A 55484-nucleotide genomic window follows, 5' to 3' on the forward strand; every position below is an offset into this window, starting at 1 on the left:
CCCACCAGAGGTACGTCGCCTCGAGATACGCCCGCTGGATCGCGTCGTCGCGCCAGCCCCGCGAGAAATGCGGCGTGAAGCTCTCGGACGACTTCGGGTCGAAGAAGACGTTCGGCTGGTTCGTGCCACGGTCGATGGCGGGACAGCCGAGCTCGGTGAACCAGATCGGCTTGGACTGCGGCGCCCACGCCGTTGGCGTTCCGCTCTCCACCCCGCCCGGGCGGTTGTAATGCGGGTTCGACCACCAGGCGCGCAGATCCTTGTAGCGGAAGACCCATGGCTTACTGGCGGCACCGTCGGTGATCGCGGTCCGGACCTGCGCGGATCGGTCAGCCGCGCTGGCATAGAACCAGTCGAAGCCTTCGCCCCCGGCGATGTTCGCCTGCAGATAGGCGCGGTCGTAGATCGCGGGCCAGCCCTCTGCCGCGTCGAGATGCTCGAACCCGTCGCGCCAGTCCGAGAGCGGCATGTAGTTGTCGATCCCGACGAAATCGATCTCCGGGTCCGCCCAGAGCGGATCGAGATGAAAGAACACGTCGCCGCTGCCGTCGCCCGGCTGGTGCCCGAAGTACTCCGACCAGTCGGCGGCATAGCCGATCTTCGTCCCGGACCCGAGAATGGACCGCACATCGGCGAGTAGGTCCCGATAGGCCTGCACCGCCGGATAGGTGCTGGCTCCGGAGCGGATCGTCGTCAGCCCCGGCATCTCGGTGCCGATCAGGAAGGCGTCGACCCCGCCCGCCGCCGCGCAGAGATGGGCATAGTGCAGCACCATGCGGCGCAGGCCCCAGTCGCCGGGCGTGCCTGCCCAGCTGACGCTCTCGCCTGAGACGCTGAAGCTCGCGGGCGTGGCCGCGCCGAACAGCGCCGCGACTTGGCTTGCCGCCGTGGCGGTCTTGTCCACGGTCCCGGCGAACCCCGCTGCAGGCGAACAGGTGATCCGCCCGCGCCAGGGGAATACAGGCTGGCCGATCTCGGTGGCGTTGTCGGAATACGGGTTCGGCAGGCTGTTGCCGGGCGGCACGTCCATCAGGATGAAGGGATAGAAGGTCACGCGCAGTCCGCGCGCCTTCATCTCCTGGATCGCCTGCACCACCGCGAAGTCGGACGGCGTGCCGCCATAGACCGGCCGATCCTGATCGTCGCGACTGACCAGAAAGGCATTGGCCCGGCTGACGCCATTCACCGACCAACTGGCGGGGGTGGTCGACTTGGCCGAGACCTCGACGCCCGGCCGCACCTTGCACGATCCTGCGCGCAGATCGTCGCCGAACCAGGCGACAACCAGGCTGACGCTCTCGACCGCAGGGGCCATCGCCTGCAGCCGGTCAAGCGCCTCCACCATGTCGGTGGAGTCGGCCAGCGCGTTCAGGTTTTCCGGTACCGTCGCGCCGCCATCGGTCTTGCGGATGGCCTGCGTGGCGTAGGTGAACTCGCCCGAGGCGGGGATCATGGTGACGGCGCGGGTCAGCCCCTCGGCGGTGTCGGGATCGACCAGAGGCCGGAACACCTCGAAGGAGAGCTGCGGCAGGCGGTTGCCGTAGGTCGAGAGCGCCAGTTCCTCGAAGACGACATAGGCCGTGCCGCGATAGGCCGGCGTGCTGGCCGCCCCCATCTTCGCGGTGATGAACGGGTCCGCCGTCTGGGTCTCGTCGCCGGGATACCAGCGCCAGGTCACGCCGGAGAGGTCCATCGGCTTGCCGTCGGCCCAGATGCGGCCGATGCCGGTGATTGACCCCTCGCAAAGCGCCACGGCGAAGCTGGCATAGTAGAGATACTCGGTGGTCTTGACCTTGCCGCCCCCACCGCCCTTGCCGCCGCCCTGCGTGGTGGTCTTCGTCTCCTCGCGGAAATCTGTCGCCCAGATGATGTTGCCGCCCATGCGCATCCGGCCGTAGAGCCGCGGGATGACCGCGCCTTCGGTGGCCGAGGTGATGCGCAGCGTGTCGAGCCTCGCGCCCTCGATGCGCTGCGTGGGCGCCAGCGACGAGATGATCCAGCTGTCGACGACCGAGCCGATGGTGGAGCCGATGAAGCCGCCGATGGTCGCGGCGCTGACGCCGAGGATCGCGCCGCCAATGCTGCCGCCAATGGCGGCGCCAGCGGCACCGAGAACGAGGGTGGCCATGTCGGGGTCTCAGCGTTGCGGGAACAGGAAGGCGAAAGCGATGCGCCGCCGCCAGGATGGGGTGAGCGGTTCCTCGATCACGCCGAGCCGCTCGTAGGCGTGAAGGAAGCTGCCGGGGCCGGTCAGGATCCCGACATGCTTGGCGATGGCGCGGGGCTTCATGCGGAAGAGGATCAGCGCGCCGGGACCGGCCTCGGCGGGCGACACCTCGATCATCATGCGCCGCGCGCCGTCGGCCAGCACCTCGCGCGGACCGGCCTCGCCCCAGTCGCGACTGTAGGGCGGGATCGGGAACGGCTCGGGGCCGACGACCTCGCGCCAGACGCCACGCGCGAGCCCGAGGCAGTCGCAGCCAACACCGCGCAGGCTTGCCTGGTCGTGATACGGCGTGCCGAGCCATGACCGCGCGATGGCGATGACGCGCGCGGGGTCGGCCAATGCGAGGGGTTGCGTCACAGCACGCCTCCCTCGTGACCGCCGTCCTTCGTGGCGTAGCGGAGGACGGCATCCTGGCCGGGGATGTGCGGGAAGCCGCGGAAGTTGGCTGTGTTCGCGAACTTCGCCCCGCAGGTCTCCATCCGCTTGTCGCAGCCCGCACGGATGGTGAAGCCGTCACCCTCCGCGATCGCGCGCACCGGCGCCTCGAGCAGGGTCAGCACAGCTATACCGTCCGAGACGTCGTGGCCGAGCACCTCGGTGCGCCGCCCCACATTGGCGCCGCTCGTCCACTCCAGTGTGCCGAAGGTGAACCAGCCGGAAACGAACCCGCCGAGCCCCGAGGCGGTAAAGGCGCGATCCCGCAGCAGATCGATCACAGCGCCTGTGCCCTTGAAGGCGGGATTTTCGAGATCGACGCCGCACCGCGCGTCGCCGAGCGCGGCATCGCAGGTCGCCTGGAACGTCCGCCCGACCGTCTGGCCCAGCATATGCGCCAGCGAGCGCACCTCGGCGACGAAGGCCAGCCGCCCGCGCCGGATCTGGCCGATGGCGCCCCGGCGCATGAGCACGCGCTGGCTGGTGTCCGCCCAGTTCACCCGCCAGACCTCGACCTCCGCATTGTCCCAGCGGCCATCGAGGATGTCGGTCTCGGTGATCCGGTCCGAGGTCAGCACGCCCTCGGCGTCCTGCGCATCGACCGACAGGTCGGAGCCCGACCGCACCTCGGAGGCCGTGAGCCCGCTCTCGGGCTCGAAGTCGTTGCCGTCGAAGGCGAGCGTCCGGTCGTGATCGGTGAAGCCGAAGGTGACGCCGTCGGCCCGCGTGATCCGCCAGCACCAGGCGAGCGTCGTCGTGCCCTCGTCGAGATGGGCCTGCAGGGCGGGATCGAGGGTCTTCATCGGCGCAGTTCCAGCAGCGGGATGGAGATGATCGAGCCGAGCCGCTCGAGGTCGAGCGTCACGTCGAGCACGTCGGTGTCGAAACGGACCGGCACGTCGAACTCGAAGCCTGCGGTGATCGCGAGGCCGGAGCCCGGCGCCGCGGTGAAGGTGACGACGCCGGTCGTGGTGTCGACCGACCAGCCGGAGGGCTGCTCAGCCCCGGCGAGCGCGATGCGCACACTGCCCGCCACCGGCTTGGCGATGGCGCGCGTCCAGGATTGCGCGCCCGAGGAGTAGCGCTTCACGAGTTGGAACGCGGTCGTCGCGCCGTCGCCGGTGCCGATCGCCTGGTCGGTGGGCGATGCCGTGCCCGAGGGTAGACAGGACTTGTGGTCGCCCCAGTCCTTGAAGCGGAAGCCATGGAGGCGGCCATTCCGCGCCTCGAAGAAGGCAACCACCGCCGCCAGATCGTCAGCGCGGCGGATGCCGTAGGCCACATCGTAGCGGCGGCGCGAGTTGGCCCAGCTGGCATTGCGTTCCTCGTCGCCCGAGGCCAGCTCGACGATTTGCGTGCGCCGCTCGGGCCCACCGCGCGCGCCTCGGCTGATGTTGTCCGGGAACCGGACCTCATGGAACGCCATGGCTTACATACCCCTTCGCCCGAGCGAGACCGCCCGTGCGATGTCCGCCGCGACCTGCGTCCGGGATTGCCTGAAACTCTCGGCGTCGCGGGCCATGATGGTGACGTTGACCCCGCCGCTCGTGCCGTAGCTTTGGGCCTCGCGGCGAGAGAGCACCCGCTCGCCGCGCTGCAGGATCGCCGGGACCTCGTCGTGGCGAAGGCCGACAGCGCCGCCAGAATGAATCCGGGGCGCGGCGGCGAAGGCCATGGCCGGGACCATCCGTGAAGGCCCGGACGATCCGACGATGCCGCCAGCGTGCAGGATGTTGGCGAAAATGCCGCCCGCGCCGCCAAGCGCGCCCGAGAGCGCGTTGGCGATGGGGCCGAGGATGAAGCGCCGCGCCGCCAGTTTCGCGAGGTCCGCGATCAGCGAGGTCACCAGATCGCGGAAGTTCAGCTTGCCGGTCTTCACGAACTCCCCAACCGCGTCCTCGGCCGACTGGAACGCGCTGACGAGGCTCTGGCCGATATCGCCGCCGATCTCCCGCGCCCGGCTGGCATAGTCCGATAGCGCCGCCGTCACGGCTTGCCAGCCCGTCAGGGCACGCTCGGCCCCGTCGCCAGCGGCGGTTCCGGCATCGCGGGCAGCACCTCCGGCGCCATTGGCAGCGGCTGCAGTGTCGTCGAGCCCGGCCGCGAGTGCATCGGCGGAGCTCGCGGCGTCCGTCAGCGCGGCCTCAGACTCCGTGCCGGACCCGGTCACGGCATCCTTCAGCGCCTGCCAGGCGGCAAGCGGCCGGGTCGCGGCATCGGTCAGCATGCCAGCGGCCTCGCGATAGGCACTGGCACGCGCGCGCGCGTCCTCCGCCATGGCGCCGAGACCGAGATCGGGTGGCGCAATGTAGGTCCGGGCGAGCGCGGCGGAAAACGCATCGGCCGCCGCGGTGCCAGCCGCCGTCGCTGCGCTCTCGAACGGGTTGTCGATCCGGCTCAGGTCCACCGCGTCAAGCGTGCCGATCCGTACGCCGCCTTCGCCGGTCGCCCATTCGGGCAGCAGGGCCAGCGCGGCGTTCAGGGTCTCGATGAAGCTGTTGATGCGCGTGACGACGCCGTTCAGCATCGCCTCGACGCCGCCGATCAACCCGTTCGCGGCCTGGTAGGCGAAATCGCCGATGGCCCCCGGCAGGCTGCCCCAGATCGCCACCGCGCCGTCATAGGCCCCCTGGAAAATCGCGACGGTGCGGTCCCCGAACCCCACGACGCCCGCGACAGTGCCGTCGAGGGCCGAGAGCGCGGCGGCCTTCAACCCCTCCCATCCGGCCGCCATGCGGGCCAGTGCGGCGTCGAGCGCGAGCCCCACCCGCGACCAGACCTCGGAGGCGAGATCGGAGAGCAGCCGGAAGGCTTCGCCGACGCCACCCACGCGGGCAACGAATTGGGACAGCTGGTAGATCAGCTCGCCCACGCCGACGATCAGGGCACCGATGCCAGTGCGGATCAATGCCCCGCGCAGGACGACGAGTGCGGTTGCGAACCCACGGACCGACAGCGCGGCGGCGGCCAAACCAGCGACCCAGCGGCCCGCGAGGAAGGTCGCGAAGGTTACGGCATAGGTGGTCAGCCGGCCAATGTTGTCGAAAAGGCCGCGAATGGCGATGCCGAGTGGCCCGGTACGGTTGGCGATGGCCGCCATGGCGTCGGCGACGGCTTCCAGTGCTGGGGCTGCGGCGACGGCCAGCTGATTCGAGAGCCCGCGCCAGATCAGCCCGAGCCGGGAGATCGCATCGTTCGTCCGCTCGATCTGGTCGGCATCCTGCTCGGAGACGACCACACCGAAGGCGAGGACGTCCTCCGTCGCCTGGCGCAGCGTCGCGGTATCGATCCGGCTCATGGCGATGGAGCCTTCCTCGCCGAAGAGCTGGCCCGCGACGGCGGCGCGCTCGGCGGCAGGCACGAAGCTTTCGATGGCGGCGTTGATGGCGCCGACGCGCTGGTCCAGCGGCAGGGCGATCAGGTCGTTGGCGGAAAGGCCCAGCCGGTCCAGCGCATCGGCGGCGGGGCCGGTCCCGGCGGCCGCCTGGCTGAGCCGACGCGTCAGATCCTTGGTCGCCTGCTCGATGCCGGACATCGACACGCCCGCCAGCTCTCCCGCCCGCTCGAGCGTCTGGATCGAGGCGACGGTAGTGCCGAGCGACTGCGCCAGCTTCGCCTGCGCATCGACCGTCTGCAGGCCAGAGCGGATCATCGCCACGCCAGCGGCGGCAGCGGCGGCCACGGCGGCGGCCGCCGCGACCCGGACCCGCCGCGAGAAGGCCGCGAGCCGGGCGTTCGCCGCTTCCATCTCCCGGCTCAGCCGGCCGAAGCCGCGGGACCCGGCCTCGCCGACACCTTCCAGTTCAGCGCGCACCTGCCGTCCGCCCACGGCCGCGAGGCGGACGCTAACCCGTTTTTCCGCCATGGGAGTGATCCATCTGTTCGTTGAGTTTGGCGACCATCACCGCCTCGATGACGGGCAGCAGTTCGGCCATGGCGAGGGGCGGCACGCCGAGCGCGTTCCCGAGCGCGAGCGCCGCCGACATATCCCAGCCGATCACGGCGCCCGGCAGCACGCGCAGCTGGCCGCCAAGACGGCCGACGAGGTCCCAGACCTGCCAACCCTCCGGAGTTTCCGGACGGTTCAGCCGCGCCGGGCAGTCCGGGCAGGCTTGCGCGCAGGCTTCGCAGTATCGCTCGCCCCCGCCGAAGGACCATTCGGCGAGAGCGCGGAGGCGTTTTTTTCCTGTTCCAGCAGCAGACCCTTCGAGACGTAGGTCAGCTGGAACGCCTCGAAGATCGGCCAGACATCGAGCAGCGCGTCGATGGCCTCCGGGCTTGGGTCGATGGCATTGCCGTCGGCATCGCCGATGCCCTCCCATGCGAGCACCGCCCGCCGCGCCAGCGCTTTGGCGAAGGCAACCGCGCGTTCCTCGTCGGAGGCCTCCTCGGGGATGACTTCGACGCCGGGATCGCTGCGGGTCGCCACCATCAGCGCGGTGGTCAGCGGGCGCAGTTGCACCCGGACGCCGGGCGCAAGGTCATGCCATCGCGGCGCGTTGGTCAGGTCGAGCGTCAGCATCAATAGGTCTCCAGGTCGTTCACGAGGGCTGCGGTGCACATCCGGCCGACGACGCCGTCGCGCGCGGCCTGCCAGTCGAAGGTCGCCTGCACGCCCTGCGGCCCCGAAATCTCGATGCGCGGGCGCGGCAGGTAGACGGCGTGCACGGTGAAGGTGAAGCTCTCGCCGGACGGCAGGACGTAGGCGAACTCCATCTCGCAGGCCTCGCCGTTGATCGCCTGCGTCACCAGCGTCTGGTCAGCAAAGCGGACCTCGATCCGGCCGGTCAGCGCCGCGATGGAAGGGTCCGCCCCGTCGATGCGGCCGTCCGAGCGGATCGTCTCGATCCGGTCGAGGTTGTTGGCATAGGTGATCTCGGCCGAGACTACATTGCCGAGGGCGGTCCCGTTCCGGGTGATCGACCCGTTGAAATGGCCGAAACGCTTCAGCTCCAGTGCCGCCGGTGTGCCTGCACTCGTCGTGGTGCCCACCGTCTCGCCCTGCGCCACCAGCCGCGCGGTGGCAGTCAGCAGGCCCGAGCGCTGCATCTGCCAGGTGATCTGGTCGAGCACGCAGCCGAAATACATCGCATAGCGCGGCACCTCGGGCATTCCGGTCTCGATTGACATCGAGGGTAGCGTCCAGGACCCGGATTGGAACTCGTGGGTGTACGGGGCCTCTACGCCCGTGGTCGTCGGCGCGCCGAAGGCCGCCTTCAGCCAGAACCCGAAAGCCTCTGCATCAAGCGGCACCACGACATCGCCATCGGCCGTCACCGCGTCCTTGATTGGCGCCAGCGGGTCGCGGCCGTAGCCCAAGAGCTCCGAGTTCAGCAGCGGCTGCTCGGCGCCGAGCGACGTGCTGGCGAAGGGCATGCGGGTGAAGCCGCTGGCGGGCGGCGTTCCATAGGTCGTCTCGAACGCAAGCGCCATCAGCGCCCGCGCCCCCTGGGCTCGTGCCATGTTTGTCTCCTGTCGTGAGAGAAGTCAGCCGAGCGGATCGGCCGTGGAATAGTGCAGCACCACCGGGATGACCGCGGCCTTCAGGCTCACCGCGCCTTCGACCGGCAGATCGACCGGGCGCGGGGCTTCGGCCTCGACCCAGTCGCAGAGCCCGCCCAGCGTCCGGTCGGCGGCGAGCGCCGTGCCGATGCTGGCGCAGAGGGTGTCGAAGGAAGCGTCACGCGCCGTACCTTGGACCACCGCCTCGATCTCGGCGCGGTGCTGGTAGTGGTAGCGCAGGGGCGACAGGGTCACATCGGGCTCCCCCGGCTCCCCATCGCGGAGGATCAGGAGGCCTGCCGTGGGGACGCGTTCGGGCAGCACCTCGCCGCGCAGGGCGGTGGCGGGCAGCGCCGAGAGTCGCGCGAGCAGCGCGGCGAGGATGGTTTCGCGGGACGTGGGCATGGTCGCACTCGCAGTTCCGGCGTGCTTTCGGTTACTTGGCTCGAACGCCAGCCGTTGCATCCGAACTTCAGTTCTTGACAGCCAAATCAGTTGGGCCGTATCCGAAGGACGCGGCAGTAGCCTTAATATGGCAGAGGCACTGATCTTTGATCAGAAGTCCCGGTTCGATTCCGGGCTGTCGAGAGCGGGGCTGCTGCCCTGTTCTCGACAGCCCGGGATGACCATGGACCAAGCAGCGAAGTTAGCAGTTTTCCAAGCTCAAGTGCAGAATGCACGCTCATTGAAGACGGCGCTGCGGCAGGTGCACAGATGCGTCAACGATGCGCTTCGCTCAAACGACCAAGCACGGGTTTCGGCGTTCACCAAGACGTATGCGCTTCTTTTTTGTTCGTGGGCTGAAGCTAATTTCTCCAAGATTATTCATACGCCTTATGGTTTTGAGATCGACGAGATCGAACAGATACAGAGGGCAAAGAGCGATGGAATAGCTGCCGCTTGGAAGAAGGCCGTTGATCTTGGATTGCGTCACCTCGACGCAAAAAGAGGTAGCTTTCAACCAAACACTAAGCGGAAGCTGTTCGAGGTAATAGATCTGCATGTGTTCGATCCAAGCCTATTCAGGAACAAACTTGCTCATGGCCAATGGACTGTAGCGCTGAACCGACAGAATGATTCTGTTCAAGCGGAACGTACTGCGCAGATTGCAGCGATGGACGTTGTAAAAGTGAGCTCATGGATCCGGGGGCACGAATTAATGGCCGAGGCTGTCGAAGCACTCATCGAGTCTCCTCGCAAGGCATTCATGCGCGACTGGTACCAGTATGTTGTTGAACTAGAAGCAAATATTATTGGTGCTGAGCAAAGGAATTTACAGCAGCATATACAGAATTTGATTGATAAGGACGCTCGCACTGGTGCGCGAGCAAAGCGACTTCGGACCGATAACTCGTAACGCCAATTCTTTCACGATCAACGTCCGACTATTCCATCCACCCAGTTCGCCACAATCAGTCCTGGCACGCTGTCCAGCGCCCGGTCTGCATCTCGCGCCAGGTCGAGCCGCTTCGGCAGCTTCACCTGCGGCACCAGCAGGAAGATCGGCGCGGTGACCTTGCCGCGGCCGGTCTTCGACCGCGACACCACCGCTTGGCCTTTCGTGTTCAGCCGCCCCTCGGCGACTAGCAGGCTCGGGCCCGTCCGGCGATAGACGAAGCGCAGGCGCAGCCCGCGACGACGTTCCCATTCGCCGGGCGTGATCCTGCCGCCGCGCAGGGACTTGCCTGCGGCGGGCAGCGGGATCGCAAGCCAGAACCCGTCCTTCGAGCGGATCAGCGGGCCGGTGTCATGCGCGCCGACGATGACCGGGGCCTTCGACCAGACCAGCGCTGCCGCGTCCAGGCTCTCGCCCGATCTCGGGAAGTTCTGGCTCCGGATCGAGTTGGCGAGCCGGGGGCCGAGCCCCGCGCCGGTGATCTGCAACCGCCAGGCCGACTTCAGCCCGGACCCGGCCTCGCGCATGGCGGCCGTCACCGCACGTTCCCCCGCCGCGACCTCGGCCGCCATTATGGCTACGATGTCGGGATCGATGTCGAGCTTCAGCTTCATCACGGTCACGCCGGGCGCAGATCGACGGTCCAGACCAGCCGCTCGCGGTCGCGGACGGGCTCGCCCTGGATGAGGAAGGCGTCGCCGTCGATCTCGATGCGGTCACCGGGGCGCGGGTTCGCCACCTCGGCGACGCGCAGGTCGATCCTCGTGGTCTCGGACCAGAGCCGCGCATCACCGAAATCGCTGATCGCATCGGCGCGACGGGCGACGGCACGCACCAGCACGGGCGCGCCGCCGTCGGCGATGTAGACCGCGTCCCGGCCGATGTTGGGATCGGCGAAGAGCGCGCCGACGGCGGCGGCGAAGGCGCTCATCAGAAGGCCGCGTTCAGGCGCACCCGACCGATGGTGTCGCCCGCGCCGCCCGCCACCGCCTCGACGGCCACGCCTACAGGCGTGTTGTCGGTCGCGACCGTCGTGCAGCGCTTGTTGGTGTCGTCCCAATAGACCTTGGCGCCGACGGTCCAGGCTTGCGAGCCGACCTTGGTGATGTCGAAGACGCCGATGAGCGCGGTCTCGACGGGCTCGCCGAGGGCGGCGTCTCCGGCGGCGATGCCGAAGATGGAACCGACGAGCAGGCCATCGCCCGATGCGACGGCATAGGGCGCGCTCAGGGTGATGGTGTTGCCGGGCTGGACGAAGTTTTTCATGATGGGGATCCTCGTGGAAAGACGAAGGGCGGCGCGTCAGGACCGCCCGCATGTCAGGGTTCAGGAAGCGCGCCTTACGCGCCCGGGTTCTTGTAGAGACCGCGCCAGTCGATGGCCTTGGCGCCGAAGTCGAGGCGGCACTTGATCTCGACGCCATCGACGTCGAAGCCGTTGCGGGTCTCGATGTACGCGCCCTGCTGACCCTCGAGATAGGCGTACTCGATGGTGTCGATCTGGTTCGGGCTGGCCGCCAGATACCAGGCGGTCTCGCTGGCGGCGTCGAGGCGCGGCTCGCTGATCGGCGCAAGCGTGCGGATAGACTGCGGCACCACGCTGGACGTGGCGGCGGGCACCAGGTTCTGCGCCACCAGCTGCTCGGCTTTCAGTTCCAGCGAGGCGGGCACGATCAGGAAGGCGGGGCGGACGTTCAGCACCGTCTTCTTGTCGAGGCCGGTCTGCTTGGCCATCGCCGCGCGCGCCGCTCCGACGCTGCCGACATCGAGCGCCGCACCGGTCCCCGCGAGGTTCTTGTGGGTGGTGTGGAAGAGCGCGTTGCCGTCGGCCATCGCCGGGTTGGCGGTGATGATGCCCCAGACGACATCCGACTCCAGCTGGGCGATGGAATTGCCGTACATCGCCGGGATGCGGGTGAATGCGTCCAGATCGTCGTTGATCAGCGTCTGGCGGGTGATGGCGACCACCCGGCCATAGGTCTTGACCTTGTAGCTCTCCTTGCTCTCGCCCAGCGTCCCGCGCTTGAACTCACCGCTCTCGCCCACCTCCAGCAGTTGCGGGGCTTCGCCGAGCTGCACCCGGTGCATGGCCTTGAAGTCGGTGGCGAGCACCTGGCGGCAGAACAGCATGAAGGTGCGGGGATAGGCTTCGTAGGCCTGCCGCAGGGTCTTGTTGGTCACTGCCGACAGGATCTCGGGGAAGTCCGAGGTCGAGTGCAGCGCCCGGGTTGCCACCTCGTCGCGCGACAGGCCCCGCGTGTTGACCCCGGCATTGCCGAGGCTTTCGCGGGCCAGTTCCAGCAGCGTCATGCCGCGATACTGGCGCGCGGCGTCCTCCAGCTGGAACAGCGTGGGGCTGTAGCGGTGCAGAAGCGCGTTCGCCACCGCGTCGCGGCGGGTGATGCGCTCGTCACGGCCGCCGAGCGGGACGGAGACGTGGCCGAAGGTCCGGGTCTCGTCCGACTTCGCCGCGACCTGATCAAGGATCAGGCGGCGGGACTCGTCGACGCTGACGCCGCGCTTCACCAGGTCCTCGGCGAAGCCGCGTTCCAGGTTCAGCCGCCCGGCCAGATCGTAGATGGTGGAGACGCGATCGCGCTCGGCTTCGCGGGCGCGGGTGGCGACCGCCTCGGTGTCGGGCGCGGGAGTTGCCTGCGGCTTCGGCTGGCTGCGCGTCTCGCTGGCCGCGACCTTCGGGTCGGGCGCAGCCGCTTTCGGCTCGGTCATGGCGGTGTCCTCGGTTTCGACCGGCTCGGTCGGCTGAGTGGCGGGGGTCGCGGCGTCGAGCGCCGGGGTTTCGGTCTTGTCCGTCATCGGGATCGGTCCTTTCGTGGTGGAAGGGGCGTCCCGGCGGTGGAGGACGCAGTCGTGAAGGGGATGCTGGGCGCGGAAGCCCGCGGCGGGGTCTGCTCCGACGGCGACGGCGGAGACCTCGAACGGCGTCCAGTCCACCGCGCGCCAGAGCTCGCGGGCGGCCTCGGGCTTCGAGACCTCGAAGCGGTGGACCTGGTAGCCGATCGAGACGGCCCGGATGTGCCCGGCCTGGATGTCGCGCCAGATCGGCTCGACATCGGCACGCTCGGAGATCCGCACCAGGGCGATGCCGCGGCCGTTCTCGATCCGGGCCGAGCCCGGCACGACCGAGCCGATCACCGCATCCAGCGTGTCAAGCTCGTGCACCTTCAGGAAGGGCGCGCCCGCGTTCAGCCGGTCGAGCCGGACATGGGCGGGGTCGAGGCTCAGCTCCTCGTCATAGGGCTCGCCGAAGAAGGTCGCGCGCCGGACGCGGGCCCCGGCCGACCAGACCACCTCGACGGTGCGGGTGTCGGCATCAGCCGTGTTCGGCGCAAGCTCCGCCGACCGGCGCATGGCCGGCAGTTCGATCATCGTGTCCATGAAGGTCAGTCCTGTTGGTCGGCCTGCGCCGTGTCGGTTTCATCCGCTTCAGCGGAGGGATCGTCGGCGGCTGGGTCGGTCGCCGGATCGCTGGTCTGGGCGCTGCCGGTCTTGGTGACGCGGCGCGGGTCGCTGTCGAGCACCAGCCCCAGCGCGTCGAGTTTGGCATTGGTGGCGGCGATCTCGGCCAGCACGGCGTCCGGGTTGCGGCCCTGCCGGGCGATCACCTCGGCCAGCGTCATGGTGCCGGAGCGGATCGACAGCAGGTTCGCCATCGCGTCCTTCTGCGGATCGACCGCCTCGAACTTCGGCGGCGACCATTCGACCGGCACGATCGGCGACGGGATCTGCCCCGCCGCCCATGCGGCTTCCGTGAACCAGCGCCAGACCGGGGCGCAGAACATCGGGATGAACAGCTGCCACTGCACGGCGTCGATCTGGCGGCGGAACTCCACGAGCCCGGCCCGGATCGAGGAATAATTGACCTGGCTGAGATCGCCGGTCAGCAGCTCGTAGGGCACCCGGAACCCGGCCGAGATCGTGTGCAGGCTGGCCCGCTTGTATTCGCCGTAGCCGCCGGTGGCCGACGGCTGGTTGAACCGGATGTCCTTTCCGCCGCGGGCATAGGCGATCAGTCCCGGCTCGAACTGCTCGACCCGGTTGCCGTCGGCATCGACAACCGAGGGCGCGATGCCCTGCTGCGCCTCGTCGTCGCTGAAGACGATGGCGGTAACGCAGGCTTCGGTCTTCTTGCGGACCAGTTCCGCCACCTCGTAGTCGTCGAGATCGCGCAGGGCCCGTATGACCGGCGCGCCCCAGGGAACGCCGCGCGCCTGCGTGCGCTGCTTCTCGTAGATGTGCGCAATCTCGGTCGCGGGGACCGGGCGGCTCTGCAACCCGTTCTGCAAGGCCCCGTAGGCGTCGCCCGGATGTTCGGCATGGAGCCAGTAGGCCCGGCGCTTGCCGACCGGGTCGAACTCGATCCCCTGGACCAGCCGTCCCGCGCCGATGGCGCCGGATTTGGTGGCGTCGAGGAAGTCGGCCTCCAGCACCTGCAATTGCAGCGGCACCGGCAGACCGTCGCTCGCGCGCCGCAGACGGCGGCGCACCATCACCTCGCCCGCCTCGACCATCTCGCGGCAGATCAGCGTCTGCAGCCCGTAGAAGTCGAGCTGACCGTCGGCGTCGCACTCCGCCGTCCAGCGCTCGAACAGCGCGTCGACCTTGCGGTCCAGCTTGTCGTCCCCGCTGGCGGCGCGCGGCATGATACCAGCGCCGATGATGTTGTTGACCAGCACCGCCACCGCCTTCGCGGCATGAGGGTTGTTGCGCACCAGATCGCGCATCCGGTCGCGCAGCAGCGCCCCGGCGACGCCGATCTCGGTGTCGGCCGAGGATCCCGGCGCGCGCCAGCCCTCGGTGCGACGCCCGCGCGCGGCGCCGTCATAGCCCCGCGTCAGGGTCTCGAACGCCTGACGCGCCATCACGCGGCGGGCCGCCATGCGCGGTGCCACCGATGCGATGGCATGGTCGAACCAGTTCGCCGACATCAGCGATCCCCGCGCGAGAAGCCAGCCAGCCCGGCCACCGGCAGCGGCCGTGTGGTGCCTGCGATGGCGCGCTCGATGGTGCGAATGCGGGCGAGCAGATCCTCAGCCGAGCCGTAATCCACCGACTTACCGTCATAGCTGACGCGGGTCGTGCCGCTGGCATAGGCCCGGCGCAGGGCCGAGAGCTCGGTTTCCGTCCAGTCGGTCATCAAAACCATCCTCCACGCCGCCCGAGCCAGTCGGAGCGGCGCTTGCCCTGCGGGGCCTGTCCCGGCCGGTTGATCTGTCCCGCGGGATCGGTGTCGGTGGGGGCCGCCCCGAGCTGATCCTCAAGGTCGCGCCATTTCTCGTCGGGCCAGCGGTCCGCGCCTGCAATCCAGGCGGCGGCGCGGGCATAGACGCGGCAATCCAGCGCCTCGTTGCGTTCGCGCAGCTTCTGCCATTCCAGCCGGGCGAAGCCGCGCTTCGTTCGCACCGTCACCAGCTGTTCGGCCACGAACTGCTTGAGCCATTCGTTCTCGACCCAGTGCGGCAGGTGCACCGAGCCGGGCGGGAACGCGGCACCGTCGGCCATGTCCTCCTCGGTCGGGCGCGCCAGCCGCAGGAAGCGGTACGTCTCGGCCTTGAAGGTCGAGACAGCCACGGTCCAGAGCCGCGCCCCGCGCCGCAGGCGTTTACCACCCTCGGTCGCGTCGACGAAGGTCGGCCCGGATACCGGGCTCGAGCGGTTGAACCCCTCGACGCCCTTCACCGGTGACACCTGCCCAACCCCCTGCGCCCGCGACCAGGAATAGACCGCCGGGGCCTCGTAGCCGGTGTCGATGGCGAGCCGCGCGATTCTGAGATGCGCGCCGCATTCGTGCGGCCAGCTTCTGTCCAGCAGCGCGGTCAGCTCCGACCAGGCGTCATGCCGATCGGGTCCACCCTCGATCACGACATGATCGACGAGCCAGGACTCAAGTCCGCGGCCCCAGGCCCAGACGTCGACCTCGATCCGGTCCTTCTGCACGTCGGCTCCGGCCGTCAGGAACAGCCCGCCCGCAGGCACCGTGCCGGACGTCCAGCGCTCGCGCCGGTCGTAGAGCCGCTGCCAGTCCGGGGCTTCTCCGGTCTCGACCCAGGTCTCGCCAAGGATCGTGTTGCGGAACGCCTTGATCGCCTCGTCCGACCCCTGTGCCGCATCCCATGCCCGCACGATCCGCTCCCAACTCAGCCAGCCGATCGGCGAATAGAGCGCCGAGAGGTGATACCCGACCGTGTTCGGATCGGCGGCCGTGGCGGTCGCCCGCCATTCGCCGCCCTCCAGCATCGCCGTCTTGTGGTGCTCCGCGATGGGCGTCTCGCAGCCCTCGCAGTGATATTCCGCCGTGTCCGGGCGGCCCTTCTGCCAGCGCAGCCGGTCGAACTTCAGCCACTGCATCGCACCGCAATGCGGGCACGGCACGAAGAACCGCCGCTGGTCGCTGGCCTCGTATTCCCGCTCGATCCGGCTGAGCCCCCGGATCGTGGGCGTCGAGACCAGGAACACCTTGCGGCGATGGGCGAAGGTCAGAGACCGCGCTTCCGCCAGCGTCACCGGATCGCCTTCCTCGTCGGCGGACGCGGGATATGCATCGACCTCGTCGAGAAAGATGTAGCGCGCCGGTGTCGAGCGCAGCCCGACAGCCGAGTTCGCGCCCGTCATGATCAGGATGCCGCCCGCGAACTCCTTGGACAGCATCGTGTTGCCCGCATCGCGCGAGCGCGCCGGTTTGACCCGCTCCCGCAGGTCCGGGCTTTCGTCGATCAGCGGGTCGATCCGCTGCCGCGAGTTCCGCTTGGCCAGTTCCACGGTCGGCTGGACCGCGAGCATCGGTCCCGGCGCCTGGTGGATGGCGAACCCGATCCAGTTGTTGCCCGCCTCGGTCGCGCCGACCTGCGCGGCTTTCATGAACACGATCCGCTGCGTGGGATCGCCAGGCGACAGCCGGTCCATGATCTCGCGCATGTAGGGCGTGCGCACCGTGCGGTATCGCCCGGGCTCGGCCGAGGCGCGCCCCGACAGCATCCGGTGCCGGTCCGCCCATTCCGAGACGGTCAGGTCCGGGTCGGGCCGCAGCCCGCTGCCCCAGGCGCGCAGGATCTCGCCCGCGCCGTCGAAGTCCCTTAGGCCGCCAAGATCATCGCAACGCTCATCGGAAGTCGGGCCGGACCTTGGCGAGTTCGTCGAGGTGGGCGCGTACATGTTTCTCCAGGACCTTCTGCATCGCGGCTGGCTCCACGGTGATCTGCTGGCCCGTCGCGTCGCGACACGAGGCCGAGAGCTCGGCCGCCATCAGCGCCGCCGCGCGCGCAGGCCAGTTCACCCACGCGTCCCGTTCCTCCCGCGCCAGCCGGAACACCAGCGCCAGCGCGCGGGCCCGCTCGATCAACTCCTCCTTCAGCTTCTGCAGACGGATGCGCCGCTCCTGCGCCTTCAGCACCTCGTTCGCGGTCTTCGCCTGCAGAAAGGTCGTGCCGCCGCCCACCGCCGGAACAGCCAGACCCTGTTCGCGCAGCGTGTCGCCGACAGCGGCCACCGCCGCCTCGGGGACAGGCTTCAGCTTCGGCGCGGGCGGCTTGCGGGTCTTCGACGGGTCCGTCGTCTCGGCCCGTCTGGCGTCGCTGGCGGCCGCATTGATGCTGCCGTCGGGATAGAGCACCAGCCGCTCGGCCGTCTTCGCCTTCTGGATCGCGCCCCGCGACAGCCCGACATGCGCGGCGTACTGGCGCTCGCTCATGCCCTGCATCGACGGCTCCGATTATCATTCAAGATCATGTGCTTATCGAGTTGATAAGCAGCGCGACCGGAGCGAACGTCACTCCAACGAAGCGATGCAACTCACCACGGAGCCACCACGATGACCAGTCGCCTGAACCCGATCACCACCCCGCGCCACGAACTCCGCGCCGAGAAGGCGCGCCGGAACAAGGAAGCGGCACTCGCCGCCTTCATCGGCAAGAAGGCCGAGATCGACGAGATGCTCGCGCGCCTGCAGGCGCTCAGCGACGACCATTTCGATTGCGCCCCCGACGAGGCGGGCTGGGCGATGGTCGGCACCCTCGAACACTACGCCAGCCTCCTGAAGCGCATCACCGACAGCGCCTTCGGCGAGGGCGAACACGCCCGCTGATCTCCGGCACAGCCGGAACTCCTGCCGCGCGCCCTGCGCGGCTCGGGGTCGTAGAAGGCGCCGCATGACGCGGGCCCGAATACGGAGACGACCCCATGACCAAGCTTTCCGATACCCAAGCCATCATCCTCAGCGCCGCCGCACAACGCGAGGACCGCATCGCCCTGCCGCTGCCCGAGAGCCTGCGCGGCGGCGCCGCCGCCAAGGTCATCGGCGCGATGCTCGCCAAGGGCTTCCTCGAAGAGGTCGACGCGGACATGCGCAAGGGCGAGCCCGTCTGGCGCGAGACCGGCGACGGCCACGGCGTTACGCTGGTCGCCACCGACGCAGGCCTCGCCGCCATCGGGATCGAGCCCGAGGACGCGAACCCAGCGCCTGCGGGCGCGACGACCGAGGAGCCCGCGCCGGACACCCCCACCGAGACCGAGGCCGCCCCCAAGGCGCGGACGCCGCGCGAGGGCACCAAGCAGGCGACCCTGATCGCCATGCTGCGCGCGCCGGACGGCGCGACCATCGAGGAGATCATGGCCGCGACAGGCTGGCAGTCGCACACGGTGCGCGGCGCCATGGCTGGGGCGCTGAAGAAGAAACTCGGGCTCGAGGTGACCTCGGAGAAGGTCGAGGATCGGGGGCGGGTTTATAGCCTGCCGCGCGACTAGCGCCGCGCGCCACGCCAGTCGAAATGCCGCCGTCCCTCGGGGCGGCGGCTTCTTTGTATCAAAGCGAAATGTTCCAGTAGTCGAGCACCTTGCGGACATCATCCCGAGGATAGTGCGGGCCAGCGGATGCTAGATCCTTGCGAATGGCGGCCTTCCTGCGGTCTGCCGCGTCCTTGATCCGCGCCGAGAACTTGGCCGTGCCGAGAGGGAGCGAGGGCCGATCAGGCTTCGGCCAACTCTCCGGGTAAGCGCCCCAATCCGACCATTCCGCCACCTGCCGCGCGTTGTCTGCGACCTCCTCATGATCACAAGACCAACCGTAGAGTTGCAACGCGCATACGCGCAGCATCATCTTTACTTCGGTCATGACGTCCGTGAATGCCTTTAGCGGCGTGGGGAGAAGGACCATGTTCGCCACGCAGGAAAAGAAGCGCCGATCCTGCACCACGGCGTTGCTGATCTGATAAGCAGCATCATCCACACCCCATATATGGCAACATGACCAGTTCGGCCGTTCCCCGGCACGAAGGCCCAATGCGAGCGTCAGTGCCTTGTTCGCGTGAATGTTTCCTTCGAATTTGTGGATGATCGCGCCCGTCTGCCGATTGCGGTTCATCTGCGGCTCGGACCAGTTCGCCTTATAGAACAGGGCTCGTCTCGCGTGTTCTGGATACCAGACGGGAAGATACTCGAATGTTCGCGGATCGACCCATCGCGCAGTCCTCTCGATCAACCCCATCACGTCTCCGAGGCCGAGCTCTCGCCGCAGCGCCTCTAGGCCGTCTGGAAGCAAGTCGGCGGCGTCGCTATTTCCTTCTTCCTCTTGGTTCTGCAGCACTACAATCTCGATCCCAAATCTCTGGGCGGCAAAATGATCAGCCGCCGTCTCCAACTCGGAGAAACCATAGGATCTGAGTGGTATAGCGGCAACTTGGAAACCGCTTCGTGGTGTCGGCCTAACGCTGGTGTTCCTTGTCCATGGCGGATCGGATCGCCTCAAACACCCGCCGCAGGGCGAAGGATCGTGCGATGCTCACCACGGTGAACACCGCGCCCATCTTCAGGTTCTGCGCAAGTGTCGTGTGCAGCCCGAAAATCGGGAAGATCAGGATCTGCGTGACCACCGCGACGCCGTAGCCGACCATCACGTTGGCGACGGACTCGACCAGCGACATGAGGCGGGATTGCTTCATGCCACCACCTCATCCATCGGCCAGCAGTTCAGCCGCGAGAGTTCGCAGCGCATGCGCCGCAACCAGCGGGACCACGCCGTTGCCACAGAGCCGAAGCCGGTCCACCCGGTGGGCCAGCCCATCAGCGCCTCGACGAACAGCGGGTTCAAGGTCCGGCGCGGCTCGGAGGTATCGCTCCCAGCCATCGGCGTCGCCAGGACCTGGCGGCCAAGCAGGCCGTTCACCGGTGTGTTCGCCAGTGTCGTCGCCCCATCCTTGTGATCGCGTGCCGTCGGCGTCATCCACATCCCCGCCGCATGGGTCAGGTCTGCTGTCCGGCGGTTGCCCGCGCTCGGCTTGCAGCCGTCGTTCGCCATCGGCGTCGGCCAGTCCCGCGCCAGCTGGTCCAGACCCTTTTCGTCCTTCCGCGCGCCACCCCGGCTGCGGAAACTGTCCGTCTGCGGCGTCGGCCACATCGCGGCCGTCGTCGCGAGGTTCATGCCGTGCTGGCCCGCTGCCTGCGACGGCGTCGGCTTCGTCTGCCGGTTCTCGTTGGCGCTGGCCCTCGGCGTCGGCCAGAGGCTGAGCAATTCCGTCCGGTTCCCGCCACTCGACCGGGTGCCAGAGCAAGCGCGCGGGGTCGGCCAGTTCGTCTCCTTCTCGGATCGCGAGGATAAACAGGCGTTCCCGCTTGTGAGGCGCGCCGACTTCCGCCGCCGTGAAGAGGCCTGCCGCAAGGCGGTAGCCCATGCCGACCAGTCCGCTGGCGACTTCGGGGAAGCCGAGGCGGAGATGATGGGCGACATTCTCGAGGAAGACGAACGGTGGCTCCACTTCGCCGATGATGCGGGCGACATGGGGCCAGAGGTGGCGCGGGTCGTCCACGCCCCGGCGCTTGCCCGCGACGGAGAACGGCTGGCACGGATAGCCCGCAGTGACGATGTCCACCGCGCCGCGCCATGGGCGGCCGTCGAAGGTTCCAACATCGTCCCAGACAACAGCCTGATCCAGGGACGCGTCTTCCATCCGCGCCACGAGAGTGGCTGCGGCGTAGGTTTCCCGTTCGACATGGCCCACAGCACGATATCCGGGGATAGCGATGGCGAGCCCGAGGTCGATACCGCCCGCGCCGGAGCAGAGTGAGAGGCCGAAGAGGCATGCGTCTCCGGCTCCGGAAGCGCGTCCGGAGGAAGGTAAAGCCAGGTCATGCATGTCACGCGGCGGTCTTGCGCTTTCGCGCTGGTTCAGGGGCGGCGTCCGGGTCAGGCGTATCGGCGCGGGACTCGGCATCGTCGCCCAGCCGCTCGGTCCTAACCTGCGCGAAGGTCCGACCGTCGCCGTCAAGGATCGCGTCGCGGCCGGTCTCGGCCTGCCAGCGTTCCACGGCGACATCGACGTAGGCCGGGCTGATCTCCATCGCGAAGACGCGGCGGCCGTTGGCTTCGCCCGCCATGATCTGCGAGCCGGAGCCGGAGAACGGCTCGTAGCAGAGGCCGCCCCGCGCCACATGCTGGCGCATCGGGATCCCGAAGGCGTCGAGCGGTTTCGGCGTCGGGTGGTCGGGCCGGTCGTCCTTGGCGAAACTCGGCAGCGCCCATGTCGACGGCAGGGTTTCCTCGGCCACCTTCGGCGGGCGGTTCGGCCGCCGCCAGCCCATGAAGCAAGGCTCGTGTTTCCACAGGTAATGCGAACGGGTCAGGACACCGCGGTCCTTCACCCAGATGATCTGCTGATGCACGAAGGCCCCGGCCTTCTCCCAGCAGGCCTCGAGCATCGCTTGTCGACGGGAGGCGTGCCAGCAGTACCACGCGGCGTCCTCGGTGATGGCCTCGGCCACGGCCGCCGAGATGAACCCGTCGTAGAGTTCTGCGCCCTGCGAGCTGTCGTCCCAGGTCGTGCCGTAGGAGGCGGACCAGTCCTTGTTCCGCGTCGGGTGGTTCGAGCCGTCGTAGTCGACGAGATACGGCGGATCGGTCGCGAACAGGATCGCGCGCTCGCCGTTCATCAGGCGGCGCACGTCGGCAGCGCTAGTGCTGTCGCCGCACAACAACCGATGGTCCTCGAGGATCCAAAGATCGCCGGTGCGCGACGCAGGATTGCGCGGCGGCTCGGGGATGGTCACCGGCGGAACGGAGCCCCCGGCGCCACCTTCTTCACCGTCGTCTTCCGCGACGTAGGCCAGCAGCTTGTCGAGCTCGCCGTCGGAGAACCCAACGAGCGACAGGTCGAAATCCTCGGCCAGCAGATCGTTCAGCTCCGCCGACAGCAGCGCCTCGTCCCAGGTGCCGAGTTCCGTCAGCTTGTTGTCCGCGACCCGGTACGCCCGCCGCTGCGCCTCGGTCAGATGCCCGAGCACGATCACCGGCGCCTCGGTCAGCCCGAGCTGCGTCGCAGCCAGGACGCGCCCGTGGCCCGCAATCAGTTCTCCGTCCTCGCCAACGAGGCAGGGCACCGTCCAGCCGAACTCAGCCATGCTGGCGGCGATCTTGGCGACCTGGTCCGCGCCATGCACCTTAGCGTTCTTCGCGTAGGGTTGGAGCTTGGCCAGCGGCCAGGTTTCGATCCGCTCGGGGGCGAAGCTCAGCGTCATGGTGGGCAAGGTTCCTCGGTCGGGTGGATGCCGGTGGCTTCCGGACTCCGGATGCCGCGCTGGACTCCAAGCGGGGTCCAGCGGCTACCGGCGGTCTCCGGCCGAAAGGCCAGCGTTCATTGGTGTTTGCGCGGGGCGCGCGTGGCTCCGGCTTCCGGGTGGCTTCCCAAAAATCCGGCCCAGTCGCTGGCGATGTCCCGCGCTTCGCCCGCCAGCATACGAATATCGCCAGGAAGGAACCGGAAACTGCCTCGGGCTGGACCCCGGCCGGACCCTCGCTGGATACCGGGGTCCAGGTGGCCCCCGTCAACGCAAAGGGGAGAGCGAGCTTTCCAGCGCACTCTCCCCATCTTGCCTTCGGAATAGCATGGATCTGTTGCAGATGTCGAAGGAAAAAGTGTTGCAACACATTGGAGTCACTGCGCATTCAGGCGCGCAGCGATCTTGGTCAGCGCCAGTTGCCAGCGACGCCAGGCGGTCGTGCGGTCGCAGCCAAGTTCGCCGCTGATCTGCTTCCACGGCACCCGGGCCGCACGCGACCAGACCAGCTTGCGCTCCGCCTCCTCGATCCAGAGCACCCAGTCGAAGGTCTGCTCGAGCCGGGTGATCGCGGCGGCCGAGGGCCAGACCCGCATCGGCTGCGGCTCCATCGCCGCGACCTCGCGGCTGGTGCGCACGATGTCGGGCCAGGTGTTGAAGTAGCCCTGCGCCTTCACCGGCGGCAGCTTGCGCAGGGTGCGGAACGCCTCCTCGAAATGATCGGCGACGCAGTCGGCGGTCCATTCACGATCAGCCATGGCGCGCCTCCCTGTCAGAAGGACGCGGGCCGTAGAGCTTCTCGCCCAGCTGGCGGACCAGTTCACGCTCGGGCCAGGTGAGGCGATCGTCATCGGCGGAGACCGCGAGGACGCCCTGTTCCTGCCAGCCCTCGCGCTTGACCTGCTCGGGATCGCGGCGCCGACCGCCGTAGCCATGGGGGTGCCATCTCATGCGACACCTCCCTTCGTCTCGATCGCCCAGAGCAGGATGGCGATGGCGTCGGCCTCGTTGTCGTCGGCCGGGCTGAAACCGCGGGCGCGGACGGCGGCGATCATCGCGGCTTTATCGGCGTTGCCCTTGCCCGAGGCGTGGCGCTTGATCGTGCCGACCGGAACGCCCTCGTAGGGCACGCCGCGCAGTTCCGCCCATGCGGTCAGCGTGGCCATGAGCCCGCCGTAGATATGGCTCGCGTCGGTGCCCGCGTGGCGGCGGACTTCCTCGAACCAGATGGCGGCGACGGGCCCGGACAGCCGGTCGATCTCGGTCAGCCAGTTGGTGAAGCGCAGGTAGCGCATGCCGCCGCCGTCGAAGCGGCCGGGACGCAGCGAAACCGTGCCGCTGGTGATCAGGCCGTCATGGCCGCGGATCGCCCAGCCGGTCGAGGTGCCGAGGTCGAGCGCGAGAATGCAGCGGTTGCGGGGCGTGTCGAGCGGCAGCGATTCAAAACTTGCGCCGTCGCAATTCGGGATCAGAGTCGGCTGAGCCATGATGGGTCTCCTTTGCCGGTGGCCTGTGGTGGTGGAAGACGACGGCGGTCTGGTGCTTGGCGGTACGCGGCCGCCGTCGTCGGATCGGAGAGCACAAGGGAGAGTCACGGCGGCGCGCGCGGCTGGCCCGGACGTATGGGAGGAGTGGCCAACCCTGCGGGGTGGCCCTCCCATACGTAGTATGGGGGTTTGACACCTAATTGTTCCGGGGAGGACAAGTGGCTGAAATCGTTACGGAATGAGACTTCATGAAGTCTTCGGGCATGAGTTATGGACCTAACTCTTATTTTCCCGTAACCCGTTGATTTCATTAAATCCACAGTTGGCGCTGTCATATGAGTCAGGCCTCACTCATATGAGTGAGGTCGTCCTCCAGCCCCTCCGGGTAGACCCAGACGGCGGGGTTTTCGACCTGCAGGCAAAGCCCGGATTGGGGGCATTTGAAGTGGCTCGGCAGGACCGGACGGACCTCCGTGGTCACCTCGCCGGTGTCCGGATCGACATGCTCGACGGGCGCGCCGAACTGCATGCCCTCGACGCAGAGGTAGCCGAACCGCGACCGGGTGATAGGGAAGCCGAACCCCGAGGGGTCGCGCAGGAACTTCACGAAGCCCTTGGTCGCCAGCACGCTGAGGCGCTCGCGGATGGTGTGCTTGCTGCCCAGACCGCCACGGTTCTCGAAGGTCTCGGCGAACTGCATGGCGGTGTAGAGGCGCTCGCTCGCCGCCTCATCCAGCAGCATGCCGAGGATGACATCGTGCTTGCGCAGCCGTTCGGCATCGAGCTTGGCGCCGACCTCCTTGCGCACCAGGCGCTCGTTCAGCGGGTTCAACTCGACCCACTCGCCCTTCACCTTGTCGATCAGCTTGCCGGGCAGCGCGGGGCCGTTCCGAAGCTCGATCTCCAGCCTGCGGACACTGCTGTCTTCGTCGGGCCGGTGCATGAGCAGCCCCGAGGTGTAGAAGCCGCGCAGCGCGCTGGCGCCGGAGAGCGCAAGGAAGGGATCGTCCTTGACCTGGTGCTTGCTGGCCTTGCGGGTGTGGTGGGCGAGGATGACGCCCCCGTCCGGATTGACCGCCTCGCGCAGGAGTTCGACCCGGTCCTTCAGGAAGAACATCATGGCGGTGTTGTCGTTCTCACCGCCGCCCTCGGGGCCACCGTCGAAGAGGTTGCGGATCGGGTCGATGACGATGATGTCGGGCGGCGCGTCGGGGAATGCGGCCCGGATCGCCTCGGCAACGCGGGCGACGCCCTCCGCGTCCAGCAGCAGCTTCAGCTTCGGTGTGGCGATGAAGGTGTCGCGCGCGGCGGCGATCACGGTGGCGGGCAGCGCGATCTGCTGCATGCGCTCGCGCAGGTAGTGATACTGGATCTCGGCCTGAAGGTAGAACACGCGCAGCGGCCGGGGCGGCGTGAAGCCGAGGAACGGCACGCCAGCGGCCATGTGAACGAGCCAGGAGATCAGGAAATCGCTCTTGCCGACCTTGGGCGCGCCGCCCAGCACCAGGAGCCCGCCCGGGGTCAGCACGCGGGGACCGATGATGTCCTCGGGCATGGGGCTCGTGTCGTCGAGCAGAGCGCCGAGGGTGAAGGTCGGCAGCGGGCTGGCCGGTGCACCCGCGTTGGCTGCGCGCAGGAGCGGCGGACCGTTGCGCTTCACATGCAGCGCCCAGAGCCGTTCGGACTCGGCCTTGAGCCGATCAAGCGGCCAGGACGGGCGCAGCATGGCGGCGTTGTAGCCGCAGATCGCCTCCCACGCCGCGAACGGGTCGAGGCGGCCCTCGTGCACCAGGCGCACGTAATGGCCGATGGCGGCGCTGGCCCCCTGAAACCGGGACCAGTCGTCGACAGCGCCTTCGCGCACCGGCGTTGTGAGCACCGCGTCGATGGCGGGCTTCGCGGTCGGCGCGGCAACGTCGCTGGCGAAGCCCACGCCGGGCAGCGGCGGCATCTCGGCGACCTTCTCGGCGAAGTCTGCAAGGTCCACCTCGACGTCGCGATGTTCGCGGATCTGCACAAGGCGCTGGTGGCCGTGCTTGTGATAGACCGTGCCGGGCACCCGGATCGGCTGGTGCGCCGAGCGGAAATGCGTGTCGCCGCCGACCTTCACGGCGATCTCGCCGCGCAGGCGGCAGAGGGTGGCCAGGTCGTCGCCTTCGGCCGGCTCCGTCAGTTTCCACCAGACATGGAGCTTCGCCGCGCCCTCGGGCGTGCGCCCGCCGCTTTCGATGATGAGCGTGGGCGCGCCGAGGTGGCGGGTGACATGGTCCAGCTTGGCCGGGATATCGCCCGCGTCGAGATCGACGACGATGGCCTGCATCTGCAGCACATCGGCGGCGCGGGCCTGGCCCTGCTCGGCGACGGTGCCGGGGATGACATATACGGCGGCGCCCTCGCGGTTCGCCCACGCGGCGAAGGTCGCGAGTTTCTCGGTCGCGCTGTCGTCGGCCGGGATCCAGATGTTGTGCGGCTTGCCGTCCCGGCCCTGACCCTTGTCAACGAAACCGCGGAGCGGGATCAGCCCCTCGCACCAGCTGAACACGGTGTCGAGGAAGACGGCGATCTGCTCGGGGTCGGGGTCGCAGCCGAAGGGATTCTCCGACGGCGGCCCGTCGTTGAAATCCATCCACGGGTTGAAATGCAGGATCCCATCGTCGCTCATGCCGACAGCCCCCAGCAGCGCTCGGACCAAGGACAGAAGCGGCACTCGAAGAAGTCGGGCGTGGTCGCGACGCGCGGCAGCAACTCGCCTGCGTCGGTCGCCTGCAGGATCCGCACGCCCCGGTCGGACATGCGCTGCGCGAGATCGGCGTCGAAGGGCACCAACTCATGGTGAAGCTCGGCGGTGTCCTTGTTGATCGCGGTGAAGAGCGCGGGCGCGGCCGAGATGCCGGAGACCGTCCCTTCCATGTAGGCCTGGTAGAGCGCGATCTGGGCGGCGTAGACCGGCTTCGACCTGGTCACGCCGTCCTTGACGCAGGCGCGCCAGTTCTTCGCGTTCATCGTCTTGCATTCCCAGAGGGCGGGAACGGTCAGGCCGAAGCCTTCGGGCTCGGCCGCGATGATGCCGTCGACATGACCGCGGATGCGTCCGCCCGCGACGGAGAAGCCGAACTGGCCGCCATCGGGGCGGTTGCCCTTGCGCGTGTAGAGGTCGAACCCGGCGCCGCGCAGCCAGGCGACCGCCAGATCTTCGAGCGCATGGCCGATGGCGAAGATGCGCAGCGACAGGCCGCTGAAATCCTGGCCCTCGTCCTTCGGCGTCGCCGTGAACTCAAACTGTAGGGCGCGCTCGCAGGCATGGCCGAGACGCGAGCCGCCGAGGTAGTCGCGGGGCGGCCGCGTCGCCTGATCGGCGGTCAGCGCCTGATCGACGGCGGCGTTGACCTGCTCCGCGAAACTGGGCCGATGATTGTAATCGAGGGTCAAAACGGCACCTCCGGCGTCTGCGCCCGGGCGATGTCGGACATGGCCTCGCGGAAGCCCTCGACGGCTTCCTCGATCAGCGCGCGCACCTGCGCCTCGGTCAGTTCCGCAAGCGGGGTGGCCCAGCCGATCTCGTCCATCAGCAGCGCCACGCGCTTCATGGTGGCGGTGATCGCGGCGCGCTCTTCCTCGGTCAGGTCAACCATGGCGAAACGCTCCCGCGCCAAACGCGTCCAGAAGGACTGGCAGGGCATTGAGCAGAACCAGACCGAGGGCCGGGGCCGCTTCGACCGGTGCGGATCGAACCAGCCAAAACCATGGGTGGGTTGCCGGCAGACAGCACAGAGCGTCCCACGCGGATGCCAGAGCCGCCGCCGGTCCTCGGCGGTGATGGGGGTGGAGGTGGGCATGGGTCATGCCGCCCTCCGTTCGGGAGAGGCCGCCGTGTCGATCAGCTGGCGGATGGCCCGCTTGTTGAAGCCGAAGGTCATCAGCGCCGAGGCGCGATAGCGCGTCAGGCCGAAGTCATGGCGGCACTCGGCGGGCAGGTATTGCAGCTGCTTTTCGGTCGGCGGCTGGCGCAGCCAGGAGCGCGTCTTGAAGGCGCTCTCGTCGGTCTCATGGGTGTTCAGCCAGTCGTCCGCCTGTGCGAGGCAGACCGTGCGTTCGCCCACGCCCAGCAGATGCGGGCGTTCGCCCTTCGCCCCGCCGATGGCGTACCAGACCCCTTCCAGCCAGAAGATGCCGCCCCAGGCCGCGAAGCCGGTGGCCATCAGTGCGTCGTCCGTGCCGTAGAGGTCGACCCACGCGAAGCTGGACCGCTTCAGCAGGTCGATCTCGGTCATCATGAAGCCCGAGAGCGGCGCGGCGGCCCCGCCTTCGCCCGCATCCAGATCCTCGCGCGGGCATGCCTCACCGCAGAGCGGGCATTCGGTGGCGGCCAGTGGGATCTCCGCCTCGCAGGCAGGACAGGTCTTGGTCGGCGCCTCGCCGGTCTCGGTCTTGCCGTCGAGATCGACATCCTGTTCCAGCGTGCCGTGGATCAGGCTCGAGGTGCCGAAATCCAGCACGACGCAGTCGGTCTTGACGATGCCGGGGTGTTCCTCGGGGTCGACGGTGCGCAGGCCGCGCCCGACCATCTGGATCATGGTGGACTTGTAGGAGCTGGGGCGCAGCAGCACGACGCAGGAGGTGGGCGGATGGTCCCAGCCTTCGGTCAGCACCGCCACGTTGACCACGACGCGGATGTCCCCCGCCGCGTAGTCTGCGAGGATCGCCTTGCGGGTCTCGGCCGCCAGATCGCCGTGGATCAGCGCGGCGGAAACGCCTGCCGCCCTGAAGGCGTCGGTGACATGCTCGGCATGGGCGACGGTGGAGCAGAACACCACGGTCTGCCGGTCGCCGGCCTGTTCCTTCCAGTGCCGGATCACCTCGTCGGTGACTGGGGCGCGGTCCATGATGCCCGCGACCTCCGCCATGTCGAAATCCGACATGGTCTTGCGGACCGAGCGCAACTCGTCCTGCACGCCCACGTCGATGACGAAGGTGCGGGGCGGCACTAGGTGGCCCGAGGCGATCAGCTCGCCCAGCCGCACCTGATCGGCGACATTGTCGAAGACCTCGCGCAGGCCCTTCTTGTCGCCCCGGTTCGGCGTCGCCGTGACACCGAAGATGCGGGCGTCGGGATTGGCCTCGCGCACCCGGTCGATGATGCGGCGGTAGCTGTCGGCCACCGCATGGTGCGCCTCGTCGACGACCAGCAGATCGAGGCGCGGCATGTCGGCGAGGTTGGACGCTCGCGCCAGCGTCGGCACCATGGCGAAGGCGACCTGACCGCCCCAGGATTTCTCCGTGGCGTCGATGACCGAGGTGGCGACGCCCGGCACCACGCGCTGGAACTTGGCCCGGTTCTGCGCCGTCAGCTCGTCACGATGAGCCAGCACGCAGGCCTTCGCGCCGTCGCCGATCATCTCGCCGGTGACCGCCGAGAGCATGATGGTCTTGCCCGCGCCGGTGGGCGCCACGCCCAGCGTGTTGCCGCGGGAGGCGAGCGCAGCCACGCTGCGCTCGACGAAGGTCTTCTGGCGGGGGCGCAGGCGCATGGCCGGTCTCCCCTTACTGCGCCCAGCTCGGCCGACCGGCGGCTCCGGGGGCGGATGCGGGCTGGCTGGGCTGGGTGGCCGTGGCGGGCTGCTGCGGGGCGTGGCCCTGCGCCGGGGCGGCGGTGAACTGCGGTGCGACCGTGCCCATCAGCGCGGCGTAGTCGCGGTGATCGGGCGTGACGGCAGCGCGGATCTCGTTCTTGTCCTCGCCGTTGGTGTCGGTGCCGATGTCGATGCGGGCGACGAATTCAACGCCGTCGAGATCGCTGAACCCGTTGATGCGGCGGCGCGCCTGCGCCTCGGGCGAGTTGTCCTTGTCGGACACACCGCGTGCCGAGTTGAGGATGCCGCGGATCAGGCCGCGCCCCATGTTCGCCCAGTCGGGGCCCTTGGGGCTGTAGAGGCCGATCAGCGACCAGATCTTGCGCCGGGCATAGGGCCCCTCGAGCACCGTGTATTCGGCGTCGAGATAGACGGCGCCGGTGGCGGCGCGGCGCGCCCAGCCGCCGGTCCAGCCCTGTGAGGTGTCGTCGAAGCCGCCCGGGCGCAGGGTGAGCCGCACCTTGGCGAGCGTGCCTTTCGGGATGACGTTGGTGTTGGATTGCGCGGAGTTGAAGTCGTTCCAGGGTCCGGACATTGCGCGGCTCCTTTCAGTTGGAGGATGGGACGCGCAGCGGCGTCAGATGGGAAAAGCCACCCCGGCGACCGGATCGGGACACCGGGCGTGGCGAGAGGCGCTCAGCCATGGCCGGGCTCCTGCGCGGGCGCGGGATCGGCCGGGGTCACCGGCGGCCAGGTCAGGCGTTCGGAGGCAGGCGCCGCGGGACGCTGGATCTTCTCCATCACCCGGCCGAGATGCGGGGCCTCGACCATGTCGAGGCGGCCGGAGCGGTCCTTGGCCGGATAGCCCCAGGGGTTCAGCGTATGGCAGACGAATGCGCGCTGCGGCTGGCCGCCGGGGTCCGGGATGTCGGCCATGGTGATGACCTGATCGACGATGCCCGGCAGCTCGAGTCCGGTCTTCGAACCGTCGATCTGCGGCTGGAAGACCTTGCGATTGAAGTCGTCGAGCCGCTCGTCGAGGATGCCGACGAACCAGACATGCTTTCCGCGCGTGTGCTGCAGATGGGTCAGCCAGCCGATCATCTCGCGGCCATGCAGTCCGTAGGCGCCGCGGATGTCGGGCTTGCCGGTCTTCTCGGAAAACGCCTCGGGCTGGCCGCGGCACCACTGGAAGCAGAGCCGCCCGGCCACCGTGATCGAGTCGATGAAGACGGTCTCGTATTTGCCGATCACTGTGGGATCGCCGTACCGCCCGCAGACCTCGTCGAAATGCGCCTGGCTGTAGGGCTGGTCCTCGCGCAGCGCCGGGTTCGGCCCCCCGATGAACACCGCGAAATCCCGGCATTCCTTCCAGGTGCGGGGCCGGAGCGTGTCGATTTCCAGCCCCTCGACCGCCAGATCCCCGGCCTCGAGGTCGAGGAAGAGCGTGGTGGAGGCGTTCAGCGTCCAGAGCAGGCTGGTCTTTCCGATGCCGGACCGGCCGAAGATGACGCCCTTGATGCCCTTGCGTTGGGCGAGCCGTTCGTCGGCGCCGATGATGGGAAGGGCCATCACTGGCCCTCCTTCGTCATCGCCACCGCGGCGGCGCGATCTGCGCCGATGCATCCCGCCTCGCGGGCGAGCTTGTAGAGGCGCTTCAGCGCGTCGGCGCGGCGGTAAGCGGCCGTGCTCTCACGCTCCGCCTCCACGATCGCGAAGGCGATCTCGTCGACGGTCGCATCGACGACCGGCAGCGGCTCGCGCGGCTCGTCACCGGCGCGCTGCGGGAAAACGATGGTTTCGGGAAGGTCTTCGAGGGCGTAGCTCGCCTTGCGAAGACGGGTGATGTCGTCCGGCTGGTCCGGCATGGCTTTTCTCCGTGGGATGATGTGATCGAGAAGGCCCATCAGGCGGCCTCGCGGACGTCGGACGCGGGCTCGGCGACGTAGATCGCCAATAGCGGCGTCCCGTCGGCATGGGCGCCGGCGTCCTCGATCTGATAGTTGCGGTTGGGCTCGCAGACCTCGGTCAGCTCCCAGCGGCGATAGAGCCCCGGAAGACGCCTGAAATCCTCGAGCGACAGATCGGCAGTGCGGTTCATGCGTTTCTGCTTTCGGTTGGAGGGAAGGCGCTCGGGGCGCTCGAATGGGAAAAGCCACCGGCGGCACCGGATCGGGACATTGGTTCAGGGGATTTCCTCGAGGGCGTCGTGCAGCCGGCGCATGGCGCGCTGGTACCGCTTGCGGGCGGCAGCCTCGGTCAGGCCCAGTTCCACGGCGACCTCGGCCTGGGAGAAGCCCTCAATCGCCACGCGGATCACCAACAGGGCGTCGTCGCCGAGCAGCTTCCGCACGGCGCCGTTCAGTCGCGCGTACCCGGCCGCGCCGATGCCGCTGTTGCCGTTGTCCGCGACCTCGTCGGGATCGGCGCCGCTGGCGAGATGTTCGCGTGTCTGGTCGCGCTGGCGCACGCGGATCATGTCGCGCTCGACATTCCGCAGCACCGTGGCCGCGATCCAGTTGACGCGCCTGAGATCGAGGCTGCGGACTGCCTCGGTGGTGCGCGCCAGAACGTCGGACGCGACCTCATCGGCAGTGCCGAGCCTGCGCCAGATCGATCGGCGGCGGATGGCGTCGAGGCCGGGCCAGAGCGCCAGCAGCAGCAACGTCAGCGCACAGTCGGACGCGGGCCCGTCGCCCTGCGCCGCCCTGACGAGCGCGGAGAGGATCAGGTTCTTCTGGCCCTGATCGCCGGTCGCGCCGTGCAGCCCGTCCAGCAGGGCCGCCGGATCCCGGAACGGTGCGAGGGCAGCTTGCGCACGCCGGACGGCGTCGAAACTGCGCTGGAAGTGAAGGTTGGAAGAAGAATGCATGAGGTGATCACGGATCTCGTGCCACGCGAAGGACATCGGACGCCTGCCTTGCGGCCAGGCGTCCGGCGCCTTCTCGTGGCCAGGTCAGGACGTCGCGCGTCTCTGGGATTTCAGGGGGGTGGGTGAAGGCGCGCGTCAGCGCGCGGGTGCGGTCGCGTTGTTCAGCGTGCCGCAGCCGCGGCAGGTGGCCTGAACCGGAAAGCCCACGAGATACTCGTGCCCCCGCGCGAAACGCAGGTGCATGCGGCCGTCCCGGCAGACGCCGAGCAGCTTGTCACAGCGCGTGCAGCGCCATTCCGAGTTGTGGGTGGTGGGCTTGGTCTTCGCGGCGCCGGACCAGCTCGTCGGGGCTGCCTGGCGCAGGGGGAAGGGAGTCGGCATGGAAGTGCTCCTCTATGTGGAGCCTTTCCAGTAATCAGCGGTTTGTTAGACCGTCTCCCATCGCAAGTTAGACGGTTGTTAGACGGCCTCGTCCTCGGAGCCTTCGGCGACGTCTTGCGTCGGCTGCGCGGTTAGAAGCAGCCGCCAATACCCCTTCTTCGCACCCTTGGCGATGTAGACATCCACGATGTCCTTCCACATTTTATTGCGGAACGCCTGTTGTGGACTCCGGGCCGAGAAACCCTCCATCAGATCCCCGACGTAAACGTCCGCGGTGCCGGCTGCATGGGCGGCGACAAGGCGCTCGAACACCGTAAGCTGATCGTTTCCGGCAAGGTACAGCGGTTCGCGACCAGGGATGTAGAGCGTTCCCGATTGTGTCCCGCTGCGGACGACGCGCGGCGACCCGCCGCCGCGCGCGAGCGAGTGACTATCTCGATATGCGATTTCTATGCCGTCGCGCGCGAACAGCATTTCGTTGTCCGCCGCTGCGAGATGGGAAAGGAGCGGCATGACGACGTTCGGTCCGAGGTGTGACGGCATGTCCTCGCTGGCGGCGAAGACGATCCCCACCCCAGGGGTGTTCCGCGCGCGCAGCAACAGATCCAGCCTCTGTGCGGTTTTCGGGTCATTGAGGCGCCGAGCGAAATAGACGGGAACCTCCGCGCCATTTATCTGCGTCGCGCCGACGAGGGTCAGGTCTGGATCGAGGATCTGGGCTGCCCGCTTGCTCAGCAGCGGCTTCATCAGGCGCATGAGCGTCTCGTGAAGCCACTGAGCGTTGACCGCGAACATCTCGATATCCGACGCGGGGCGCTTGCCGACATCTTCGCCGAAAGGGCCGACAGTCTGGACCATGCCTTCGGTTGCTGACGGCTTGACGGCGCCTTCCCCGTCGACGTCGTCGTCCTCGATGAGAACCACATCCTGACGGTCGCGGCGCTCGAGCAGGCCGCCTTCGATCAGGCGCTTCGGGTCAAGCCCGAGTTCCAGCAGAAAGCTTCCGCTGACCTCGTCCTCGATGCGGTCGTGGAGTTGAACAAGCTGGGGGAATATCGCGCGAAGGTCATCATGCGCGATTTGCCTGAACGCGCTCAGGATTCCCCATTCCTTGAGCAGCGCGAAGCCGAGGCTGCGTTCCTCCGGATCGGGCTTGCTCTGCAGGTTGCAGCTCTTCGTGCCAGCAATCGTGATATTGAGCGTCCGCTGCTTCTCATCGCCGTTGAGGTTGTAGGCCACCGCGATGGTGATCCGGCTGAACGCTTCGGCGCGCCGAAAGATGTTCCGCGCCCCGAGATATCGGTCGGCAACCTCCTGGATGTCATCGTCGACTGTCACCTTGAGCTGAAGCTTGCGGCGCCAGGTTCCCAGCCGGATCTCGGCTTCGATGACGCGCGCGAACTCGAACGCGTACCCTTCTATCTCAGGGGGCTGCAGGAGAAGCGAAGAGCGGAAGCGCGAAAGATTATAGCGCTTCCAAGTCAGAGGTTTCTGGGAGATGTCGTGACCTAGCGCAACTTCGGCGAAGGAGTCGCTGACCGTCTGGCGCACCACGGGGCTGTCCGCGCAGACCTCGATCTGCCGCATCGAGGGCGTGTAGATCAGCGTCGCCTCGTTCGGCGGTCGGTAGTAGATGGTTCCCCGCCTTCCATCTTGCCGGTGATCGTAGACGCTCGAAAGCGGGCCACCGTGCCGGACGATCAGCATGATGGACGCAGGGTGCGTATCGGTGGCAGGCAGATCGAGCGCCTTGACCGTGCAGGATATCTCGGGCTTCAGCTCGAGCATGCCCTTGATCTTGGACGCCAGCGCCTTTTCGTCGATGGCCGCCGCGTCGAGGGCTACCTGGTTCTCCAGTTCGACCTCGAAGGCGTCGTAGAGCTTGCCGTGGTCGCGGAACTGTCGGGCGAAGTGAAAGCTCTCCGCATCCTCGAAGGTTTCGCGTTCATGGAGATATGCCCAGATGCTTCTGCAGAGCTCATCTGGCTGCCGGTGAAACTCCTGCGACCGTGTCTCATCGAGTTGTTGCTCGACAATGGTGGTGAGCGAGGTGACGCCCTTTTTCTCGGCGAGGGCCCGGATCCTTCGTGATCGCTGCTCAGCAGGCCGCAGGTCATCGCGGTCGAAATCCGACAGCGTCTCGACAAGTGCTTGCCGAAACGCCTCGACCGCTTCTTCGTCGGCGAGGTCCGGAACGTCCTCGGGCAGCTTGAATTCTGGCTCATTGTCGCCCTCGCGCACGGCAAGGGCAGCTCGGGCGAGGTCGACGCGCGCATCCTCGATCAGCGCCAGAACATGCGGACCGATCGGGGATGCTTTGCGCGCCATGAACTCACCTCAATGAACTACTGCTCTCGAATGATTCAACCTGCGATAATCATGGACAAATCCGTGATCGGCAAGCCCTGATGTTCTCTCCCTGTTCGCATTTCCGCATCCCGTTCCGCTGAGATGTCCCACCTCGGACGGCTGGGTGGCTTTTGATCGGTAGCACACCATCAAACACGGCCACCGAGACATGAACCGCCCCAATCCGCTACCTCCCGACCAGATGACGCCCGCAGAGCGCCGCGCCGAGCTGTGCGGCCTGCTGGCACTCGGGCTGGTTCGGTTGCTCGGGCGCGGGTGCGAAGTATCTGACAATACTGGAGAAAGTTGCCTACACTATCCCGACGACCAATGCCGTCATGCAGCTCCAACTCATCGGAGAAACGCATGACGAAGCCCGATCCAATCCCTGCGCGCCTGGCCGCGCTGAAGTCCATGTCCGTCACCCAGTTGAAGTCGGAGTGGCAGACGATCTTTGCGACAGCGGCGCCGAACAACAGCCGAGCGTTCCTCGAGAGCCGGTTGGCCTACCGCATCCAGGAACTGACGTATGGCGGTCCTGATCGGGAAACCCGGCGCATGCTGGACCTGCTGGCCGACGAGGTCAGCGGCACCCTGACACGCAAGAGCCAGATCGCCGATCCTCGCAATCCCGTGGTCGGTACGAGGCTGATCCGCGAATGGAACGGGGTCGAGCACACGATCACGGTCCTGCGGGACGGGTTCGAGTGGCAGGGCCGCCCCTTCAAATCCTTGTCCGCGATTGCGCGGGCGATCACCGGGACGCGCTGGAATGGCTACCGCTTCTTCGGGTTGCGCGAACGAAAGCGGGGGAATGATTGATGGATCAACGCGTAAATCCCATCCGCCGCCAACGCTGCGCCATCTACACGCGCAAGTCGTCCGAGGAAGGGCTGGAGCAGGAATTCAACAGCCTGCACGCCCAACGAGAGGCCTGCGAGGCCTACATCGCCAGCCAACGCTCCGAAGGCTGGGTGCTGGTCCGCGATCAGTATGACGACGGCGGCATCTCGGGCGGGACGCTCGAACGGCCCGGCCTCAAGCAGCTTCTGGCCGACATCGAGGACGGCCTGATCGATGTGGTGGTCGTCTACAAGATCGACCGCCTGTCGAGGTCGCTGATGGACTTCTCGAAGCTGGTCGAGGTCTTCGACCGCAACGGCGTGACTTTCGTGTCGGTCACGCAGTCCTTCAACACCACCACGTCCATGGGGCGCCTGACGCTGAATATCCTGCTCAGCTTCGCGCAGTTCGAGCGCGAGGTCACGGCCGAGCGCATCCGGGACAAGGTCCGCGCCTCCCGCATGAAGGGCATGTGGATGGGCGGCTATGTCCCGCTCGGGTACGATGTGAAGGACCGCAAGCTCGTGGTGAATGAAGACGAGGCTGCCACCGTGCGGGGCATCTTCGAGAGGTTCGTCGAGGTCGGATCAGCGACCGTGCTGGCCCGCGAATTGCGCCGCAAAGGGCTCCGCAACAAGCAGGGCACCTTGGTCGACAAGGGATATCTCTACAGACTGCTGGTGAACCGCGTCTATCGCGGCGAGGCGGTCCACAAGGGCAAGGCCTATCCCGGCGAGCATCAGGCCATCATCGACGAGCAGCTGTGGGATCAGGTCCATGCCATCTTGCGGCAGAATCCGCGAAAGCGCGCCAACAACACCCGCGCGCAGGCGCCAGCGCTGCTCAAGGGGCTGATCTTCACGGCCACGGGCGCCGCCATGACCCCGAGCAGCACGAAGAAGGGCGCGCGGCGATACCGGTACTACGTCTCGATGGACGTCATCAAAAACCGCGAACCCAGCGATGAAGGCATCCCGCGCCGTCTTCCTGCCGACCTCGTGGAAGCGGCCGTGGTGACCGAGTTGCGGCGGGTGATGCGCGCGCCCTCGATCACGGCGCAGGTCATCGCCCACTTGGCGCGCGAGGGCCACGCCTTCGCCGAGGCCGACGTGATCTCCGCGCTGCAGACGTTCGATGACGTCTGGACCCAGCTGTTCCCTGCGGAGCAGACCCGGATCGTACAGTTGCTGGTGCGCCGGGTCACCGTGACCTCCGAGGGGCTGGTGATCGATGTCCGGACCGACGGCGTCTCGGGCGTCATGCGCGACATGATGGCGCCACGAAAGAAGGTGGCGGCGGAATGATGAAACCCGACGAGTCCATTCAGATCTTCGTGCCGCTCAAGCTCCGCAAGCAGAACGGGCGGCCGAAGATCATGCCGCCCGCCACCTATCTGCCCAGCGAAGACCGGACGCAGGATCCGCATATACTGCGCGCCATCGGCCGGGCGTGGGGCTGGCGGCGGCGCATGGAAGCTGGCGAATTCAGCACGGTCACCGATCTGGCAAAAGCCGTGGGGCTGGCCGAACGCCATGTCAGCCGCCAGCTGCGGCTCGCCTATCTCGCGCCGGGTGTCCTCAAGCGGCTGGTATACAAGCGCGAGGTGCCCGCCGTGACCCTGCTGAAACTGACCGATGTCGCGGCCCTGCCGTGGCACGAACAGCCCGAGCGGGTGTTCGACTGAGCCTCAGTGAAAGCTCGCCTGAAACGTCGTTGCGGTCAGTGAAACGTGTGCATCGAGCGGCGGGTGCAGCTCGAACGCCTTCGGCTCGCGTGAGAAATTCCAGAGCCGGAACAGGCGCCATTCCGACCGGCGCTCCTCGGCCACGGCCATCTCGTTGCGGGTGATGTGGAAGGGCGTGCGCTCCCATCCGTTCGTGGTCTTGACCTCGATCAGCCGGGGCAAACCGTCTGGGGCGAAACTCGCGATGTCGTAGCCCGCGCCGTCGCCATCCTCCTCCGACACCCAGCGCACCTTGCGCGCCAGATCGTTCCGTCCTGCCGTCCGCAATGCCGCCCGTTCATGCGCGAGAACGCGTTCCTCGCCAGCGCGGCCGAGGGCCCGGTTGCGCTCGTCCCGGCCCGCCACGTCGAACTTGCGGGCGATGTGCAGCATCTGGTCCAGTTCCTGCGGAGGCGGCTGGTTCGACAGTGTCGGCGGCGGTCCGATCCAGATCTGCGCTGCCTCGCGCAGGCCAGCACCGGGTTGCAGCCCCGGTTGGCGCCCGAGCCAGGCCGGGTTCAGCGCCAGCCACCGCGCCACGGCATCCACCAAGGTCATCTGGAAGTTGAACGCGGGCTTGTAGCCGGGGATCCAGTCCTCGCCGAGCCCCTTCAGCACCGCGCTGATGTTCTGGTGCTTGAACTCGACGGACCCCTCGGACCGGTCGTTCAGCAGCGGCAGCAGCGCGCGGCGGTGCTCGGCCTTGCTGTAGCGGCGCGCGGAGATGTCATCGGCCAGCATCGCGAAGTAATCCGCGACGATCAGGTCGTTCTCTTCATCCGTCCAGGGCCCGTTCGACATTGCGCCAGGCTATGGGCACGAAGTGTGTTTGTCATCAGAGACTTCCGACAGGGATCTTGCTGCTGTCGCCGGCCCATGCACCAGCGCACCGGCCCGGTGATCGGCCGCCACGGAGCCGTCCTTCTGACCGCCCTGCGCCTTCGTGTCGGTCTCCGTCACCGGATTATCTCGCGAACGGGGCGACCCCATGAACCCGGCAACCCATTGGAAATGCGAGGATGTTTTGCGCCGTCCTTTGGTCGTCGAGGGGCGCTCGAAGAGAGACGCAGGCCATTCGGAGACCCTTTCTACGTCAAGCGCCCGGTCTCCGAAGGGCGGATGGCCCTGCCAACGCCCTTTGAAACAAAAAGAAAAAAGGCCCCAATCGGGGCCCTTGGACGGATTCGGCATCTGAATGTGGCGGAGGAGGTGGGATTCGAACCCACGGTGGAGTTACCCCCACGTCGGTTTTCAAGACCGGTGCATTAAACCGCTCTGCCACTCCTCCGACAGCCTCCGGTTAGCGGGTTCGGCGGGCTTGGGCAAGAGACCTCGCGTCAGGGGACGCCCGGCACCGGGTGGGGTGCCGGGCGGGGGTGTCATTCGGCGGCCTGCGCCATCGGGTTGTTCGGATGGCCGGTCCAGTTGCCATAGGGGCGGACCGGCTGGCCGGTGCGCTGGTCGATCTCGCCCATCTCCAGCTCGCGCATGGTGATGCAGCTTTCGACCGGGCAGACATCGACGCAGAGGTTGCAGGCCACGCATTCGTCTTCTTTGATGGTAAAGACGCGCCCGGGGCCCATGGCGATGGCCTGATGGCTGGTGTCCTCGCAGGCGGCATAGCAGCGGCCGCATTTGATGCAGGCGTCCTGATCGATCACCGCCTTGGTGGTGTAGTTCAGGTTCAGATATTGCCAGTCGGTCACGTTCGGCACCGCGCGACCGATCAGATCGGACATGGTGATGTCCTTGTCGTCCAGATAATCGCGCAGGCCCGAGATCATCTCCTGCACGACCTTGAAGCCGTAGGTCATGGCGGCGGTGCAGACCTGCACTGTGCCGGCCCCCAGCGCCATGAACTCGGCCGCGTCGCGCCATGTGGTGACCCCGCCGATGCCCGAGATCGGCAGGCCATATGTCGCCGGATTGCGGGCAATCTCGGCCACCATGTTCAGGGCGATGGGCTTGACCGCCGGGCCGCAGAATCCGCCGTGGGTGCCCTTACCGTCGATGGTGGGTTGCGGGGCGAACAGGTCCAGATCGACCGAGGTGATCGAGTTGATGGTGTTGATCAGGCTGACCGCATCGGCGCCGCCGCGCTTGGCCGCCTCGGCGGGTTTCCTGACATCGGTGATATTCGGGGTCAGCTTGACGATGCAGGGCATGCGCGAATGGGTTTTGACCCAGCGCGTCACCATCTCGATATATTCCGGCACCTGACCGACCGCCGAGCCCATGCCGCGTTCGGCCATGCCATGCGGGCAGCCGAAGTTCAGCTCGACGCCGTCGGCGCCGGTGTCCTCGATCTGCTTCAGGATGGCCTTCCAGGATTCCTCGTCGCAGGGCACCATCAGGCTGATGATCAGGGCGCGGTCGGGGTAGTCGCGCTTGACCGATTTGATCTCGCGCAGGTTCACCTCCAGCGGGCGGTCGGTGATCAGCTCGATATTGTTGATGCCGAGCACGCGGCGGTCGGCACCATAGACCACGCCATAGCGCGGGCCGTTGACGTTGACGACCGGCGGGCCTTCGCTGCCCAGCGTTTTCCAGACCACGCCGCCCCAGCCGGCCTGAAAGGCGCGGCGGACGTTGACCTCTTTGTCGGTAGGGGGCGCCGAGGCCAGCCAGAACGGGTTCGGAGACTTGATGCCGATGAAATTCGAGCGCAGGTCAGCCATGGGCGGCCTCCATCAGTTGGGCGTGGATATCCTCGGCCGCATCGCGACCCTCGGCGACGGCGGTGACGGTCAGATCGTCGCCGCCCGAGGCGCAGTCGCCACCGGCCCAGACCCCGGGCAAAGAGGTGCGTCCCGGGCCAGAGACGGCGATCTTGCCGCCCGAGAGCCCCAGCCCCTGCGGGGCGCCGTCCAGCTTTTGGCCGATGGCGCGCAGAAGCTGGTCGCAGGGCAGGCGGAAGCGCTCGCCGGTATCTTCCAGACCATTGGCGCCGTCGCGGGTGTAAAAGAATTCGACCTCGCGCACGGTGCCATTACCATGCACCTTGAGCGGCGCGGCATTGCAGATGATGCGGACGCCGGAATGGGTGGCATGGTCCTGTTCATGCGGGCTGGCGGACATGCGGTCCTGACCGCGCCGGTAAACGATGGTGACGTTCTGCGCGCCCAGCAGTTTCGCCTGCACGGCGGCATCCACCGCCGTCATGCCGCCGCCGATCACGATCACGTCGCGGCCAACGGGCAGGGCGGTCAGATCAGGCGTCTGGCGCAGGTCGCGGATGAAATCCACGGCATGATCGACATGGCCGCGATCCTCGCCCTCGGCGCTCAGCGCGTTCACGCCTTGCAGGCCAAGGCCAAGGAATACCGCGTCATATTCGGCGCGCAGGCTGTCGAGGGTGAAATCCCGGCCCAGCGCCTGACCGCTTTGCAGGGTGATGCCGCCGATGCCCATGAGCCAATCGACCTCACGCGCGGCGAAACCGTCCACGGCCTTGTAGCTGGCGATGCCGTATTCGTTCAGCCCGCCGGGTTTGGGGCGGGCGTCGAACAGCACCACCTCATGGCCCTTGGCGGCCAGCCGATGCGCCGCCGACAGGCCCGAGGGGCCGGCGCCGACCACGGCCACGCGCTTGCCGGTGGGGGCGCCGCGGGTAAAGGGATGCTCGCCCCGCGCCATCAGGTGGTCGGTGGCATAGCGTTGCAGCGCACCGATCTCGACCGGTTTGCCCTCGGCGGTCATTCGCACGCAGGAGCCCTCGCACAGGTTCTCGGTCGGGCAGACGCGGGCGCAGATGCCGCCAAGGATGTTCTGGTGAAAGATGGTCAGGGCGGCGGCATCGGGCGTGCCGGTCGAGATCTGGCGGATGAACAGCGGAATGTCGATGCTGGTCGGACAGGCCGTCACGCAGGGCGCGTCATGGCAGAAATAGCAGCGGTCGGCTGCGATCCTGGCCTCGTTGCGTTCGAGTGGCGGGGCGACATCCTGAAAATTGACCGAGTATGCCTCGGACGGCAAACGGCCGGGCACGACCCCGGGCGTAAGCTGGCTATTGGTCATGATCTGACCTCCCTGCTGGCTTGTTCTTATGGAATCAGGCTCTCACAGGTCGATTTTTTTATCAAATGGTAAAATTATGGCGGATGCAGTTTCTGCGGCGGTCAGGCCGGCAGCAGCAGACCGGCGGCCAGACCGCCCAGATCGGAACGTTCCAGCCGCAGCTCGCCGCCATGCAGCGCCACCAGATCGGCGACGATGGCAAGGCCAAGGCCGCTGCCGGGCGGGCCGGATTCGTCCAGCCGGCTGCCGCGCGCCATGGCGAGATCGTGATCTTCGCGCGACATGCCGGGGCCGTCATCCTCGACCAGCAGGCGGATCTGGCCGGGCAGGGCGGCGGCGCTGATCCGAATGCGGGCATTGGCCCATTTCACCGCGTTCTCGATCAGATTGCCGGTCATTTCCTCAAGGTCCTGACGCTCGCCGGCAAAGGCAAGGCCGGCGGGCAGGTCCAGATCGACCGCGATGCCCGATTCCGCCAGCGGCCGGCGCAGCACCAGCAGGATGTCCTGAATCACCGCCGCGACCGGGGTGCGATAGCCAAGGACGCGCATCTGCCCGGCGCTGCGGGCGCGGCGCAGGTGCCAGCAGATCTGGCGGTCCATCCGCGCGATCAGGGCATGGCCGGGGTGATCGGCGGGCAGGGTATTGTCCAGTGCCGAAAGCGGCGTCTTCAGCGAATGCGCCAGATTGCCGACATGTTCGCGCGTGCGCGACAGCACGGCGCGGTTCTGTTCCAGCAGCGCGTTGATTTCGGCCGCGATCGGGCGCAACTCGGCCACGGGGGGCAGGGGCAGGGCCTCGGCCTGACCGTCGCGGATGCGGCGCAGGTCACGGCCCAGCCGGTCCAGCGCCGAAAGCCCGCCCACCACCTGCAGGACCGAGGCCAGAGCCAGCCCCAGCCCCAACACCGCCAGCGACACCGCCAGAGGCCGGCGCAGCCGCGCCATGCTGGCGTCGATTTCCGATTGCGGCGCTGTCACCACCACCGACAGCGCGCTGTTGCTGCCGGGCAGGGTAAAGCCATGCCGGGCGACGCGCAGCACCTCGCCGCCGGGGCCAAAGCCGGCGCCGCCGGTAAAATCCTGCTCGGGCGGGTTCAGCACATTGTCAAAGAGCGAGTCGGATTTGGCGACAACATGACCGTCCTGCGCCAGCTGCCAGAACCAGCCCGACAGCGGCAGGTCAAAACGCGGATCGGTGGGCGCGGGGCCCGCGACCAGCCCGCCCGCCGCGTCGATCGACGCCCCGGCGATCAGCGTGTCCGAGACCGCCTCGATCTCGGCATCGAAACGGTCGGTGATGAAGCGGTCAAGGATCGCGGCGATGGCCAGATAGCCCGCGACCAGCGCCACCCCGATCAGCACCGCCGAAAGGCCGATCAGCCGCGCCCGGATCGAATCGCGCAGAAACATCGCTATCCTGCCGCCTGCAGCACATAACCCTCGCCGCGCCGGGTCTCGATCAGACCCTCGCCGATCTTCTTGCGCAACCGGCCGATCACCACCTCGATGGATTTGAAGTCGCGGTCGGCGGCGGCGTCATAAAGATGGTCCGAAAGCTCGGTGCGGGTGACGACGCGGTTCTGATGGTGGATCAGATAGGACAGGATGCGGGTCTCGAACCCGGTCAGCTTCAGCGCCATGCCGTTGCGGGTGATGACGCCCAGCTGGCTGTCGAGCCGCAGCGGCCCGGCCTTGATCACCGCCTGCGCGTGGCCGGCGGCGCGGCGCACCAGCGTCTGGGCGCGGATCACCACCTCCTCCAGCCGAAAGGGTTTGACCGCGTAATCGTCGGCGCCGGCGCGAAAGCCCGCGACCTTGTCGGTCCAGTCGCCGCGCGCGGTCAGGATCAGCACCGGCATGGTCACGCCGCCCTCGCGCCAATGGGTCAGCACCTCGATCCCCGGCATGCCCGGCAGACCCAGATCGAGGATCGCCAGATCATAGCTTTCGGTCGAGCCGAGGAATTCGCCCTGCCGCCCCTCGGCGGCAAGGTCGCAGGCAAAGCCGCCATCGGCCATGGCTCCGGCCAGCTGACCGGCCAGAACCGGGTCATCCTCGACGATCAGGCATCGCATGGCAGGGGTCTCATTCATCGTCTCCGGTCTTGCGCCGCGCTTCGGTCAGGCCGCTGCCGGCGACTTCAAGAAAGGCGCCGCTGCGTGCGTCCAGCCGGATCAGCAGCACATCGCGCCGCGCGGTCAACAGCTTCAGTTCGTGCACCAGCCCGACGCCGCGCGCGCGTTCGGCCGGGGTCGGCGGTTTCAGCCGCGCCGCGATCAGCCGGCCGCGAAAGCGCCGGTGCGCAATGCCCGCCGCCTCGCGCAGCGGGATGATCTGCCGCTCGCCGGTGCCCCGTTCGTCATGGTCGCGTTCGTCATGGCGGGCGTGTTCGGGCGGTCCCTTGGGCGGGAACGGCCCTGACGGCGGATCGCCGCGCAGGGCCAGCCCCAGCATGAGGATCAGCGCCAAGGCGGCGGCACCGGACACGGCCATGATCAGGCGATTGGACATGCACCCGGTTTAGCCTGTATTTCCCAAATGAAAACCAAATGGCCCGTTCATCTTTGGTTGGTGACGATGCGGCTATACCCGATTCGTATCCAAGCGGTCCGCCGTGGCCGCCGCTGCAAAGAAGGAAAACGAAGATGAGCAGAAATTTTGCCGCCTCGGTCGCCGCGCTGGCGTTGCTGGCCGGGCTGAGCGCGCCGGTGCTGGCACAGGACGCCCCTGCCGCCCCTGCCGAACAGGCGCAGACGCTGGCGCTGCCGCAGGTGCTGCGCGATGCGGGCCTTCGGGATTTCGACATCCGTCCGACCCGGCATGGCAGCCGCGTGGCCGGCAAGCTGGCCGATGGCACCGAGCTTGGCGGCTTCATGGATGACAAGGGCGCCCTGCGCGGCGTCCGGGTCGAGGGCGATGCCGTCCTGCCCGCCACGCTGATCGAACAGCTGGTGCCGGGTCCGGTGCGCGAACAGCCGCTGTTTGCCGAGCTGGCCAAAGTCAAGGCGGTGTTTCTGGGCCCCGAGGGGGTGATGGTCGCGGGTCTGGACGCCAAGGACCTGCCGGTGCGCGCGGGATTTGCCACGGATGGCACGCTGATGCGCTTTGAACGCGGCGGCCCACGCGAACGGCTGATGGGCCCGATGGGCGGCCCCGGCGATCATCGCGACAAGGACGACAAGGAGCCGCGCGGCCACGGCATGCGTGATCGCGGGCCGCAGGACCACGGGCCGCGCGGCCATGGTCCCGATGGCAAGGGGCACGGCCCCAAAGGGCATGGTCCCGAAGGGCATGGCCGCGACGGCAAGGGTCCCGATGGCATGCGCCCGATGGGCGGCGATGACCGCGGCGCCCCCGCAGTCCCCGGCACCGCGCCCACCCCCGAAGAGGTGCGCGCCAGCCTTGCCGATGCCGGCTATACCGAGGTCGGCCAGATCCTGCAGCAGGGCCCGGTCACCGTGGCACAGGCCACCAACCCCGAAGGCGAGCCGGTGCTGGTCGAAATCGGCATCGACGGTCAGGTCCTGCGCGAGCTGAACCGCTGACACCGGCGGAAAAGCGGCGTTTTGCAACTCATTGGGGCGTGCCGGCAACGGCGCGCCCTTTTCCATTGCGCTTTTTCGATCAACAATAGGCAATGACTTGCCTTTCGTGGCGAAAAGGCTTGCCTGATCATTGCTGCAATGCCAAATCCGCACCGAAATTCCGCCCCGCCGGGCAGAAAGATTAGGACTAAGCCAATGCAACGCCGTGAATTTGTCATCTCTGCCGGAGCGGCGCTTGCAGCCGCAAGCTCGCTTGGTGCGGCCTTCGCGCAGGAGGCGCCGACGAATCCCGCTGCACCAGCGGAACCTGCGGCAACCCCCGAGCCCGCCAAGCCCTTCGGTTTCGAGGATGTGGCGGCCTTGGCCCGCGATCTGGCCGGCAAGCCCTATGCCTATCGCGATGCCGAGCTGGTGGGCAGCTTTGCCAATCTGACCTATGACCAGTATCGCGGCATCCGTTTTCGCCGCGACCGCGACCCCTGGGCCGGCAGCCGCGATTTCGCGCTGGACCTGCTGGCGCCGGGTGCGATCTTTCACGAGCCGGTCGATATCAGTCTGGTCGACAATGGCGTGGTGATCCCGGTCAAGTTCGACCCGCACATGTTCGAATTCGATCCGGCGCAATTCCCCGATGGCGTCGATTACGAATCCGTCGGCAACATGGGCTTTTCCGGCTTTCGTCTGCGCGCGCCGCTGAACCGGCCCGATGTGATGGACGAATTCGTCGTCTTTCAGGGCGCGAGCTATTTCCGCGCCGTAGCGCGCGGCACGCTTTACGGCATCTCGGCACGCGGGCTTGCCATCGGCACCGGCACCGCCGAGGGCGAGGAATTCCCGCTGTTCCGCGGCTTCTGGATCCACAAGCCGAACGAGCGCGACCGCTATGTGGTCATCCATGCGCTGCTGGACAGCCGCTCGGTCTCGGGCGCGTTCGAGTTCCGCATCACCCCCGGCGCCGAGACGGTGTTCGACACCCGCGTGGCGCTGTTCCCGCGTCAGGACATGCGCAATATCGGCATCGCGCCGCTGACCTCGATGTATTGGTTCGGCCCGACCGACCGCACCCGCGTCGACGATTACCGCCCCGCCGTGCATGACAGCGACGGGTTGCAGATGCTGACCGGGGGCGAGCAGCGGCTGTGGCGGGTGCTGTCGGGCCATTCGACGCTGCAGGTCTCGGCCTTCATGGACGAAAACCCGCTGGGCTTTGGTCTGGCGCAGCGCGCGCGCAGCTTTGACGCCTATCAGGACGCCGAGGCGCGCTATGAAAAGCGGCCCTCGGCCTGGATCGCGCCGCAGGATGGCTGGGGCAAGGGCACGGTCACGCTGGTCGAAATCCCGGTGCAGAACGAGTTCAACGACAATATCGTCAGCTTCTGGCAGCCTTCGGACACGCTGAAGGCCGGCGAGCGCTATGATTTCAACTACAATCTCAGCTTTGCCCCCGAGCCGCCGGACAGCGCCCCGATCGCCCGCGTGATCGAGACCATGTCCGGCCAGTCGGTGAACAATGCCGGCGCGCGCACCTTTGTCATCGACTATGATCTGGATCTGTTCGGCACCGATGATCCGGTGCCGCAGATCCGCACCAGTTCCGGCAGCATCGGCCACAGCTATCTGCTGCGCCTGCCCGATCAGGGGCGGATGCGGCTGGCCTTCGAATATCTGCCGGATGGCGAGAAACTGGCCGACCTGTCGGTGGTTCTGAACGGGCCCGAGGGACCGCTCAGCGAAAGCTGGATCGCCCGCTGGACGCGGGAGTAGCATCGTGAGCCAAGCGCAGCACGTGACGCCCGATCCGGCCCCGTCCGCAGCAGCGAACCTGCCGCTGTCCGAGGAAGCCAGCTGGGAGGCTTTGGGCATCGAGCTGCCCGAGGCACAGGCCACGCCGCCCGAGGCGCCGCTGGACATGCCCGAGCAGGATTTCCGCGCCGCGCCGCCACCCGGTCCGCGCGCGGGCTTTCCCAGCCTGCGCACGATTCTGGCGCGGCTGATCGCCTTTGGCGGCGCTGCGGCCATTGCCGTGATCGGCTGGCAGCAGATGGATCAGGCCTTTGGCGCCAATGTCACCTTTCTGCAGGGCGTGCTTCTGGTGCTGTTCGGGCTGACCTTTGCCTGGGTCGGCTTTTCCTTTTGCTCGATGGTCGCGGGCTTTCTGGCGCCGCGCCTGACCACGCCCACCGGGCCCAATACGGCGCGCATCGCCGTCATCATGCCGGTCTATAACGAGGATTCCGCCGCGACCGCCGGCCTGCTGGCGGCGCTGGCGCGCGATCTTTATCGCGTGGGACTGGGCGAGCGGACCGAGATCTTTGTGCTGTCCGACAGCCGCAAGCCTGCCGCCGTCTTTGAGGAAATGGTGGCGGTCAGCCGGCTGCGCGACATTTCTCCGGTGCCGGTCTGGTATCGGCGGCGCAAGAACAACAAGGGCCGCAAGGCCGGCAACGTCGCCGATTTCGTCAGCCGCTGGGGCGGGCGCTATGAGCAGATGGTGGTTCTGGACGCCGACAGCGTCATGGGCGCGCAGACCATCAAGGCGCTGTCGGCGCGCATGAATGCCGATCCGGCGGTCGGGCTGATCCAGACCATGCCGATGCTGGTCGGCGGCCAGACGATCTTTGCCCGGCTGACGCAATTCGCGGGCCGGGTCTATGGGCCGGCGATCGCGCGCGGCGTCGCGGCATGGTCGGGCAACAGCGGCAACTTCTGGGGCCATAACGCCATCATCCGCGTTGCCGCCTTTGCGCAATGCTGCGGCCTGCCGGACCTGCCGGGCAAGCCGCCCTTTGGCGGCGCAGTGCTGAGCCATGATTTCGTCGAGGCGGCGCTGTTGCGCCGGGCCGGCTGGAAGGTGCGGCTGGACCACGACCTGCGCGACAGTTTCGAGGGCAGCCCGCCGACGCTTCTGGACATGGCCGTGCGCGAGCGCCGCTGGGCGCAGGGCAACCTGCAACACGCGCGGCTGATCTTCTCGCGCGGGTTCACCTGGGTCACGCGGGCGCATTTCACCATCGGCATCCTTGGCTTTCTGATGTCGCCGATCTGGCTGGCGATGATCCTTGTCGGTCTGGCGCTGTCGGCCAATGTGCTGCTGTCGCGGCCGGATTATTTCCCGCAGACCTATCAGCTGTTCCCGGAATGGCCGACCTTTGATCCGGTGCGGATGCTGTGGCTGTTCGTGGCCGCCATGTCCTTTCTGCTGGTGCCGAAATTCATCGGCCTGTTCCGGGCATGGCTGCGGCCGCTGGCGCGCAATTCCGGCGGTCCGGTGCGGCTGCTTGGCTCGGCCCTGTTCGAGATCACGCTGTCGGCCCTGATCGCGCCGGTGCAGATGCTGATCCAGACCCGGCAGATCTATGACATCCTGCGCGGCCGCGATTCCGGTTGGGAGGCGCAGGTGCGCGCCGGCCAGATGCCGCCGTGGAGCGTGGTTTTGCGCCGCCATGCGCTGCATGTGGTGCTGGGCGTCGGCACGCTGGTGGTGCTGTCGCTGTTTGCGCCCTGGCAACTGGTCTGGCTGTCGCCGATCCTGGCCGGGCTGATCCTGTCGCCGATGACCTCGCGCTGGTCGGCCAGCCCGGTCTTTGGCCGCTGGGCGCGCCGCCACGGCTTGCTCGTCACCCCCGAGGAACGCGACCCGCCCGAGATCCTGACCGCCGCCAATGCGCTGGATTACCGCATCTCGGGGCTGTTGCCGCGCATCGGGCTGGACCCGCTGGGCCGCGATGGCGTCATGCGGGCACGTGTGCTGGGGCTGGCGCAGCCCGATACGGCGCGCGGCCCGGCCTCGGCGCGGCTGGACGCCATCTCGGCCGAGGCGAAGCTTGTCCATGCGGCGACCCAGGCCGAGGCGCTGAGTTTCCTGACCGAGGCCGAAAAGCTGGCCCTACTGGAGGATCGTGCCCTGATCGAACGTTTCGCGGCGCTGCCCAGATGAAGCGGATCGCGGCCCTGGACATGCTGCGCGGCTATGCGCTGGTCTGCATCATGCTGGACCACATGCCGATGGGCGTTCTGCGCAATGTGACGCTGGCGAATTTCACCGTCTTTGACGCGGCCGAGCTGTTCGTGCTGCTGTCGGGGTTTCTAGTGGGCATGGTCTGGGTCAAGGTCGAAGAGCGTCAGGGCCTGCGCGCCGCGCAATGGCGCTTTTTGCGCAGGGCGTTTCAGGTCTGGCTGGCGCTGGTCTGCGGTGCGGTACTCCTGGCGCTGTTCTCGCATCTGCTGTTTGCGCTGAAGATCAACCATACGGCGGTCTGGTTCCAGTATTCGCGCTGGATCTGGGAAAATCCGCTGGGCTATCTCGGCACGGTCATGCTGATGTGGATGCAGCCGAACCTGCTGGACGTGCTGGCGCTCTATGTCGTGCTGATCGTGACGGTGCCGGTGACGGTGCCCTTCCTGATGCGGCTGCCGTGGCTTGCCATGGCGGTGTCGCTGGCGGTCTGGTGGTTTGCCGCGCCGCTGAACACGCTGGTGCCGAACCAGCGCCCGGGCGGGTTGCTGTTCAACCCGTTCGGCTGGCAGCTTTTGTTCTTTATCGGCGTGGCGCTGGGGGCTTTCCGTCGCCAGATCATGCCCGTGCTGCGCCGGCAGTCGCGCCTGCTGACCATCCTTTCCGTGGGCGTTCTGATGTTCGGCGCAGCGATCCTGATCTGCTGGCGCATTGGAGAACCGGCGAAGGACGTCGCGGCCTTTCTGAAGTCGATCTATGGCGAGATCGACAAATGGTCGCTGGACGGTCTGCGGCTCATGTCGATCATGGCGGCCAGCTGGCTGGTCGCGGTGCCGCTGGCGGGGATCTTTGAATGGATGGCCAATACCGCGCTTGGCCGCGATCTGGCCGAGATCGGGCGCGGCGGGCTGTGGTCCTTCATCGCCTGCGTGATGCTGTCGATCTGGGGCGACGCGCTGGACATGATGGCGCCGCCCGACATGCCCGGTGTTCTGCTGCGCATCGCCATCGACCTGTGGGTGATCGCGGCGCTATGGGTGGTGGCGGCGATCTGGCTCAGACGCCACGAATGGATGGGCCGGCTGCGCGCGCGGATCTTGGGCTGAACAGGAGCAAGCATGAAATCCGATATCGAGATCGCCCGCGAGGCGCAGAAACGCCCGATCTCGGACATCGCGGCCCGGCTGGGGCTGGGGCCGCTGGATTTCCTGCCCTATGGCCATGACAAGGCCAAGATCACGCATGAATTCATCGCGGGCCTTGCCGGCCGGCCGCAGGGGCGGCTGGTGCTGGTCACCGCGATCAACCCGACCCCCGCCGGCGAGGGCAAGACCACGACCACCGTGGGGCTGGGCGACGGGCTGAACCGCATCGGCAAGCGCGCGACGATCTGCATTCGCGAGGCAAGCCTTGGTCCGAATTTCGGCATGAAGGGTGGGGCTGCCGGCGGCGGCATGGCCCAGATCGTGCCGATGGAGGACATGAACCTGCATTTCACCGGCGATTTCCACGCCATCACCAGCGCGCATAACCTGCTGTCGGCAATGATCGACAACCACATCTACTGGGGCAATGCGCTGCGCATCGACCCGCGCCGCATCGCATGGCGTCGGGTCATGGATATGAACGATCGTGTGCTGCGCCAGACCGTGGTCGCGCTTGGCGGCCCGCCGAACGGTTACCCGCGCGAGACCGGCTTTGACATCACCGTCGCCTCCGAGGTGATGGCGATCCTGTGTCTGGCCTCGGATCTGGCCGATCTGCAAGAGCGGCTGGGCCGCATCGTCATCGGCTATACCATCGACCGCCAGCCGATCACCGCGCGCGACATCGGCGCCGATGGCGCGATGACGGTGCTGCTGCGCGACGCCTTGCAGCCCAATCTGGTGCAGACGCTGGAAAACAACCCGGCGCTGGTGCATGGCGGCCCCTTTGCCAATATCGCGCATGGCTGCAACTCGATCATGGCGACGCGCACCGCGCTGGCGCTGTCGGATTACGTGGTGACCGAGGCCGGCTTCGGCGCCGATCTGGGGGCCGAGAAATTCCTCGACATCAAATGCCGGCTGGGCGGGCTTGCGCCGGCGGCGGTGGTGCTGGTGGCGACGGTGCGCGCGCTCAAGATGAACGGCGGCGTGGCGCGCGCCGATCTGGGGCAGGAAAACGTCGCCGCCCTGCGCGCTGGCTGCGCCAATCTTGGCCGCCATATCGAGAACCTGCAGATTTACGGCGCGCCGGTGGTGGTGGCGATCAACCATTTCACCAGCGACACCGCGGCCGAAATCGCCGCCCTGCAGGACTATTGCGCCGACCATGGCGTGCAGGCCGTGCTGTGCCGGCACTGGGCCGAGGGCAGCGCGGGGGCCGTGGATCTGGCCCGGCAGGTGGTGACGCTTTGCGAGCAGGCCGCCGATTTCACGCTGCTTTATCCCGATGAGCTGAGCCTGTCGGACAAGATCGAGACCGTCTGCAAGCGCATCTACCGCGCCGAGGCGGTCGAGTTCCTGCCGCATGTGCGCGATCAGCTGCAGGTCTGGCAGGCGGCAGGGCATGGCCATCTGCCGGTGTGCCTTGCCAAGACGCAATACAGCTTTTCCGCCGATCCGACGGCGCTTGGCGCGCCGACCGGCTTCAGCGTGCCGGTGCGCGAGGTGCGTCTGGCCGCCGGCGCGGGCTTTGTCGTGGCGATCTGCGGCGACATCATGACCATGCCCGGCCTGCCGCGCGAACCGGCGGCGCTGCGCATCGGCCTTGACGATCAGGGCCGCATCGAGGGGCTGTTCTGACATGCGCGCCGGCCTGCCACTGGCGCCGCCCGGGCTACGGGTCGGGCTGCTGGGGGGATCCTTCGATCCGGCGCATCAGGGCCATGTCCGCATCACCGAAGAGGCGCTGCGCCGGTTCCGGCTGGACCGGATCTGGTGGCTGGTCAGCCCGGGCAACCCGCTCAAGCCGCATGGCCCCGCACCTTTGGCCGAGCGGATGGCCAATGCCCGCCGCATGATGCAACACCCGCGCGTCGCCATCACCGATGTCGAGACGCGGCTGGGCACCCGGATGACGGCCGACACGGTCGCGGCCTTGCAGCGGCTTTATCCGGGGGTGCGCTTCGTCTGGCTGATGGGGGCTGACAATATGGTGCAATTCGACCGTTGGGACCGCTGGGCCGAGATCGCGGCCCGCCTGCCGATCGGGGTGATCGCGCGGCCGGGCTGGCGGATGCCGGCGCGGTTTTCGCGTGCGGCGCGGATACTGGGGCCGGCGCGGCTGCCCGATGAACAGGCCGGCCTGCTGGCCGATTGCCGTCCGCCGGTCTGGGCGATGATCAATGTGCCGATGAGCAAACTGTCTTCGACCGCGATCCGGGCGGGGCGGGCATGATGCTGTCGCGACGCAGCCTTCTGGCCGGTATGGCGGTGCTGGCCCTGCCCATGCGGCTGCGGGCCGATCCCGCTGCGGCCATCGGCGCGGCGAAACTGGGCGCGGATGTGGCCTTTGCCGCGCTGGATGCGACCAGCGGCACGCTGCTGGCCGCGCGCGAGGCCGACCAGCCGATGGCACCGGCCAGCACGCTCAAGATCGTGACCGCGCTCTATGCCCTCGACCGGCTGGGCGCAGGGCACCGCTTTGCCACCCGCGTTCTGGCCGCGGGCGATACGCTGATCCTTGCCGGTGGCGGTGATCCGGTGCTCGACAGCGACGATCTGGCCGGGCTGGCGGGGCAGGTGGCGCAGGCGTGGCAGGGACCGCCACCGGCGCGTTTTCTGGTCTGGGGCGGCGCACTGCCGCATGTCGCCCGGCTCGACCCGGCGCAGGACGAATACCTGCCCTATAACCCGACTCTTTCGGGAATGATGCTGAACTTCAACCGGGTGCATTTGGACTGGCGCTCGGGGCAGATGGCGCTGCAGGCGCGCGGGCGCCGGCAATCGCCGCGCGCCTACAGCATCACCATCGCCGGCGTGGCGCGCTCCAGCCCGCTCTTTACCTATGATGGCAGCGGCCCCCGCGAAAGCTGGACGATTGCCCGCGGCGCCATGGGCGCGCAGGGCGCGCGCTGGCTGCCGGTGCGCCAGCCCGAACTTTATGCCGGCGACGTGTTCCAGACCCTGTGCCGCGCCCAAGGTCTGGCGCTGCCCGATCCCGAACGCGGCGATCTCGCCCCCACCGGACACGAGATCGCGCGCCATGACAGCCCGCCTCTGGACCGGATCCTGCGCGGCATGCTGGAATATTCGACCAACCTCACCGCAGAGGCTTTGGGCCTTGCCGCCAGCAGCGCGGGCGATCTGCGCGCCTCGGCGCAGGCGATGGTGCAATGGCTGGCTGCCCGCGATCCGCAGGCCCGGGCCGAGCTCTACGACCACTCGGGCCTGTCCTCGCGCAACCGGATCTCGCCGCTGACGCTGGCCCGGCTGCTGCAGGGCGAGGGCCGCGCCCGCGACCTCGCCGCCCTGCTCAAACATGTGCCGCTGCGCGACGCCAAGGGCAAGAAAACCGCAAGCCCGCTGCAGATCCTGGCCAAGACCGGCACGCTGAACTTCGTCTCCAACCTCGCCGGCTATGCCAAGGACGCCGCCGGTCGCGAAATCGCCTTTGTGGTCTTCGCCGCCGACGAAAACCGCCGCGCCGCCAGCGAGGGGCAGGAACTGCCCGACGGCGTCATCGGCTGGACGAAACGTGCCAAGGCGCTGCAACAGGCACTGGTCGAGGATTTCCTCGCAACCGCCTGATTTCACCATTTTCCAAATACCCCTGCGGCCGCGCCACCCGCGCTGCCGCCGGGCGTTACAAGACCCGGTGCCGGGCGCGCGTCGCCAGTTCGATCGCCGCCGCATGCAGCCGGTCGATCTCCAGCTGCTCGCGGATCTCGGCCAGCATTTCGGCCTCGATCTCGCCCAGCCGCCCGTCCGAGGCAGCGACATCGCAGGCCAGCAGATAGGCGGTGTCATACAGCTTTTCGGGCAGCGACTCGCGCACCAGCCCGAACAGCGCATCCAGCCCGTCCTCTTCCTCGAACAGGCTCATCACCGTCTGCGATACGGCGCGGACGCGGTCGATGTCATAGCTGGCAAAGACCGGCGTGTGGTTCACCGCGCGCTCGATCGCGACCAGTTCCGCCGTGCGCAGATTCTGGTCCGAGGCCGAGACCCCGACCATCACCGCCACCAGCGCATCGCAGGGCGAGAATGACGGAACACTGTCGGGCATGCTATTTCTCCATGGGTTTCAGGGGTAATTATTGACCATTCTCCAGCGTTTCAATACGGGGAAGTTTCGAGTGAATGGAGACCCGAGATGACCGCTCTGCGCGACGCCGCGATGAAATCCAAGGCCTGGCCCTTTGAAGAGGCCCGCCGCGTGCTGAAGCGCTATGAAAAGAAGGACCCGGAAAAGGGCTATGTGCTCTTCGAGACCGGCTATGGTCCCTCGGGTCTGCCCCATATCGGCACCTTCGGCGAGGTGGCGCGTACGACGATGATCCGCCGCGCCTTCCAGATGATCTCGGACATTCCGACGCGGCTGTTCTGCTTCTCGGATGACATGGACGGCATGCGCAAGGTGCCCGAGAACGTGCCGCAGCAAGAGATGCTGCGCGAGCATCTGCAGGAACCGCTGACCACGGTGCCTGACCCGTTCGGCGAATATGACAGCTTTGGCGGCCACAACAACGCCATGCTGCGCCGGTTCCTCGACACCTTCGGCTTCGAATACGAATTCATCAGCGCGACCGAGTTCTACAAATCCGGCCAGTTCGACGCCACGTTGCTGCTGGCCGCCGAACGCTATGACGCGATCATGGAGATCATGCTGGCCAGCTTGCGCGAAGAGCGTCAGCAAACCTATTCCTGCTTTCTGCCGATCAGCCCCAAGACCGGCAAGGTGCTTTACGTGCCGATCAAGCATGTTGACGCGAAGAACGGCACCATCACCTTTGACGACGAGGACGGGCAGGAACTGACCCTGCCGGTCACCGGCGGCAATGTGAAGCTGCAATGGAAGCCCGACTTCGGTGCCCGTTGGGCGGCGCTGGATGTGGACTTTGAAATGTATGGCAAGGACCACAGCACCAATACGCCGATCTATGACGGCATCTGCAAGGTGCTGGGCGGCCGCGCGCCTGAACATTTCACCTATGAGCTGTTCCTGGATCAGGAAGGGCAGAAGATCTCGAAATCCAAGGGCAACGGGCTCAGCATCGACGAATGGCTGACCTATGCGGCCACCGAGAGCCTCAGCTATTTCATGTATCAAAAGCCCAAGACCGCCAAGCGGATGTATTTCGACGTCATCCCGAAAGCGGTGGATGAATATCACCAGCAGCTGCGCGCCTATCCCGATCAGAGCCCCGATCAGCAGCTGGCGAACCCGGTCTGGCACATCCATGGCGGTGAGGTTCCGGCATCCGACATGGTGGTGCCGTTCCAGATGCTCTTGAACCTTGCCTCGGTCGCAGGGGCCAAGGACAAGTCGGGGCTGTGGGGCTTTATCCGCCGCTATGCGCCCGAGGCCAGCCCCGAGACCAACCCGACGCTGGACCATGCCGCCGAATTCGCCGTGCGCTATTTCAATGACTTCGTGGCGCCGACGCGGACTTTCCGCCTGCCTTCCGAGGTCGAGCG

56 protein-coding genes, 1 tRNA gene and 1 pseudogene (1 of these 58 running past the window's edge) are annotated in these 55484 nt (G+C 67.4%); 14 read left to right on the forward strand and 44 right to left on the reverse strand.

What is annotated here, in order from left to right; genetic code table 11:
• The 9 genes from GL279_RS10995 to GL279_RS11035 all read right to left on the reverse strand — a co-directional run.
• Positions 1–2128, reverse strand: a 2128-nt coding sequence (locus GL279_RS10995; protein ID WP_211371295.1) for a baseplate multidomain protein megatron, incomplete at its 3' end; no start/stop codon positions are given.
• Positions 2129–2137: 9 nt separating this feature from the next.
• A complete protein-coding gene (locus tag GL279_RS11000) occupies positions 2138–2584 on the reverse strand; it encodes an NlpC/P60 family protein (RefSeq protein WP_343039780.1) in 447 nt (148 codons plus the stop codon).
• On the reverse strand, positions 2581–3465 hold the full coding sequence (locus tag GL279_RS11005; RefSeq protein WP_155064684.1) for a DUF2163 domain-containing protein: 885 nt from the start codon (positions 3463–3465) through the stop codon (positions 2581–2583). Before GL279_RS11005 ends, GL279_RS11000 begins: the two co-directional genes overlap by 4 nt.
• Positions 3462–4088, reverse strand: coding sequence for a DUF2460 domain-containing protein (locus GL279_RS11010; protein WP_155064685.1), 627 nt, complete (start codon positions 4086–4088; stop codon positions 3462–3464). The genes GL279_RS11005 and GL279_RS11010 overlap by 4 nt, the downstream gene beginning before the upstream one ends.
• 3 nt (positions 4089–4091) lie before the next feature.
• Entirely contained in the window at positions 4092–6527 is a 2436-nt protein-coding gene (locus GL279_RS11015; RefSeq protein WP_155064686.1) for a phage tail tape measure C-terminal domain-containing protein, read from the reverse strand.
• The gene (locus tag GL279_RS11020; protein ID WP_170293955.1) at positions 6508–6678 is read right to left on the reverse strand and encodes a DUF7697 family protein; all 171 of its coding nucleotides are present in this window, start codon (positions 6676–6678) and stop codon (positions 6508–6510) included. The genes GL279_RS11015 and GL279_RS11020 overlap by 20 nt, the downstream gene beginning before the upstream one ends.
• A 68-nt stretch (positions 6679–6746) precedes the next feature.
• The gene (locus GL279_RS11025) at positions 6747–7184 is read right to left on the reverse strand and encodes a hypothetical protein (protein WP_155064688.1); all 438 of its coding nucleotides are present in this window, start codon (positions 7182–7184) and stop codon (positions 6747–6749) included.
• Positions 7184–8125, reverse strand: a complete 942-nt coding sequence (locus GL279_RS11030; protein ID WP_155064689.1) for a phage tail tube protein — start codon at positions 8123–8125, stop codon at positions 7184–7186. Before GL279_RS11030 ends, GL279_RS11025 begins: the two co-directional genes overlap by 1 nt.
• A 24-nt stretch (positions 8126–8149) precedes the next feature.
• Entirely contained in the window at positions 8150–8569 is a 420-nt protein-coding gene (locus tag GL279_RS11035; RefSeq protein ID WP_155064690.1) for an acyl-CoA transferase, read from the reverse strand.
• Here GL279_RS11035 and GL279_RS11040 point away from each other — a divergent pair.
• Positions 8568–9521: a hypothetical protein gene (locus GL279_RS11040; RefSeq protein WP_155064691.1), complete on the forward strand. Its 954-nt coding sequence runs from the start codon at positions 8568–8570 to the stop codon at positions 9519–9521. The two genes, GL279_RS11035 and GL279_RS11040, sit on opposite strands and share 2 nt — an antisense overlap.
• A 17-nt stretch (positions 9522–9538) precedes the next feature.
• Here the strand turns inward: GL279_RS11040 and GL279_RS11045 are convergent, their stop codons facing one another.
• From GL279_RS11045 to GL279_RS11080, 8 genes are all read right to left on the reverse strand, one after another.
• A complete protein-coding gene (locus GL279_RS11045) occupies positions 9539–10174 on the reverse strand; it encodes a DUF6441 family protein (protein WP_155064692.1) in 636 nt (211 codons plus the stop codon).
• Positions 10175–10179: 5 nt separating this feature from the next.
• Positions 10180–10491 (reverse strand): head-tail joining protein, encoded by a 312-nt coding sequence (locus GL279_RS11050; RefSeq protein ID WP_036720070.1) that lies wholly within the window; start codon positions 10489–10491, stop codon positions 10180–10182.
• Positions 10491–10826, reverse strand: a complete 336-nt coding sequence (locus GL279_RS11055; RefSeq protein ID WP_155064693.1) for a DUF2190 family protein — start codon at positions 10824–10826, stop codon at positions 10491–10493. Before GL279_RS11055 ends, GL279_RS11050 begins: the two co-directional genes overlap by 1 nt.
• A gap of 74 nt (positions 10827–10900) precedes the next feature.
• Entirely contained in the window at positions 10901–12955 is a 2055-nt protein-coding gene (locus GL279_RS11060) for a prohead protease/major capsid protein fusion protein (RefSeq protein ID WP_155064694.1), read from the reverse strand.
• Positions 12956–12960: 5 nt separating this feature from the next.
• The gene (locus GL279_RS11065) at positions 12961–14505 is read right to left on the reverse strand and encodes a phage portal protein (protein ID WP_155064695.1); all 1545 of its coding nucleotides are present in this window, start codon (positions 14503–14505) and stop codon (positions 12961–12963) included.
• Positions 14505–14714 carry a phage head-tail joining protein gene (locus GL279_RS11070; protein WP_028030714.1) on the reverse strand — a complete coding sequence of 70 codons (210 nt, stop codon included), beginning with the start codon at positions 14712–14714 and terminating at the stop codon, positions 14505–14507. The genes GL279_RS11065 and GL279_RS11070 overlap by 1 nt, the downstream gene beginning before the upstream one ends.
• On the reverse strand, positions 14714–16729 hold the full coding sequence (locus GL279_RS11075) for a phage terminase large subunit family protein (RefSeq protein WP_155064696.1): 2016 nt from the start codon (positions 16727–16729) through the stop codon (positions 14714–14716). The genes GL279_RS11070 and GL279_RS11075 overlap by 1 nt, the downstream gene beginning before the upstream one ends.
• Positions 16677–17273: a hypothetical protein gene (locus GL279_RS11080; protein ID WP_155064697.1), complete on the reverse strand. Its 597-nt coding sequence runs from the start codon at positions 17271–17273 to the stop codon at positions 16677–16679. The genes GL279_RS11075 and GL279_RS11080 overlap by 53 nt, the downstream gene beginning before the upstream one ends.
• Positions 17274–17384: 111 nt before the next feature.
• On the opposite strand from GL279_RS11080, the gene GL279_RS11085 reads away from it, so the two are divergent.
• Both GL279_RS11085 and GL279_RS11090 read left to right on the forward strand, forming a co-directional pair.
• Positions 17385–17657, forward strand: a complete 273-nt coding sequence (locus tag GL279_RS11085) for a hypothetical protein (RefSeq protein ID WP_155064698.1) — start codon at positions 17385–17387, stop codon at positions 17655–17657.
• Between the two features lie 95 nt (positions 17658–17752).
• Complete coding sequence (locus GL279_RS11090; RefSeq protein ID WP_155064699.1) at positions 17753–18316, forward strand: DUF3489 domain-containing protein; 564 nt, start codon at positions 17753–17755, stop codon at positions 18314–18316.
• Between the two features lie 58 nt (positions 18317–18374).
• On the opposite strand, the gene GL279_RS11095 is transcribed toward GL279_RS11090, so the two are convergent.
• From GL279_RS11095 to GL279_RS11180, 19 genes and pseudogenes are all read right to left on the reverse strand, one after another.
• Entirely contained in the window at positions 18375–19154 is a 780-nt protein-coding gene (locus GL279_RS11095; RefSeq protein ID WP_343039781.1) for a hypothetical protein, read from the reverse strand.
• Positions 19155–19272: 118 nt separating this feature from the next.
• Entirely contained in the window at positions 19273–19509 is a 237-nt protein-coding gene (locus GL279_RS11100) for a DUF7220 family protein (RefSeq protein ID WP_155064700.1), read from the reverse strand.
• Entirely contained in the window at positions 19506–19988 is a 483-nt protein-coding gene (locus GL279_RS19420; RefSeq protein WP_246175286.1) for a hypothetical protein, read from the reverse strand. The genes GL279_RS11100 and GL279_RS19420 overlap by 4 nt, the downstream gene beginning before the upstream one ends.
• Positions 19989–20193: 205 nt before the next feature.
• Positions 20194–20778: pseudogene (locus GL279_RS19425) on the reverse strand (DNA cytosine methyltransferase); the annotation flags it as partial.
• The gene (locus tag GL279_RS11110) at positions 20702–22078 is read right to left on the reverse strand and encodes a site-specific DNA-methyltransferase (RefSeq protein ID WP_155064702.1); all 1377 of its coding nucleotides are present in this window, start codon (positions 22076–22078) and stop codon (positions 20702–20704) included. The pseudogene GL279_RS19425 and the gene GL279_RS11110, both read right to left, overlap by 77 nt.
• A gap of 416 nt (positions 22079–22494) precedes the next feature.
• Positions 22495–22875, reverse strand: coding sequence for a DUF6362 family protein (locus GL279_RS11115; RefSeq protein ID WP_155064703.1), 381 nt, complete (start codon positions 22873–22875; stop codon positions 22495–22497).
• Entirely contained in the window at positions 22868–23068 is a 201-nt protein-coding gene (locus GL279_RS11120) for a hypothetical protein (protein ID WP_028720215.1), read from the reverse strand. Before GL279_RS11120 ends, GL279_RS11115 begins: the two co-directional genes overlap by 8 nt.
• Positions 23065–23604: a crossover junction endodeoxyribonuclease RuvC gene (locus tag GL279_RS11125; RefSeq protein ID WP_246175277.1), complete on the reverse strand. Its 540-nt coding sequence runs from the start codon at positions 23602–23604 to the stop codon at positions 23065–23067. The genes GL279_RS11120 and GL279_RS11125 overlap by 4 nt, the downstream gene beginning before the upstream one ends.
• Positions 23605–23944: 340 nt before the next feature.
• Positions 23945–26266 (reverse strand): AAA family ATPase, encoded by a 2322-nt coding sequence (locus GL279_RS11130; protein WP_155064704.1) that lies wholly within the window; start codon positions 26264–26266, stop codon positions 23945–23947.
• Positions 26263–27033 (reverse strand): PD-(D/E)XK nuclease family protein, encoded by a 771-nt coding sequence (locus tag GL279_RS11135; protein ID WP_155064705.1) that lies wholly within the window; start codon positions 27031–27033, stop codon positions 26263–26265. Before GL279_RS11135 ends, GL279_RS11130 begins: the two co-directional genes overlap by 4 nt.
• Entirely contained in the window at positions 27030–27236 is a 207-nt protein-coding gene (locus GL279_RS11140) for a DUF6511 domain-containing protein (protein WP_099650109.1), read from the reverse strand. The genes GL279_RS11135 and GL279_RS11140 overlap by 4 nt, the downstream gene beginning before the upstream one ends.
• 207 nt (positions 27237–27443) lie before the next feature.
• Positions 27444–29132, reverse strand: a complete 1689-nt coding sequence (locus GL279_RS11145) for a DEAD/DEAH box helicase (protein ID WP_155064706.1) — start codon at positions 29130–29132, stop codon at positions 27444–27446.
• A 13-nt stretch (positions 29133–29145) separates the two neighbouring features.
• Entirely contained in the window at positions 29146–29769 is a 624-nt protein-coding gene (locus tag GL279_RS11150; RefSeq protein ID WP_155064707.1) for a hypothetical protein, read from the reverse strand.
• Positions 29770–29870: 101 nt separating this feature from the next.
• Complete coding sequence (locus GL279_RS11155; protein ID WP_155064708.1) at positions 29871–30746, reverse strand: ATP-binding protein; 876 nt, start codon at positions 30744–30746, stop codon at positions 29871–29873.
• Complete coding sequence (locus GL279_RS11160) at positions 30746–31042, reverse strand: hypothetical protein (RefSeq protein ID WP_155064709.1); 297 nt, start codon at positions 31040–31042, stop codon at positions 30746–30748. Before GL279_RS11160 ends, GL279_RS11155 begins: the two co-directional genes overlap by 1 nt.
• Positions 31043–31080: 38 nt before the next feature.
• A complete protein-coding gene (locus tag GL279_RS11165) occupies positions 31081–31275 on the reverse strand; it encodes a hypothetical protein (protein WP_155064710.1) in 195 nt (64 codons plus the stop codon).
• 84 nt (positions 31276–31359) lie between these two features.
• A complete protein-coding gene (locus GL279_RS11170) occupies positions 31360–32082 on the reverse strand; it encodes an RNA polymerase sigma factor (protein ID WP_155064711.1) in 723 nt (240 codons plus the stop codon).
• A gap of 99 nt (positions 32083–32181) precedes the next feature.
• On the reverse strand, positions 32182–32427 hold the full coding sequence (locus GL279_RS11175) for a hypothetical protein (protein ID WP_155064712.1): 246 nt from the start codon (positions 32425–32427) through the stop codon (positions 32182–32184).
• Positions 32428–32505: 78 nt separating this feature from the next.
• Positions 32506–34755 carry a hypothetical protein gene (locus GL279_RS11180; RefSeq protein WP_155064713.1) on the reverse strand — a complete coding sequence of 750 codons (2250 nt, stop codon included), beginning with the start codon at positions 34753–34755 and terminating at the stop codon, positions 32506–32508.
• Positions 34756–35142: 387 nt separating this feature from the next.
• Between GL279_RS11180 and GL279_RS11190 the strand changes: the two genes are divergently transcribed.
• The 3 genes from GL279_RS11190 to GL279_RS11200 are packed head-to-tail and all read left to right on the forward strand — an operon-like array spanning position 35143 to position 37303.
• Positions 35143–35598 carry a DUF2924 domain-containing protein gene (locus GL279_RS11190; RefSeq protein WP_155064715.1) on the forward strand — a complete coding sequence of 152 codons (456 nt, stop codon included), beginning with the start codon at positions 35143–35145 and terminating at the stop codon, positions 35596–35598.
• Positions 35598–36923 carry a recombinase family protein gene (locus GL279_RS11195; protein ID WP_155064716.1) on the forward strand — a complete coding sequence of 442 codons (1326 nt, stop codon included), beginning with the start codon at positions 35598–35600 and terminating at the stop codon, positions 36921–36923. The genes GL279_RS11190 and GL279_RS11195 overlap by 1 nt, the downstream gene beginning before the upstream one ends.
• Complete coding sequence (locus GL279_RS11200) at positions 36920–37303, forward strand: hypothetical protein (protein ID WP_155064717.1); 384 nt, start codon at positions 36920–36922, stop codon at positions 37301–37303. The genes GL279_RS11195 and GL279_RS11200 overlap by 4 nt, the downstream gene beginning before the upstream one ends.
• 3 nt (positions 37304–37306) lie before the next feature.
• Here GL279_RS11200 and GL279_RS11205 read toward each other — a convergent pair whose 3' ends face one another.
• The 7 genes from GL279_RS11205 to GL279_RS11235 all read right to left on the reverse strand — a co-directional run bounded on the left by GL279_RS11205 (position 37307) and on the right by GL279_RS11235 (position 43872).
• Entirely contained in the window at positions 37307–38143 is an 837-nt protein-coding gene (locus tag GL279_RS11205) for a protein NO VEIN domain-containing protein (protein WP_155064718.1), read from the reverse strand.
• 397 nt (positions 38144–38540) lie between these two features.
• Positions 38541–38630, reverse strand: a tRNA-Ser gene (locus GL279_RS11210).
• Between the two features lie 91 nt (positions 38631–38721).
• Complete coding sequence (gene preA, locus GL279_RS11215; protein ID WP_155064719.1) at positions 38722–40020, reverse strand: NAD-dependent dihydropyrimidine dehydrogenase subunit PreA; 1299 nt, start codon at positions 40018–40020, stop codon at positions 38722–38724.
• Positions 40013–41359, reverse strand: coding sequence for an NAD(P)-dependent oxidoreductase (locus GL279_RS11220; RefSeq protein WP_155064720.1), 1347 nt, complete (start codon positions 41357–41359; stop codon positions 40013–40015). Before GL279_RS11220 ends, preA begins: the two co-directional genes overlap by 8 nt.
• 101 nt (positions 41360–41460) lie before the next feature.
• Complete coding sequence (locus GL279_RS11225; RefSeq protein WP_155064721.1) at positions 41461–42771, reverse strand: ATP-binding protein; 1311 nt, start codon at positions 42769–42771, stop codon at positions 41461–41463.
• Positions 42772–42773: 2 nt separating this feature from the next.
• Positions 42774–43436, reverse strand: coding sequence for a response regulator transcription factor (locus GL279_RS11230; protein WP_155064768.1), 663 nt, complete (start codon positions 43434–43436; stop codon positions 42774–42776).
• 10 nt (positions 43437–43446) lie between these two features.
• Complete coding sequence (locus GL279_RS11235; protein ID WP_155064722.1) at positions 43447–43872, reverse strand: PepSY domain-containing protein; 426 nt, start codon at positions 43870–43872, stop codon at positions 43447–43449.
• Positions 43873–44006: 134 nt separating this feature from the next.
• Between GL279_RS11235 and GL279_RS11240 the strand changes: the two genes are divergently transcribed.
• The 7 genes from GL279_RS11240 (at position 44007) to GL279_RS11270 (ending at position 53594) form a co-directional block, all read left to right on the forward strand.
• Positions 44007–44906 carry a hypothetical protein gene (locus GL279_RS11240; RefSeq protein WP_155064723.1) on the forward strand — a complete coding sequence of 300 codons (900 nt, stop codon included), beginning with the start codon at positions 44007–44009 and terminating at the stop codon, positions 44904–44906.
• Between the two features lie 195 nt (positions 44907–45101).
• A complete protein-coding gene (locus GL279_RS11245; protein WP_155064724.1) occupies positions 45102–46670 on the forward strand; it encodes an OpgD/OpgG family glucan biosynthesis protein in 1569 nt (522 codons plus the stop codon).
• Between the two features lie 4 nt (positions 46671–46674).
• A complete protein-coding gene (gene mdoH / locus GL279_RS11250) occupies positions 46675–48843 on the forward strand; it encodes a glucans biosynthesis glucosyltransferase MdoH (protein ID WP_343039782.1) in 2169 nt (722 codons plus the stop codon).
• Positions 48840–49967: an OpgC domain-containing protein gene (locus GL279_RS11255; RefSeq protein ID WP_155064725.1), complete on the forward strand. Its 1128-nt coding sequence runs from the start codon at positions 48840–48842 to the stop codon at positions 49965–49967. Before mdoH ends, GL279_RS11255 begins: the two co-directional genes overlap by 4 nt.
• Positions 49968–49979: 12 nt before the next feature.
• Positions 49980–51647 (forward strand): formate--tetrahydrofolate ligase, encoded by a 1668-nt coding sequence (locus GL279_RS11260; protein ID WP_155064726.1) that lies wholly within the window; start codon positions 49980–49982, stop codon positions 51645–51647.
• A 1-nt stretch (position 51648) separates the two neighbouring features.
• Complete coding sequence (locus GL279_RS11265; RefSeq protein ID WP_155064727.1) at positions 51649–52242, forward strand: nicotinate-nucleotide adenylyltransferase; 594 nt, start codon at positions 51649–51651, stop codon at positions 52240–52242.
• The gene (locus GL279_RS11270; RefSeq protein WP_246175279.1) at positions 52239–53594 is read left to right on the forward strand and encodes a D-alanyl-D-alanine carboxypeptidase/D-alanyl-D-alanine-endopeptidase; all 1356 of its coding nucleotides are present in this window, start codon (positions 52239–52241) and stop codon (positions 53592–53594) included. Before GL279_RS11265 ends, GL279_RS11270 begins: the two co-directional genes overlap by 4 nt.
• Positions 53595–53649: 55 nt before the next feature.
• Here the strand turns inward: GL279_RS11270 and GL279_RS11275 are convergent, their stop codons facing one another.
• Entirely contained in the window at positions 53650–54072 is a 423-nt protein-coding gene (locus GL279_RS11275; protein ID WP_155064728.1) for a tellurite resistance TerB family protein, read from the reverse strand.
• A gap of 87 nt (positions 54073–54159) precedes the next feature.
• On the opposite strand from GL279_RS11275, the gene GL279_RS11280 reads away from it, so the two are divergent.
• Positions 54160–55484, forward strand: the 5' portion of a protein-coding gene (locus GL279_RS11280; protein WP_155064729.1) for a lysine--tRNA ligase. It continues 268 nt past the right edge of the window; the window shows 1325 of its 1593 coding nt (coding positions 1–1325); its start codon is at positions 54160–54162; its stop codon lies off the right edge, out of view.

The sequence above is a fragment of the Paracoccus limosus genome, from assembly GCF_009711185.1.
In the GTDB taxonomy this organism is placed as follows: domain Bacteria; phylum Pseudomonadota; class Alphaproteobacteria; order Rhodobacterales; family Rhodobacteraceae; genus Paracoccus; species Paracoccus limosus.

What these genes read in the sequence shown, in the direction of transcription:
- GL279_RS11005 (WP_155064684.1), bottom strand. Translation starts at nt 3,465, where the DNA reads ATGAAGACCCTCGATCCCGCCCTGCAGGCCCATCTCGACGAGGGCACG.
- GL279_RS11010 (WP_155064685.1), bottom strand. Translation starts at nt 4,088, where the DNA reads ATGGCGTTCCATGAGGTCCGGTTCCCGGACAACATCAGCCGAGGCGCG.
- GL279_RS11015 (WP_155064686.1), bottom strand. Translation starts at nt 6,527, where the DNA reads ATGGCGGAAAAACGGGTTAGCGTCCGCCTCGCGGCCGTGGGCGGACGG.
- GL279_RS11025 (WP_155064688.1), bottom strand. Translation starts at nt 7,184, where the DNA reads ATGCTGACGCTCGACCTGACCAACGCGCCGCGATGGCATGACCTTGCG.
- GL279_RS11030 (WP_155064689.1), bottom strand. Translation starts at nt 8,125, where the DNA reads ATGGCACGAGCCCAGGGGGCGCGGGCGCTGATGGCGCTTGCGTTCGAG.
- GL279_RS11040 (WP_155064691.1), top strand. Translation starts at nt 8,568, where the DNA reads ATGGTCGCACTCGCAGTTCCGGCGTGCTTTCGGTTACTTGGCTCGAAC.
- GL279_RS11035 (WP_155064690.1), bottom strand. Translation starts at nt 8,569, where the DNA reads ATGCCCACGTCCCGCGAAACCATCCTCGCCGCGCTGCTCGCGCGACTC.
- GL279_RS11045 (WP_155064692.1), bottom strand. Translation starts at nt 10,174, where the DNA reads ATGAAGCTGAAGCTCGACATCGATCCCGACATCGTAGCCATAATGGCG.
- GL279_RS11050 (WP_036720070.1), bottom strand. Translation starts at nt 10,491, where the DNA reads ATGAGCGCCTTCGCCGCCGCCGTCGGCGCGCTCTTCGCCGATCCCAAC.
- GL279_RS11055 (WP_155064693.1), bottom strand. Translation starts at nt 10,826, where the DNA reads ATGAAAAACTTCGTCCAGCCCGGCAACACCATCACCCTGAGCGCGCCC.
- GL279_RS11060 (WP_155064694.1), bottom strand. Translation starts at nt 12,955, where the DNA reads ATGGACACGATGATCGAACTGCCGGCCATGCGCCGGTCGGCGGAGCTT.
- GL279_RS11065 (WP_155064695.1), bottom strand. Translation starts at nt 14,505, where the DNA reads ATGTCGGCGAACTGGTTCGACCATGCCATCGCATCGGTGGCACCGCGC.
- GL279_RS11070 (WP_028030714.1), bottom strand. Translation starts at nt 14,714, where the DNA reads ATGACCGACTGGACGGAAACCGAGCTCTCGGCCCTGCGCCGGGCCTAT.
- GL279_RS11075 (WP_155064696.1), bottom strand. Translation starts at nt 16,729, where the DNA reads ATGTACGCGCCCACCTCGACGAACTCGCCAAGGTCCGGCCCGACTTCC.
- GL279_RS11080 (WP_155064697.1), bottom strand. Translation starts at nt 17,273, where the DNA reads ATGCAGGGCATGAGCGAGCGCCAGTACGCCGCGCATGTCGGGCTGTCG.
- GL279_RS11085 (WP_155064698.1), top strand. Translation starts at nt 17,385, where the DNA reads ATGACCAGTCGCCTGAACCCGATCACCACCCCGCGCCACGAACTCCGC.
- GL279_RS11090 (WP_155064699.1), top strand. Translation starts at nt 17,753, where the DNA reads ATGACCAAGCTTTCCGATACCCAAGCCATCATCCTCAGCGCCGCCGCA.
- GL279_RS11100 (WP_155064700.1), bottom strand. Translation starts at nt 19,509, where the DNA reads ATGAAGCAATCCCGCCTCATGTCGCTGGTCGAGTCCGTCGCCAACGTG.
- GL279_RS19420 (WP_246175286.1), bottom strand. Translation starts at nt 19,988, where the DNA reads ATGAACCTCGCGACGACGGCCGCGATGTGGCCGACGCCGCAGACGGAC.
- GL279_RS11110 (WP_155064702.1), bottom strand. Translation starts at nt 22,078, where the DNA reads ATGACGCTGAGCTTCGCCCCCGAGCGGATCGAAACCTGGCCGCTGGCC.
- GL279_RS11115 (WP_155064703.1), bottom strand. Translation starts at nt 22,875, where the DNA reads ATGGCTGATCGTGAATGGACCGCCGACTGCGTCGCCGATCATTTCGAG.
- GL279_RS11120 (WP_028720215.1), bottom strand. Translation starts at nt 23,068, where the DNA reads ATGAGATGGCACCCCCATGGCTACGGCGGTCGGCGCCGCGATCCCGAG.
- GL279_RS11125 (WP_246175277.1), bottom strand. Translation starts at nt 23,604, where the DNA reads ATGGCTCAGCCGACTCTGATCCCGAATTGCGACGGCGCAAGTTTTGAA.
- GL279_RS11130 (WP_155064704.1), bottom strand. Translation starts at nt 26,266, where the DNA reads ATGAGCGACGATGGGATCCTGCATTTCAACCCGTGGATGGATTTCAAC.
- GL279_RS11140 (WP_099650109.1), bottom strand. Translation starts at nt 27,236, where the DNA reads ATGGTTGACCTGACCGAGGAAGAGCGCGCCGCGATCACCGCCACCATG.
- GL279_RS11145 (WP_155064706.1), bottom strand. Translation starts at nt 29,132, where the DNA reads ATGCGCCTGCGCCCCCGCCAGAAGACCTTCGTCGAGCGCAGCGTGGCT.
- GL279_RS11150 (WP_155064707.1), bottom strand. Translation starts at nt 29,769, where the DNA reads ATGTCCGGACCCTGGAACGACTTCAACTCCGCGCAATCCAACACCAAC.
- GL279_RS11155 (WP_155064708.1), bottom strand. Translation starts at nt 30,746, where the DNA reads ATGGCCCTTCCCATCATCGGCGCCGACGAACGGCTCGCCCAACGCAAG.
- GL279_RS11160 (WP_155064709.1), bottom strand. Translation starts at nt 31,042, where the DNA reads ATGCCGGACCAGCCGGACGACATCACCCGTCTTCGCAAGGCGAGCTAC.
- GL279_RS11165 (WP_155064710.1), bottom strand. Translation starts at nt 31,275, where the DNA reads ATGAACCGCACTGCCGATCTGTCGCTCGAGGATTTCAGGCGTCTTCCG.
- GL279_RS11170 (WP_155064711.1), bottom strand. Translation starts at nt 32,082, where the DNA reads ATGTCCTTCGCGTGGCACGAGATCCGTGATCACCTCATGCATTCTTCT.
- GL279_RS11175 (WP_155064712.1), bottom strand. Translation starts at nt 32,427, where the DNA reads ATGCCGACTCCCTTCCCCCTGCGCCAGGCAGCCCCGACGAGCTGGTCC.
- GL279_RS11180 (WP_155064713.1), bottom strand. Translation starts at nt 34,755, where the DNA reads ATGGCGCGCAAAGCATCCCCGATCGGTCCGCATGTTCTGGCGCTGATC.
- GL279_RS11190 (WP_155064715.1), top strand. Translation starts at nt 35,143, where the DNA reads ATGACGAAGCCCGATCCAATCCCTGCGCGCCTGGCCGCGCTGAAGTCC.
- GL279_RS11195 (WP_155064716.1), top strand. Translation starts at nt 35,598, where the DNA reads ATGGATCAACGCGTAAATCCCATCCGCCGCCAACGCTGCGCCATCTAC.
- GL279_RS11200 (WP_155064717.1), top strand. Translation starts at nt 36,920, where the DNA reads ATGATGAAACCCGACGAGTCCATTCAGATCTTCGTGCCGCTCAAGCTC.
- GL279_RS11205 (WP_155064718.1), bottom strand. Translation starts at nt 38,143, where the DNA reads ATGTCGAACGGGCCCTGGACGGATGAAGAGAACGACCTGATCGTCGCG.
- preA (WP_155064719.1), bottom strand. Translation starts at nt 40,020, where the DNA reads ATGGCTGACCTGCGCTCGAATTTCATCGGCATCAAGTCTCCGAACCCG.
- GL279_RS11220 (WP_155064720.1), bottom strand. Translation starts at nt 41,359, where the DNA reads ATGACCAATAGCCAGCTTACGCCCGGGGTCGTGCCCGGCCGTTTGCCG.
- GL279_RS11225 (WP_155064721.1), bottom strand. Translation starts at nt 42,771, where the DNA reads ATGTTTCTGCGCGATTCGATCCGGGCGCGGCTGATCGGCCTTTCGGCG.
- GL279_RS11230 (WP_155064768.1), bottom strand. Translation starts at nt 43,436, where the DNA reads ATGCGATGCCTGATCGTCGAGGATGACCCGGTTCTGGCCGGTCAGCTG.
- GL279_RS11235 (WP_155064722.1), bottom strand. Translation starts at nt 43,872, where the DNA reads ATGTCCAATCGCCTGATCATGGCCGTGTCCGGTGCCGCCGCCTTGGCG.
- GL279_RS11240 (WP_155064723.1), top strand. Translation starts at nt 44,007, where the DNA reads ATGAGCAGAAATTTTGCCGCCTCGGTCGCCGCGCTGGCGTTGCTGGCC.
- GL279_RS11245 (WP_155064724.1), top strand. Translation starts at nt 45,102, where the DNA reads ATGCAACGCCGTGAATTTGTCATCTCTGCCGGAGCGGCGCTTGCAGCC.
- GL279_RS11255 (WP_155064725.1), top strand. Translation starts at nt 48,840, where the DNA reads ATGAAGCGGATCGCGGCCCTGGACATGCTGCGCGGCTATGCGCTGGTC.
- GL279_RS11260 (WP_155064726.1), top strand. Translation starts at nt 49,980, where the DNA reads ATGAAATCCGATATCGAGATCGCCCGCGAGGCGCAGAAACGCCCGATC.
- GL279_RS11265 (WP_155064727.1), top strand. Translation starts at nt 51,649, where the DNA reads ATGCGCGCCGGCCTGCCACTGGCGCCGCCCGGGCTACGGGTCGGGCTG.
- GL279_RS11270 (WP_246175279.1), top strand. Translation starts at nt 52,239, where the DNA reads ATGATGCTGTCGCGACGCAGCCTTCTGGCCGGTATGGCGGTGCTGGCC.
- GL279_RS11275 (WP_155064728.1), bottom strand. Translation starts at nt 54,072, where the DNA reads ATGCCCGACAGTGTTCCGTCATTCTCGCCCTGCGATGCGCTGGTGGCG.